Here is a 57,671-nt window from a genome sequence, read left to right on the forward strand (position 1 = left end):
TAATACGTGTAGCATCTCCCCATAAATTATTAGATCCTAAAAATGGTCCTTTAATTGCTGTTCGGTTAAATATTGTGACTAGGAAAACACTTGGTGGATTGCAAACTGATCTCGACGGCCGGGTACTAAATGATAAAGGACTTGCCGTCCCTGGGCTTTATGCAGCCGGTGAAGTAACTGGCTTTGGTGGAGGAGGAGTTCATGGGTATCGCTCTTTAGAAGGGACATTTTTAGGTGGTTGTATCTTTACAGGAAGAGAAGCAGGAAGGGCCTTGGTTCGTAGCCTAAATCAAACTTAACTCGATTACTGAAGTTTCCTAATCTGAAATAGTTACGGACGACATGCGTTGTATATCCATGTCGTCTTTAACCAATTTACCGTAAGTATTTGTATATTTCTTCTCCAATTTGAGCAAGAATTCGTTTCGAAAGTAAATCATCTTCATCCTTTGATAAAACCGTTGCAATTAACTTTCGATTCCCTACATAAAAGATTCCAGCGTCGTGACGTGTTCCAGGAATCCATCCAGTCTTATTGGCTAACTCCCATGGCGTCATCCCATAATCAAAATTAGAGTATGGAGACGGTAACCTTTCAGGTAAACAATCACGTACCTGTTGTTTCTTCATCACTTCTACCATTTGACGGCTTGCTTTACCACTCACTAAATCTCCCATAGCCATCTTATGTAAAAGTATAGCTATATCCGCTGCTGCTATCCGATTAGCACCTTTGGGATTAGACTTACTCAACATGAGCTTGTTATAAAAAGTACTATATACCATTCCTGCTTCCTTCATAGAATTTTGGATATCGTCAACTCCTACAAGGTCGATTAGTAGATTAGTTGCCGTATTATCACTTTGAATAATCATCAGCATTATGACGTCTTGAAGGGGAAGAGATAATCCTGGAGTAAAATGTTGCAATACACCAGAACCTCCCACATACTCTTTTTCATTGAGGATGATTAAGTCCATTAAAGACAAGTCTCCTCGGTCCACTGCTCTATAAACTGAGGCCATGATTGGTACCTTAATGACGCTTGCCGCATAAAAAAGCTCCTGTTCATTATGAAACCATTTCTCCCCTGAATTTAAGTCCTCTAAGACGATTCCCCAAGTGCCTTTTGACTGTTCTACGAGTTTTTGTACCTCGCTCACAAGCTCTTCCAAAATTCTTCCCCCCTATAGAAAATCTATTTATTTTATTATAGACTAACACTTGTTTGAATATTACATTAATTATAAACTATAAAAAGCAAATAGATTTATAGATTTACAATAAAGCTCGGTTTTAACTTTCTATCAACTGAATATTAAATTTTTTATGTTATAGTAAAAGAACAATTGAATAATGTGTAGACTTAGGTGTTCGTTTACAAAAGTAAATGAACTTAAAAGGGAAGTCGGTGAAAAACCGACGCTGTCCCGCAACTGTAAATGGGAGCAATTCTACTATATCCACTGTATGTCATTATGGGAAGGATAGAAAAGCGATGACCATGAGCCAGGAGACCTGCCTATTTCAAGTACACACCAAAAACCTACGCGGATAGGGGGTGTTAAGTGCAGCTATGAACAAGCAAATGCTTGAAATTGCTGTCGTACGAAAAAGCGCAATGAAAACACTGGAGATATTGACTCTTTTCAGTGTGTATTTTGTTACGTTTCAAACGTCTCGACAACAACCAATCATATCCAACTAGCATCTTCTTTTAAAAGAGGATGCTTTTTTATGTTGAAGAAAGGAATGTTGAAATGACTATCGGCACGAAAGAAGATTATATAAATAGATTTAAAAATGTATTAATGACTAATAATATTGGAAGCTCATCCATTTCACTGGATTTGATATTTGAAGCCTTTGGAAAAGAAATTGATACTATCTCAGAAATACACGAACAAGACAAAACTATATATGTACTCAATTTACAAAAAGCATATAAACAAATTAAAGGTGAGATTTCAGGAATGAAAGAAGATTAAATAAAAAAAGCGAACCGATTTTAATCGGTTCACTTTTTTATAGGTCTTGATAGTCTCTTTGAAATTTACCGCCGTCTTTTACTTCAGAATGATAAAGAGCTTTTAAAGCAAAGCTTTTCTCTAAATCATGCTCCTTCATAACCTCTTTTAAACGTTTGCTTAACTCTGGGCTATATTTCACTAGTTCTTCCATTTTCGATTTCGAATATTGCATGAATTGTACCTTCTTTCTACGTTGTTAGTCTATCTAGTATAGCACTGATACAGGTGTTTTCGCCCTAATTTGCTATAATTAAGTTCAGAGGTGAGTACATGCACAAAACTATTGGAATTCTTGCACATGTAGATGCTGGAAAAACTACTTTTTCAGAGCAACTGCTTTACCATACAAATACCATTAGACATAGAGGACGAGTGGACCACCAAGACTCGTTTCTTGATAGTCATACTATAGAGAAAAATAGAGGAATTACTATATTTGCCGATCAAGGAATCTTTACCTACAACAATTCTACCTACTATATTATCGATACTCCGGGACACGTCGATTTTTCTCCAGAAATGGAACGTGCTATCCAAGTGATGGACTATGCCATCATTATTATTAGTGCTGTAGACGGCATTGAAGGACATACGGAAACTGTTTGGCAATTACTGCGAAAACACCATGTCCCTACCTTTTTCTTTATCAATAAAACCGATTATGAAGGCACGGATCCAACAAGCGTTCTTGCTGAAATTCGCTCCACCTTATCAGAAAATGTGTGTGATATAACGACATCTTTTGACGAAGAACTAATTGAATTTCTTGCAGAGCGAGATGAAGTTCTCTTAGAAACTTATATGGACAGTGGATTCGATAAAGACTTATGGACACAAACGCTTCAACAAATGGTGAAAGAAAACAAAATCTTTCCTTGTGCTAGTGGTTCAGCATTGAAAGATATAGGTATTGTCGAATTTCTAGAAAAACTAGATTCGTTAACAACTACTTCCTATAAATCAGACGATGTATTTGCAGCGCAGGTTTATAAGATAAGACACGATGAAAGTGGGAATCGTGTTACCTATTTGAAGTTAGTGAATGGGACATTGAAAGTACGCGACAGTGTGACTTACAATGAACAAACTGAAAAAATAACGCAAATCCGCCAATATAGCGGCAATAAATTTAAAACTACAGATCAGGCTATAGCAGGTGAACTAGTAGCTGTTACTGGCTTAACAAATGCCTCCATTGGGGATGGGCTCGGTGTATTCGCCCAGAAAACTGAATTTGATATGATTCCAACGTTAAAATCTAAAGTACTCTTTGATGCTTCTATACATGTAAAGGAAGTATTACGTTGCTTTAAATTATTAGATGCAGAAGACCCTTCTTTACGTATCTTTTGGGATGAGTACTTTCAAGAAATACACGTCCATGTAATGGGAGTTATTCAACTAGAAGTACTCGAACAAATTGTTTTGGAGCGTTTTGGTTTCCACGTATCTTTTGGAGAGCCTAAAATTCTATACAAAGAAACTATTGGTAACTCCGTACATGGATATGGTCATTTTGAACCTTTAAGACACTATGCAGAAGTGCATTTACTAATCGAGTCTGCTGCAAGAAATAGTGGAATTACCTTTTCAAATATATGTCATGCGAATGATCTATCGACAGGCAACCAAAACTTAGTGAAGCACCACCTTTTCGAAAGAGATCATCACGGTTTACTAACAGGCTCCACCTTAACTGATGTGAAAATTACTTTACTCACAGGACGCGGACATAATGAGCATACACACGGTGGAGATTTTCGAGAAGCAACCTACCGTGCACTTCGGCAAGGTCTGGAAAAAGCGGAAAATATACTTTTAGAGCCATTTTATGATTTTACGATTAAAGTAAATATGGACTTAATCGGTCGAATACTCTCTGATATCCAACAAGCAGCAGGAACCTTTGAACCTCCAGAAAATAGTGGAGATAATGTTTTCATAAAAGGAAGAGTACCCGTAGCGACCTTTATGAATTACAGTACGACATTCGCATCTTTTACCCATGGCAAGGGATCTCTTAGCTTAGTTTATGGAGGATACGATCGCTGTCATAATACTGAGGAGATAATTGACACACTTGGTTATAACAAAGAAGCAGACCCTGAGTATACGTCTACATCTATTTTCTGCGCTAAAGGAAAAGGATATCCTGTCTACTGGCATGAGGCGGAAGCAGCTATGCATTGCCTATAATTTTAAGAAAGAATAGTTAATGATTGCTACAAAGAAAATAGGAACTACCGCACAATACGAAAAACAGTTCGAACACCAGTAGAGACAGTATGGGACATACTAGCAGATAACGAGAAACTGAAACAATGGAAAACACTCCACTATAAGCGGAGTGTTTTATATTTAATCTAATCGGAAAACTAAAAACCGTTCATTATTATTTTCATCATATAAACCAGGAAGGCGAATCTCCTTCCATAATTCAAATACTGTTTGAATTTCGAGAAAGTGACTATATTCTGAGGTTGGATAGTAGAGAATGACATCCACAGAGCGAGGATGGTCTTCAACTGACCGTAGGATATTATCTATAACTTTTTGAAAAATTTGCAAAGAAAACGGATTAAAAAAGTAAAATCGATTATCTTCCTTTTCTATGTCATACCCTTCTGCAAATATATGTTCAAACTGAATCGAAGCTCTTGAACTTTTAGCACGCTCCATATATTTAGCTAAGTTCTCCATTGCCTCCTGATAGAGTTGGCCATTCATTTCTACCCCAACCGCTGAAGCATGCAAATGGTGATAAACGTAAAATGGGAACCTCCCCTTGCCACATCCAAAATCTACAAAGCGATCTGTTGATTTCCACTCGTCATATTCGTCAAAAAGAATCTCCAATGCGGAATATGGGGTCGCTTCGTATCGATTATAATGAGACGATTGGTGCTGCCATTCTCTTACACCTTCTGTCTTAATACGTAGTAATCTGTCATGATCTTGTTCTTTCACACGTTTCCCCCTAATTCACTCTCCTCCAAACACATGCTGCTGCACCCATGCATTTGTTTTTCCTATTTCACTTTCAACATCTTTTAAAAAGTTAACCGTATAGGGCTCACCTTTTAAAACAGCCGTAGATATAAAGCTAGGATTTTCTAAAGTCATAATTTGTTTACCATTCACATTTTTCTTTAAAACTTCTATTTTAGCAATTCCACCAATATTAGTATACTCGTCTTTTTGACCAGAAAAAAAGTTTCCTAACGAATAAAACACATGTGTTTGATGACCACTTTTCGCCAAAATTTGTTCATATGGTTGGATAACATGGGGATGATGACCGAATATAATATCTGCACCTGCATCTGACATGGACCCGGCAAGCTTTTTCTGTGTCTCATTTGCCTCCAGATTATACTCTGCTCCCCAATGGATACTAACTACAACAAAGTCTACCTTTGCTTTTAATTCCTTTATTTCTTCTATAATTCGAGTTTCTTCTATTCGGTTCACTAAATAGTCTTTACCAACCGGTGTTTCATGGCTATTAGTCCCGTAGGTATAACCTAGAAGTCCAAATGATATATTTTCCACATCGAATATCCGATCTGTCTGTTGGTCTACTTCTGATTTAAAAGCACCGATATATGGCATTTCAACCTTTTCCATCTGTTGAATTGCTTCTAAGAGTCCCTCTTCCCCTTGATCAAGAGAATGATTATTAGCTATCGATAACACGTCTACACCAATATCTTTTAAATCACTTATAATATGAGGTGGACTAGAAAAGTTTGGGTATCCAGATACTCCAAATGTTCTTCCAGCTGGTAGGGATTCTTGATTTGCTATTAACAAATCTATGGATTCTAATTCCTGCTGTACAGGAGAAAAGGAAGGAGCAAAGTTTGTATAATTGTAAAGAGGTAAATGGAGTAAGACATCACCAACCATCCCGATTTCTATTTTTTCTTCCTCATATTCCATATAAAATGTCGAAAATTGTTTCCCGTGGAACTCTTTATTAAAAAGAATAGGTTTCTCTATTTGTAGATTAAAATATAGCAAGATAGAAATAAGAATGACGAGAAAAGCTGCTAAAGTTTTAATATATACCACCTCCACCTTAATCATTCTCTACAATATCGTTGCTTATACCAAATAATTTATATATATTTATTAGTATATTAGCTGCTATCTATTCTCAACGCTTTGCTTTCATAATATACAAGACAGCTTACTTTAATATACATATTTGTAGCTGAAGAGAGTACTTGTTTGAATGTGTACAGGCTATCGAAAACCAAAAATACCACAACTTCGAGTTAGTAATTGTCATTGATGGCGCAAACGATCAAAAGGTACTCCATCATTCACCGTATCTTCAATAAAGGGATAGCATACTCTAGATTGTGCCCTACTTACTTGGATATCAAGTGATAATATACAATGGCCAAACTTTCTTGAAAGGTTAGTAGCAACGATGAAGAATGCTACTCCCGATACAGTTTTAGTATACTCACTTCGAGATATAAATAACACTTGGTATCCTGCCCTTACTGAAATGATGAAACGACCAAAAGAAGAAGTTATGTTAACTTGCTTTATTTTTCACTAGAGAAGCATATGAACAAGCCGATGGTTATGACCCTAAATATGGACTAGCTGACTATGATTTGGGATAAGATTAATGCCTCTTGGTGAATTTTTATTTTTTCCAGAACCATTATGGATTATCGTTTAAATGGGAAATATTCATTAACAACAATAATAGCCTCTGAGAAGCTACTATTTCTCAAAAGTATGTCTGCAAGTATAGACCATAGAAGAAAAAACGGTGATATTCCGAAGGTTATTGTTATTATTACGGCCTGTAACCATGGAATTATATACAAAGTTTCTAAATAGGCAAGCAAAAGCGGATAAAAAACCCAATTCTTAGAAAAGAAAGTATGAGTATAGCCACTCATACTTTTTCCTATTTAAATATGCGATAACAGTGTAAACGCAAAAAAGAGGCTACATTTAAAAAACAGCCTCGTAATACCACTTATTTGCAAGGAGCATTTAGTTTAACAACATTAATTCTTCTCTATTGTACTTCAGTTATTTACATTCTCCTTTCAATAGCAATCTAATTCTAACTAACTAGTTTTTTAAAAAAGGTTAATAATTTCTTGATACTTGTTTTATTAGTGACAATAAGTTTTCTTTTATTTACAATTTGATCTGAAAGAGTATAATGTGGGATGGTACAAAAGAACATTTACTGGGTATAATGGATTGCAGACAGGTGCTGCGAGTAGTATATTAACAAGCTTCACTTTATTTGAGAAAATGGGGTGGTATCAGAAATGAACCAAGAACAACAACTGACGCTTGTTGAACATTTAACAGAACTTAGAAAAAGACTTATCATTGTTTCATCGACATTTATCCTCTCACTTGCCTTAGGGTTTTGGTTAGCTCCAAAAACGCTTACGTTTTTAAAACAGCAACCAACCGCTATGAATGTGGAGTGGAATGTCTTCGGTTATACAGATGGTTTAATGATCTACGTAAAATGCGCACTAATACTAGCCATCTTAATTACTCTACCTATTGCATTACATCAGATATGGTTATTCGTAAGACCAGGCTTAAATGAGAACGAGGCAAAAGGGACAGGCTATTTTATCCCTGTTTCATTCCTTCTTTTTTTACTCGGGATTAGTTTCAGTTATTACATTCTTTTCCCTTTAATGCTGAATTTCATGTCGAATATTAATGATTCCATTGGTGCTTTAGAGACATACGGGATGAAACAATACTTCACTTTTATGTTTAACTTAGTGATTCCCGTAGGCATAGTATTTGAATTACCCGTTATTATACTTTTTTTAACCAAATTGGGTATAATAACTCCAGATCGACTAAGAAAAATGAGAAAGATATCTTATTTTGTACTAGTTGTTGTAGGAGTTTCCATTACTCCACCAGACTTCATCTCAGATTTCATCATTGTTATTCCATTGCTGCTGCTATTTGAAATTAGTATCCTTGTTTCCAGTTGGTCTTATAAAAAACAACTTGCGAGACAAGCACTTGAGGATCAAATTTTAGACAAATAGTTTGAGACACACTAGCCATTGAAAATTTGTACATTATCACAATAGAGGAGGAACTTCCATGCCAAACATTGGAGTACCAGGATTGATCATCATTTTAATAATTGCTTTAATCGTCTTCGGACCATCAAAATTGCCTCAATTAGGTAAAGCAGTCGGTCAAACATTAAAAGAGTTTAAAAATTCCACAAAAGACATCGTAGATGATGTAACACAAGAGTTTAAATTAGATGACAAAGATACGGATACTAAAAAGAAAGCATAAGTTTCTATAGAAAAAACCAACTATTCATTTGGATAGTTGGTTTTTTTGATTTAATTAAGTTGTATTTAAATAGGAGCTGCAGTTGGTTTTCCAAAATAATAACCTTGAAATAACTTATATCCCGTTTCCTTCAGCCATTCAAAATCTTCTCTCTCCTCTATACCTTCTGCTAGAGGAATGGATCCCACTTCTACTGCCTTTTCTAAGAATTTTTTTGCAACTGCTTGTTTATTTAGATCATTGGAAATTCCTTGCACATATTTCATATCTAACTTCATATAATTTGGTTTTATATCTGCCAGCATTTCCATCGTACTATATCCTTCTCCTACATCATCTAGTGCATATTCAAAACCTTTTTCTTTATAAAATGCAAGAATTTTTTTTAAATGCTCTATGTCTTCTACTTTTTCCGTTTCTACCACTTCAAATACTAGTTCAACTGGATCTATACCTAATTCTTCTGCTAATGCAGTCGTAGATTTCAAACAAAATTCAGGTGAATAAATAGAGGTAGGTATAAAGTTAATAAATGCTTTCTTTCCTTTAAGACTTGTTGCATGTTTTACTGCGGTCATTCGACATGCTCGATCTAAAGAGTATAGCCTTCCTCTTGCCTTAGCAGCGGAAAATATTTCATTTGGATAAATCATAGAACCATCTTCCTTTGGAAATCTAGCTAGTAATTCATAAGCAAATACTTGCTCCTCTATATCTACGATTGGTTGATAATGACAAATCATAAGTTGTTTTTTGATAACTTCATCAATCCATTTAACGTCTAATACTTCATCTATTTTTTCCATAGGCTCCCATGGCTGTTTTGAAATTCTGTATGTAATTTGAGAGGCGTCCATATGATCGTGGCTGAAGTCTATAAAATCTCTCACATCTGATTCTTTAACAATAAACGTATTCCCTTTTGCATCTACTAAAATGTCCCGGCGTTTCAAATGCTCTAATACACCAGCTAGTAAGGGAATGTTGGTATATCCCTCTACCTTGAACTCAATTTTCAACTCATTTACTTGGCAATTATTACACTCCAAATTTTACACTCCTTTTATGTTCTAATAGCTTAGAATCTTAAAAAATCCCCTGTTCAGCACTTTGCTTCACAAGGGATAAGCTACTTAGAAATTTTTGAAAAATACTCGTATAACATCTGCCCCACCTATAAATGTCCCAAGCGATCCAAATAAGTTAGTTAATACAACAACAAGTAATACCCTCGTAACTTTGTTTCTCCAAAACCCTTTGATCGTAAAGACATCTTCTGATAACTTTTCAAAATCGGCTATCGTTGGACGTTTGATATATGCTTGGGCAAGCCCAGAAAACCAGCCTGACGCTAAGATAGGATGAAGCGCTGTAACTGGTGCTGTGACAAATGCAGCTAGAATTGCCAATGGGTGTCCTAACGCTACCGCTGCTCCTACTGCAGCCATAGAACCCGTCCATAGAATCCAACTGAGTGCTTGGTCAAAACCAGCAGAAGGATTTGTAAAGAATGTAATCACTATTAGCGCCACAATTAGAATTGGAATAGCCCAACCGATTATTTTAGGAACAATTGACTTAGGCGGAATAGCCGAAAGCTTTGCTAAATCTTGCTCCTTATGAATTTCCTTTGTAATACCTGGGACATGTGCAGCCCCTAAAACGGCTATAATCTTTTTACCTGGTGCTTCCTTAATTTTTTGAGCCAAGTATTGATCACGCTCATCGATTAAAGGTGTTTTTAACTTTGGAAAGGTTTCCGTAAACTCAGCTAGTACAGCATTTAACGTATCCTTTGATTTCATATTCTCCATTTCTTCTTCCGATATTGTATCCTTACTGAAAATACTAAAGAAAACCGAAGTAAGTAATTGAGATTTTCCAGTCCAACCAAGATTATGCCATATACGTGAAAAAGTAGTTTGAATATTACGGTCCGCTAATACTATCTCAGCCCCGTTCTCATTTGCACTTGCAATACCTTGTATCATTTCTTGGCCAGGTTTAATATCAAACTGTTTAGCCATCCGATTTTGGAATGATGAAATCGCCAAGTTCATTAATAATAGAGTAGCTTTCTTATCCTTAATAACCTTAAAGATATCCGTCTGCCTCCACTTATTATTATCTATAATAGATTGGTATCTTTGCTCATCCAATTCAATACAAACAGAATCTGGTTGTTCTCTATCGATAACTTCCTTTACCTGTTCCGCACTCTGTCTTGATACATGTGCTGTTCCGATTAATATAATTTCTTTATCGTTGACATATAAACGTGTAATATTTTCCTCGGACATAAACTACTTCCTTCATCTAGTGTATTATCTCTTAGTCAGAACATTAGAGATTCTCTACCTTTCATAATGAAGTAGATTATCTTAAATTTCAACGATGATTCCATTTTATTTTAATTTTTTTGAAAAAATCTTATTTGGTTAGGAAGATCTTCTTCTTGCTAAGCCCGTGAAAAACGTTTCTTCGCATAAACGTAAGTTGCTGCCAGCGCCAAAACTAATACTGTTCCTTTAATAATATCAAATGCATAGTAAGGCAAATTCAAAATTGTTAGCCCGTTAAGTAGGATGCCAATTACCGCTGCTCCAAAAAAAGTGCCTAACGCATTAGGCTTCCCAATTCCTAATACCGAATAGCCCACGAAAACTGCAGCAACCGCCTCCATTAAAAGTGGGGTACCAGCATCAATTTGACCTGACCCGACCCTTGCAGTAAATAATACTCCAGCCAATGAAGCAAAAATACCAGAAATGATGTACGCAATGAACTTCACTTTGCGTGTGTTCACTCCTGACAATATTGCCGCTTCCTCATTACCACCTGTCATATATAAAATACGACCCCACCGTGTATGATTGAGAACAATATAAGCTACTACAACGAGTATTAACATAATCCAAACAGGTACAGGTAAACCAAGTAATCTACCTTGACCAATCCAAAGAAATGCCTCTGAGAATTGCCCTGGAGCAGTTCCACCCGAAGTAAGTGGCATATTATTGTAAATAGAATAACCTTCTGTATAAGTTCGATGGAAGCCCGCAACGATATACATCGTACTTAATGTTGCAAGCAAATCAGGTATACCTATAATTACAATAAGGAAACTATTCAACAAACCCACTAATACTCCAACTACAATAGGTACAATCAATACAAGCCATAGAGGCATCTCGTACCAAACCATCAGAGAGGCTGTCACAACTGTAGATAGCGACATAGTTGAACCTACACTTAAATCAAAACCTCCTACTACAAGTGTGAAGGTAACACCCAATGCTAATAGGGTAACGATTGAAATAGATCGCAGAATATCTGTGAAATTTGCATATGTAAAAAAGGCATCGCTTATTGAACTAAAATAAATAATAATACAAATAAGTAACGCAATAGCTCCAAACTTGAACAAAAAATTTGTACCCCGTTCTTGCAACTTATTCCTCTTTACCGCCGCTTGCATAAAGCAAAATCCTTTCCTGGGTCGCTTCTTTCCGTGATAGTTCCTTCACGATATGACCATCATACATAACTAAAATGCGATCAGAAATCCCTAGAACTTCATGAATTTCACTTGAAAAGTAAAGACAACCCTTCCCTTTTTCAGCAAACTCACGAATCATTCTATAAATATCAGTTTTTGCACCAATATCGACGCCTTTTGTTGGCTCGTCGAACAAATAAAGAGAGGAATCAAGCGAAGTCCATTTGCCGATAGCAACCTTTTGCTGATTTCCTCCGCTCAAATACACAAGTGGTGTCTCAGTACTACTTGTTTTAATTTGTAATCGTTCAATAATCTCTTTTGCAAAGGACTTTTCTTTCTTTTTATCCATAAATAAGAGACGAGAAAAATTTTGTAAATTAGGAAAAGATGCATTGGTTCGTAATGATTCTTGAACAAATAGCCCTTCTTTTCGTCTTTCTTCTGGAATAAGAACTAGACCGGCTTTTATCGCGTCTTTGGGATGCTTTATTTTTAAGGTGTTTCCTAAGATTTCCATACTTCCTTCTGTATATGGAGAATATCCGAATAACGTTTTAGCTAACTCTGTTTTCCCCGCCCCTACAAGACCGACAATCCCAACAATTTCTCCTTCAGACACTTGAAAAGAAATATCCCTTACCTTTTCTCCTCTTGATATATTTTTAACACGAAGTAATGTATTTCCTAATACATGTTTACGAGCAGGAAAATCTTTGCTATAAGAAGTTCCTAGCATAGCTTCAACAATCTCTTCTTGGTTAGTCTCAGAAGTATTATAGGTCCCAACTAACGTACCTTCTGCCATAACGGTCATCCGATCGCAAATCTCAAATACTTCTGGTAGTCGATGTGATATGAATATGCACCCTACTCCTGTCGCTTTTAGCTTTTTAATGACTGAAAATAACTTGGTAGATTCATTTAGGGATAGAGGTGCCGTCGGTTCATCGAAGATAATAACCTTTGCAGAACTTACAAGTGCTCGCGCTATCAATACCAACTGTTTTTCTGCTAGAGAGAGCATAAATGCAGGTATTTCTACTGAAATATTGACTACCTGTAACTGCTTCAGGGCATTCCGTGCTTCCCTATTCAGTTTCTTTTTGGAGATGAACATATTAGAACCAGCAACAATCTTATCCAGCAATATATTCTCTGCAACCGAGAGTTCCGCAACGATGGCAGTATCTACCTCTTGATATACACAATAAATTCCAAAATCCTTTGCGACTTTAGGCGAACGTATACGTATTCTTTCTCCTTCTAACAAAATTTCTCCCACATCTTGCTCATACACACCAGAGAGTACTTTCATAAGCGTGCTTTTCCCTGCGCCATTTACCCCAAGTAAAGCGTGTACCTCGCCTTTTTTAAGTTCAAATTCAGCATTTTTCAGAGCATTTACATTTCCAAATGATTTATCTATAGCTTTCATGGAAAGAAAAGGATTCAGCATCGATTGCTCCTTTCTGAAAAAAGCTGTCCCATTAAACAGGACAGCTTAAATTCTTTTAAGTTATCTGTTTTCCTCTAATCCTTTTAATTCATCTGTGTAACCTTGATCACTTGCTCCCCAACCTTCAATATGATCACTGAGTTCATTAGTTGTTACTGTTTCTTTCGGCAATTTAGATGCTTCTACAAAAACTGGTTCTAATACTACTTTTTCTTCTACATTGCCTCCGCTTATTTTTTGATATAAATAACGAACTTGAATACGGCCGATATCCTTAGGATCCACTGCTGCCGAGGCAACCCAGGGACTATTCTCATTTTGAATCATCTGTAAATCTTCATCACTCATATCGATACTATATACCTTAATATCTGTACGTCCCGCTTGCTCTATCGCCCGAACTGCACCTTTGGCAAACTCGTCCCAAGCAGCCCAAACAGCGGTGATTTCACCTTTGTTTGGATACTGCTTTAATACCGCTTCCATTTGTGACTGGGTATCTAAAGCTGTATTTTGCGTTGCTGCACCGAATGTGGCAATTTCTTTTATCCCTGGATTCTCTCCTAGAAAATTCTCATATGCTACTTGTCGTCTTTCCATTGGAGCAAAACCCGCTACCCATATTTTCACGATATTGGCTTTCCCATTTGAATCTTCCGCTAGTTTTTCTAGTGTCATTTGAGCCATTTTTTCATCGCCTTGTTCTAAAGAGGTTACTCCCTCAACTTCTACTCCCGCATCAAATGCGACAACCGGAATTCCCTTTGCAACCGCATTCTCAACTCCTTGGTTCAGTGATTCTTTTGTGCCATGATCTATTAAAATACCGTCAACTCCTTGATTCACAGCGGCATCCAAATTGGACGCCATTTTAGATAAATCTCCTTCAGAAGTAAACACCGTTACTGTTCCACCAAAATTCTCTACTTGCTCCTTTACCCCTTCAATATATTGAGCTGAAAATGTCCCTAAATTTTGTTGCATAACTAATGCAATTTTCTTGCCGGCTAACGGATTTTCTTTAGCCTTAACATCACCGTTAGAGCTAGATGACTTAGTTGTTTCTCCTTCAGCTTTTGGCTGACATGCAGCGAGTAAAACCGCTATTACTAAAATCGTAAATATTAACCAGTACTTATTTGTTTTCATAATCCTTCTCCTTTTCAATTGAATCGACTATTTGAGTTGAAATATTTTCAAGATAGTTTGGATAAATAATACCTATTTCTGTAATTATGGCAGTGATATATTTAGCTGGTGTCACATCAAAAGCAGGGTTAAATACTTTTGTGTTTGATGGGGTAATAGCTTTGCCGTTAATATTAATAATTTCCTCTACTTTCCTTTCCTCTATTGGAATTTCTTCTCCATTATTTATGGACAAATCGAATGTAGAGGACGGTGCAGCCACATAAAATGGAATTCCAAATACAGATGCAAGAATTGCTAAGTTTAGGGTTCCTATTTTGTTTGCTGTGTCTCCATTTTTTGCTATCCGATCTGCTCCAACGATAATTGCTTCTATTCCCTTTGCGCCTATCGTATGTGCAGCCATACTATCTGTTATGAGTGTCACATCGACACCTGATTGCTGCAGTTCCCATGCTGTTAAACGGGCGCCCTGGAAGACAGGTCGAGTTTCACATGCAAACACTTCAAATTCTTTTCCACGTTCCTTCCCTAGATGAAAAGGAGCTAAAGCAGTACCATACTTAGCGGTGGCTATAGAACCAGCATTACAAATCGTCATTACCTTCGTTTTATCTTCAAGTAGAGAGAGTGCAAACTCGCCGATACTTTTACAGGACTCCTCATCTTCCTTGTGAATTATTATTGCTTCTTCAATTAGAATCTGCTTTGCATCCGAAACACTATCTATTGGACTCGCTGCTTTCAACAAACGGTCAAGTGCCCAAACCAAGTTGACAGCAGTAGGTCGAGATTCACCCAAGTATGCTGCATCTCTTTTTAAGTATTCTAGAAAATCTATCATTGAATTTGTTTGATAACTCTGCGCCTCAATAGCTAATCCATACGCTGCCGTAATTCCAATGGCTGGAGCTCCACGAACTTTCAGAGTAATAATTGCATCGTGAACTTCTTTCATATTTTCTAGTGTTATATAGATAATTTCATGGGGAAGTTTCTGTTGATCTAAAATTATTAACCGCTTACCTTCCCACTTAATCGATAATGGAACATTCATTATTGAATTTCTCCTAACAGCTCAATTACAGCATCTATTGAGTTTATTTCATGACGACTCACTATTAGTCTTTCTCCAGCTTTAAGCGTTTGTTTTTTGGTTAAAATTCGTTGCTCATGGTTTTCAATACTATCTAAGTCTTTCACATGTGCTAGTCCAATCGTTCTGCGAATTAGCTCACAGCCTGCAAACCCTACGGAATCATGGAATATTTTTTCTAGCACAAATGCCTCATAGCCTTCTATACTTTTATATAAATCGGACTCTCCTTTTTTCCAACACTCTGAAAATTTAGCACAAAATGTGTTCCATGTATTCTGTATATGGGTATGTATAGCATCCCGTTGGTCATCTTGACGCGTAAAGGATTGAACTATTAAGTTCCCCAAAAATAAGCCAATATCAAATCCAATTGGGCCGTAAAATGCAAATTCCGGGTCAATTACTTTCGTTTCCGCTTCACTCGCAAATATACTTCCGGTATGAAGATCCCCATGTAACAAAGCTTCGGCTTCCGTCAAAAAACTTCTTTTTAGCTTAGCTACTTCCAATTTCAACAAGTTGTTATTCCAAATAGCTTCCACTTCTGCTTGTAATGCTGGCTCAAAGTCATTTGTTTCATGATCAAAAAAAGGGTCTGTAAAGATTAAGTCTTCTGTAATCTTACATAGCTCGGGGTTAGAAAATTCTACAACAAGTGACTTTTTTTCAAAGGGGTGGAGCGCAAAGTCAGAAGTATTGAAAAGTGTTAAGGCTAGATATTCGCCAATATCGGTTGATAATTTAGGATAGGACTTTCCTTTTATCAAGCCCTCACGAACTATTTCAAGATGAGACAGATCTTCCATGATTGTGATTGCTAAGCTTTCATCAGTTGCATAAACTTTTGGGACTAATCCAACTGCGTATTCTCCATGTTTTTGTAATGCACTAGCTTCGATCTTTGCCCTTTTCAAAGTAAGTGGCCAGCTCTCCCCGATGACCTTTGCATAGGGTAAGGCCTGTTTAATAATAATGCCTTTCTCACCGGATCCATCTGTTACACGGAATACATAATTTAGATTTCCATCACCAATCTCTTCGCAAACTAATGGAGCTTCGCTAGAAAATAATGATAACTCTATCGCCAGTGAAATTACCGTTTCTTTAGTTAATGATTCATATTCTTTCATTACTACTACCGCCATTATGATCGTCCTCTCATTTACAAAATAAAAAACCTCTTTCCAAAAGAAAGAGGCTTAGAATAAGAGATTCTGAACCTCTTATCTCTCAGAAAGTAAACTTTCTGATGGAATTAGCACCGTGCCTTACGGAATTTTACATTCCGGCGCATAAAGCGCCCCGTCTCACAACGGTATTACGGTCGGTTGCTGGGCGTCATCGGGCCATTATCCCTCTGCCTGCTCTTGATAAGAGTGCGGTACAACTATGATGTTTGTTTAGAATCCTAGCATATTAGAAAAAGCTATGTCAATACAATTTTGAATAATGATAATTTTTCAGTTTCTTGTTGACAGAATTTTTAATGCATGGAATAATCAATATAATTCATTAAATACAAACTGAATATTTTTTCTTATTTAGAGCAGGTGGAGGGACAAGCCCTATGATACCCGGCAACCGATTCAATTATGAACACGGTGCTAATTCTTGCAGTCAAATGACTGAGAGATAAGAAGTTGTTAAGCTATTAACCTCTTCTTATTTGAAGAGGTTTTTTATATTATCTGTCTAGCTCTAACGCCTAGGCACTTACGCTTTTCTAATATTAGGAGTGAAAAAATGAGTGGAATTACTGCGCACTATCAACTATACGGAAAGTCTGGTTCTTTTGAAAAAAAAGCGGATGATATTGCTCTTGGATTGACTATTGGTTCTTGGACCAATTTAGCTTTTTTAGAACAGGAACAGCTAAAAAAACATAAAGGAACTGTACGATCGGTTACTGAATTTGAAAATATTCTTCACCCCATTCATCCGGAAAGAATTAAAGGAGAAATTAAAGTATTCTATCCTGCCGCAAATTTTTCAGCAGATATACCAGCAATTTTAACTACCGTTTTCGGCAAACTATCTCTGGATGGAGAAGTAAAATTATTGGATTTAGAATTTGACACAAATATATTATCCCATTTCCCTGGCCCTCGCTTCGGCATTCAAGGTATCCGAGAAAGATTGGGAGTTTATGAACGTCCACTCATCATGAGTATCTTCAAAGGTGTCATTGGAAGAGATATCGAGTACCTAGCGCAACAACTGAGGCAACAAGCACTTGGTGGAGTTGACCTTGTAAAAGATGACGAAATCCTATTTGACAATCCACTTACTTCTTTTGAAACACGTATCACTACTGGTCGAGAGGTATTAAGACAAGTGTATGAAGAAACTGGGCATCGTACTCTATACGCAGTAAATTTGTCGGGGCGTACATTCAAACTAAAGGACAAGGCCAAAAAAGCACGGGAACTTGGAGCAGATGCACTCTTATTTAATGTTCATGCATACGGTTTAGACGTTCTTCAGGAGTTAGCAGAGGACGAAGAGATTCAATTACCACTCATGGCTCACCCAGCTTATAGTGGAGCATTCACGTCCTCAGGATTTTATGGAGTTTCCACGGCACTTGTTCTTGGTAAACTTACCCGTTATGCAGGAGCAGATTTTTCATTATTCCCTTCTCCTTATGGCAGTGTTGCACTTGAAAAATCTGTAGCTCTTTCTTTAGGGAAAGAACTAACAAAGCCTAGTGAAGTAAAACAAAGCTTTCCGGTGCCTTCTGCAGGCATTCACCCTGGTCTCGTACCACTGTTAATGAATGACTATGGAATCGACAGCATCATTAATGCCGGGGGTGGAGTACACGGTCATCCGGCCGGTGCAACCGGAGGAGGTTTGGCTTTTAGACAGGCAGTATCGGCTGTTTTGGAAGGTATTCCATTAGAAGAAGCAGCTAAAACCCAGAGTGAATTAAACACAGCACTTGAATTATGGAGGTGATAATATGAGTAATCTTGTAGTTTTTTGTGACTTCGATGGAACTATTACCAATCAGGATAATATAATGGCAATCATGAAAGAGTTTGCTCCACCAGAATGGACATCGATTAAAGATGATATTTTAGGACAACGAATTTCCATACAAGATGGTGTAGCAAAAATGTTCACACTCCTTCCTGTTGAGTCAAAAGATGACATTATCTCTTTTGTGCTTAAGCAGGCAGTCATCCGTGATGGGTTTAGTGAATTTGTCTCCTATGCAAAAAAACACAACATACCACTCTACATCGTAAGTGGCGGCATAGACTTTTTTGTCCACAAGCTACTAGAACCATTCGGGACATTTACAGGAGTCTATTGTAATACATCCGAATTTTCCAAGGATACAATTCACATTAAGTTTCCGTATAGCTGTGATGATCAATGTACTAGCCAAGGCTGTGGTTGCTGTAAACCCTCTATTATTCGTACCCTTCTTGACCAAGATGCTGTGAGCGTTGTGATTGGGGATTCCATCACTGATCTTGAAGCAGCAAAATTAGGTAATGTCGTTATTGCGAGGGATTTCTTAATCGAAAAATGCGATGAATTGAATATTCCCTATGAACCTTTTGAGAACTTCCACGATGTGATAAAAATTATTGACGCAAAGTTAGGTGTGGAAATATGACTTTACAAGATAAATGGGAAGAACTTGCAGACATAAAAGATGAATTAGCCGTACGGGATTGGTTTATGGGGACGAGCGGTAATCTTGCTATTAAAGTACATGATAATCCTATGGAGTTCTTAGTGACAGCAAGCGGAAAAGATAAAAAAAAGAGAACAGCAGAGGATTTTTTACTTGTTGATGCAGATGGAAACCCAGTCGAAAATACACATTTAACTCCATCAGCCGAAACATTATTACACTGTGCAATATATCGCGAAACAAATGCAGGTTGTAGCTTACACATCCATACAGTTGCAAATAACGTTATTTCCGAATTATATGGTGACAAAGGTTCAGTAGATTTTCAAGGTATTGAACTTATTAAAGCTTTTGGAATGTGGGAAGAGGATGCCATACTATCGATACCCATTGTCCCTAACTACGCTCATATACCAAAGCTTGCAGAAGAATTTACACCGTATATTTCTGCAGACAAGGGAGTTATACTCATTCGAAATCACGGAATAACCGTTTGGGGAAAAGATGGATTTGAGGCAAAAAAATTACTTGAAGCTTGCGAATTTTTATTTCAGTATCAATTAGCACTACATCAAATACACTCAAAATAGAAAGGAAGATTGTTAATGGCTATTATTAAAATTCAAGGAACAAATGAAACAATTAAAGAGCAAAAAGAGGTAGCAGCGTTTTTAGAGAGCCAAGAAGTAATTTATGAGCATTGGGATATTAACAAACTACCAGAAAACCTTCGTGAAAAATTTGACTTAAGCGACGGAGAAAAGCAAGAGATTCTCCACGCCTTCCAAGATGAAATAGATGATATCTCTAGTCGCCGTGGATATCAAGCGGCCGATATTATCTCTCTTTCAGATTCGAACCCAAACTTAGACGAACTATTAAAAAATTTCGAACGCAAACACCTTCATACCGATGATGAAGTTCGTTATATTGTAAGTGGTCATGGTGTCTTCATCATACAAGGCAAGGATGAACACTACTTTGAAGTCCATCTTTCACCTGGTGATTTGATATCTGTGCCTGAGAATATTACACATTACTTCACATTATCAGAGGACCGTAAAGTTGTTGCTGTACGCATATTTGTAACAACAGAGGGTTGGGTCCCAGTTTATCAAGAGGAAGCAGTAGAACAATAAAGGTAAATGCTCTTTGTAGGAATAAGAAAAAAGGAATGCTATACTAACTTTATCTTATAAGAAAGGAGAATGTACAATGATTATTGTAACGAATCGCATCAAAACCAAACCAGGATTTGCAGAAAAAATGGCTCCAAATTTCACAAAACCAAGCCCCCTTCAAGAAATGGAAGGCTTCATCAAAGTAGAGGTCGCTATTACTCAAGGACCAACTGAATATGATGAAATGAATGTAAATATGTACTGGGAGAAAGAAGAAAACTTCCAAGCATGGAAAGACAGTGATCTCTTCAAAGAATCGCATAAACGTCCCGAATCTGGCTCTCCTGAAGCTTCTAAAGAATCTCCACTTTTAGGTAATGAATTAATCATTTCTAAAGTTGCCGCTTCTATAGAAGCAATTTCCAAAAACTAAAATAAAAGTGGAGGACTCATCTTCTGAGTTCATCCACTTTTTTCATGTCTATTCGGTAAATCCCCTTTATATCTCGTAATACACATCCATTCGTTTCAAAAATCCGTCTCATAGGGACATTTCCTGTGTCTGTACTCCCTACATATATCTTGGCACCTAATGTTTTCAAAAGCTCTATAGAAATAGCATGAAATATCTTTCCATATCCTTTTTCTCGTTGCTCTGGAACTACCCCAAAGTAAAACATTCTACCTTCTTCTGTCGTTCCTTGTTCAATATGAGGAATACTAATACCGTAGTTCCTGCCATTTTGAGAAAAGATAAAACATTGATCTCGCCAATTAGTACCTAATTCAAGTTCTAATGACTCCATTATTTGACTGATAGAAAACAGCTTATTCTTGTTCGCTGAGCCACTCCTACATGCATCATACAATCTAGCAAAATCAGAATCCGTAACTTGACTCTCAGAGAGAGCATCTACTTGAAAATCACTAGTATTTTTAAATGGTCCTTGTAGTGTCTTGGTGTACTCTACAATAGACGACACTTTTTTGAACCGACGCTTTAAAAGCCAATCCTCATTTTCTTCATCCATCAGAAGGGATAGATATGCTACTTTTTGTTCTTTCCACTCTGTTAATAATTGATCGAACGCAACTAAATAATCTATATTTGGAATATGGGATACTTTATGTTGATCCACAAGCCAGTATTCTCGTTCTTTTTTTATCAGATTGAAAAGGTTCACCTTTCGATTCCTCCATACTGTTATTAGCTTAATGTTCGTTTTAAAAATGTTTTAGTTCTTTCTTCCCTCGGGTTGTTGAAAATTTGTTCTGGAGGTCCCTCCTCAGCAATTACGCCTTTATCCATAAAAACAACCCGATCGGCTACTTCTTTAGCAAACTCCATTTCATGTGTCACTATTAACATTGTAAGTCCCGTACTTGCTAACTCTTTCATCACTTTTAATACCTCCCCAACCATTTCTGGATCCAGTGCGGAGGTAGGTTCATCAAATAACATGACATCCGGTTCCATGGAAAGTGCTCTTGCTATAGCGACACGTTGCTTTTGACCACCTGATAGTTGCTTAGGCTTGGCATTTACATAATGATCCATTCCCACTACTTTTAAGTATTTTAACGCAATCTTTTCGGCATCCTCTTTAGAACGTTTTAATACCTTTACTTGACCTACCATACAATTGTTTAACGCATTATGGTTATTAAATAAGTTGAACTGTTGAAAAACCATTCCTAACTTTTTTCGGTAGGCATGGATATCATGTTTTTCATCTAAAATATTCTCTCCACGATAAATAATTTGACCGCCACTAGGCTTTTCCAACAAATTTATGCAACGAAGTAAAGTAGATTTCCCTGATCCAGAGGAACCGATGATGCAAATAACCTCTCCTTTGTTCACTGAAAAATCTATGTCTCTTAAGACCTCATGATTTCCGAAGGATTTACTTAAATGTTGAACTTCGATGACACTTCCCATAGATTTCTCCTCCTTCGTTTAATCGATATTCGCATTATTTCTAGGTAACATAAGTTGCGGTGGCGGCTGACCAATCATGCTGTAGTTTTCCGGGCCGTCTAATCTTCTCTCTATATATCGTAATATTAATGTTACTGTAAACGTCATAACGAAATACAAAATACATGCTATAAAGAATGGTTCAAAGTATTTAAAGCTTATACCTGCAACTGTTTTCGCTTGAAAATATAGTTCCGTAACACCTATTACATTCAAGACAGACGTATCTTTAATATTAATGATAAATTGATTTCCTGTTGCTGGTAAAATATTTCGGATGACTTGAGGTAGAACAACACTCCACATTGTTTGAACATGATTCATACCAATTGCTTGTGCAGCTTCGAATTGCCCCTTATCAATGGAAATAACACCGCCCCGTACAATTTCTGCCATATATGCACCCGTGTTGATCGAAACAATGAATATTGCTGCTGTTGTTCGGTCCATATCTATCCCAAAAGCAAGCGCAGATCCATAGAATATTACCATGGCCTGTACGATCATCGGAGTTCCTCTAAAGAACTCAATATATGCAGAAAGTATTAGATTTACTACTTTTAACAAAATACGTTTCATTTTTCTTTCAGGTTTAGGAATTGTACGAATAACCCCTGCTAACAAGCCAATAACTGCTCCAAAAATTGTACCAATAATTGATATTAATAATGTCATTCCTGCTCCACGAAGGAACATCGGCCAGTTATTAGTAATCATCGAAATAATATATTCAATGCTCATACATTTCCCTCCTTTCTTAGAAAAGCCGCAGACGCTGCTGGCGACTGGAGCTAGATAGTTAATAATTCGAAAGCATATATTCCATATAAAAACCGACTGCAAAAAGATGCAGCCGGTATCACTTCACCCTTATTCTGCCGCTGGTTGGTTATTGATAGCAGCATCCATAATTTCTTGTCTTTCTTCTTCAGAAATTTCCGCTAAAATTTTATTAATATCTTCTGTTAATTTACTATCTTTTTTCAAGCCTACTGCTACTGCTGTATCCTCTTCTGCCGCTTTAAATCCATCCGTAAATTCAACCATTGCAAAGTTGGTATTAGCGGAAGAAGCACTAATTCCTTCTGGACGTTCAGACACATAACCATCAATAACTCCAGATTCTAATGCTACACGCATGGCAGAGAAATTATCAGATGCTGGTTGTTTTTGCACATCTTTGATTTGATCAATTACGCCATAGTGAGAAGTATTTAACTGACCTGTAATTTTAGCACCACTAAAATCTTGAATAGAAGTAGCCCCTTCAAAAGCTCCACCTTTTTTCACTACCATAACAAAGTTGGAAGTATAGTAGTTTTCCGAAAAGTCGATTGTTTCTTTACGCTCTTCTGTAGGTGACATTCCCGCTATAATTGCATCAATTTTGTCTGATTGCAAGGAAGGCACTAGCCCATCCCACTCTGTTTTAACGATAACTAGTTCCTTTCCTAATCCATCCGCAATACGTTTAGCAATTTCCACATCATATCCACCAGCATACTCTGCGTTTCCATCAATCTTCACTCCACCATTGGAATCGTCTAGTTGAGTCCAGTTAAAAGGTGCATAACCTGCTTCTAAGCCTACTGTAAATGTATCAGCCGAATCTTTAGCTGTTGAAGATCCCGAAGTCTCTTTATCAGCAGTTCCACATGCCGCTAATAACAATGTAATAGATGCAAATATCGTTAAAAATGCTAATCTTTTTTTCATTCTAATTTCTCCCTTTTTATCAATATATGTTCTTGCCTATAAAAAAAGACAACTTGTACAAAAAAAGACCTGAGATGAACTCAGGTCGCAATATGTATAGTTGCCCAGGTCCTCTACTTTTCCCAAATGAGATAGCACACCATTATAAACCGGGATGTTTATAGTGGACAGTCCTGCAATTATTAACTACAGACCCAGCAAGTAATAACGAGTAATATTACAAACTTCGGCGACATTTCCTTCTCCCTAGCATCGTAGCTTCTCAAACTCCACTAAGGACTGTTAAATATCGCGCCTCTACCTCACTACACTAAGTGAGGTTATATTCAATTATGTTTCATAGTTTACAATACACATATATTTCTGTCAACTGCCTCAGTATTAATACTTAGCTAGGTATATGTTATAATTAATGGTGGAAATATAAAAACAATGAGAATTTAGTTATTAATGTGTCTACTTACATTGGTAATTATTTTTTAAAGGAGAATGATATTATGAGATCTGTCCAAACTACAGATCACAAAGTAACAGAACAAATGGACTCAGATTATTCATTAGAAAAGGTACCCCGTAGCCAAAGAAATATGGGTTGGTTAAGTATAACCAATATTACATTCGGCATAGCCACTGCCATTTTTTACTTTCAAATGGGTAGTGTAATGGCTCTGCAATTTGGGGCACTAAATGCTATTATCTCCTCGATTTACGCAATAGTAGTTGCCGGTATATTAGGAACCTTCATTGCTTACTTATCCGCTAAATCTGGTATGAATGTCAATCTATTATCTAGAGGCGGTGGTTTTGGCTATATAGGTGCTTCCCTAACATCGTTCCTCTACGCGACAAACTTTATTATGTATTGTGCATTTGAAGGACTGATTTTAGTATCCGCGGTTCACACCTTCTTCCCTAACCTACAAGAATGGGCATTAATCATTTTCTTCGGTTTTATCGTTATACCTTTAAACTGGTTTGGAATTAAACAACTAGATAAGTTACAAAAGTGGTCTCTACCTATATTTGTAGTTTTCTTAATAACAGCAGTTGTTATATCATTTTATAAACCTTCCGTATTTGAAGGACCTTTTTGGACTTATTTACCTGAAGGCGTTCAAGTTGGAGGACAAGCCCTACTCCTTTGCATAGGTGTTCAACATGGAATAATGGGTCTAACAGCCCTACTAGCATCTGATTATGCTCGTTTTCTAAAACCAAAAGATATTAAAATTGGTTCGGTGGCAATCGGTTTTATTCCACAAATTTTCTGCTTCGGTATTATGGGGGGTCTTGGTATTTGGTTTGGTGTTCGCTTAGGTGAACCAAATCCAGGAGTTTATATTGTAATGCTTCTAGGTATTGGTGGAGCATTATTCACGATGCTAACTCAACTACGTATAAATATTACTAACATATATAGTAGTTCCCTATCGCTATCAAACTTCTTTGAAAACATTTTTAAATTTACACCTGGACGCAGATTTTGGGTGGTTGTAAGTGCAATTACTGCAATAATTCTAATGCTCGGTGGTATTGTAGATCATTTAGATACAGCTATGACATTTCAAGGTGTATTTTTACTATCATGGGCAGCTATATTGGTGACCGATGCATTGGTCGTTAAAAAAGCTTTGAAAATTGGGAATGGTTATTATGAGGCTCGCCAGGAATTTCTCTACAAATGGAATCCTGTTGGAGTTGTATCTTTAATCGTTGCCAGTGGCATAGGTACATTTGCAGCATTAGGTTATATGGGTTCATTTTTACAAAGTACCGCTGCTTTCTTTGCAGCTATTTTAGCAGCAATTCTTACTGTTTTTATTGCAGTATTAACAAAAGGAAAATATTACAATAAAGGTGCTGCCGACGATATCCCCAAAGAGGATTATATTGCATAACAGTAGTTCCCCTTATTCACATTAAAAAAGTAATCCATTTTTGAGTTATTACTCAGGATGGATTACTTTTCACTTCTAGCATTTTCTTAGAAGAAAATTATAGTTAGTGAAAATAAGCTTAGCTTACCTTTAAAAGAATAATTTTAATCTATATTATCAACAGGAATTCAATTCCTTCTTGTTACACGTTCACTTTCTTTTTTCTATACTATTGTTTACAACATTTGCTATATTGTGAATGGTATTTTCGAGAGAGTCTATTTTATTTTCAAAGCGATGTAATAAATAAATAGTGACTACAATAGGAAATCCAAAGTTTCCAATTAATTGTACGATGTTTTCCTCCCCAATCATGTGTACCCCCCTTTCCCTTTTATTTACCATTCCCAAACAATTGATATTCCCGTTGAGTAAAACCAATTAAAGTATAACTGTTGTATTGCTAAAACTTACTTGTCCAAAAATAATTTTATCTCACGTTAGTCTTCTTCCTCCTTTTTATTAATATTTTATTTAATTATACTAAATTTTTGTTATATTTAGAATAATTAAAGGTTGGGAAACATTACCTGAGTTCTTCCCTTATTACTATATAACTCAACCTATTTTCCTATTTTAATGAAAATTTACTACTTCTAAATCAATTCGGATAATTATTGTATCAATATTCTACAAATCTCTACAATATAATAAGTCTTTCTACAATTTAGTAGTCGTTTTTAGTCGAACGATTGAAAAAGGATATTTAGATTATTTCAAGAATTAGTACATTACTAATTCATAAGGGGTGAAGAAAATGAGTAGTATAGGTCATATAATAAAATCAGAAAGAATAGACCAAAGTATGAAACAAACCACATTGGCCAAAGGAATCTGCTCTACATCCTATTTAAGTAAAATAGAAAATAGTTTAACGGTTCCAAGTGAAGAAGTAGTAAACTTATTACTCAAAAAACTAGATATAGAAATAGATCAAGTGTCCAGTGAAAAGGAAAATAAAGTGATTACATCCCTATCCGAATTATACAAAATAGGAGTTTTGAAGAGAGATAAAAACTTTATAAGGGGAGCTTTACAGAAATACACCGACGAAAAACTACACTTTTTACAACTAAATAATTATTACAGTTATCAACTTTACCTCTTCCGTCTACTGTTAATACTAGATGAGAAGAAGGAAAACCTGCAGTCAATCTATAAGGCAATTGTACAAATAAAAGACGAGATAGACGAGAAAACAAAGTTTATTCTTAATTTGAATTTGGGGATTTATAGTTATTTAGAGGGGAATTACCAAGCTGCATTAAGCCGGTTAGAGCTTTCATTAGGACACTTAAATAAAGGGAGTATTGAAGAATGGGAATTAGCTGATTTCTATAATGTACTTAGTTTAACGTACTCAAAATGTAATGAATTTTTTAATGCAATTAATTACGCTTCCAAATCACTACTTTACTATAAAGATAATCTGTTATTCGAAAGAGCTATTGATAATTACATTGTTATAGGAATTGCCTATAAAAAAATGAGACAATTTCAAGAAGCGGAAAAGAACTATTATTTAGCGGCAAAGCTTGCGAAAGACTATAAATTGATTAACTATGAGGAGGTGATTTACCAAAACCTAGGGTCCTTATATGCCATTCAAGGGTGTCCTGAAAAAGCAATAGAGTTTTATAAGCTTAGTTTAAAAATTAAAGAAGAAGACTGTAATGCGGAAGGATACTTACTAACAACTTTATCTATTATAAAAGAGTATTCCAAGCAATCTGACCATCAACAGGTTCTGCAATGGTGTCAAAAAGGATTAATAAAAATTGCTCAAGAAAAATCATCTACAAAAAATTACTTTGCTTATTTTTACCACCTTGAAATTTATAGTCATTACCTTAACCAAACGGAAGAACTTGAAATGGTATTAACAGAAGCTATAAGTTATTTTGAAAACGAACAAGATGGACGACATGTTCAAAAGTATTCTATATTATTGGCAGATTACCTTTTTAAACATCACAAGTTTAAAGCAGCAAGTATATATTATCAAAAAGCAAATCAGGTTTTGTTTAAACAAAAATTTATTAATAATTGGGAGGATTTATAAAATGAAAAAGAAGATTGTATTGCTAACCTTATCAAGTATTGTCGTCCTAGCTCTAAGCTTTACAACGAACATAAAACATATTAGCGAAGACGAAACTCCAAGACCGACATCTATAGACAATTCGTTTATTTAAAAAACTCAACATTTGAAACACAGTTTCAAGTTAAATCTTTAACGAAGCACACCATTCATTACTAAAATTTATCGTAGAGCTTTTCTGAGACTACAACAAAAAAACGGTCATCCAATTGGATAACCGTTTTTTTGTTATGTTTCTAGAATATAGTGACCTTTTTCTATAAAGATGTTACACCGTTTTCTTTAAAGAAAGATAATACGCTTCTTCTTTTTCTTGATCGAATCGGCCTTCCCACTTAGCCATAACGATCGTAGCTAGCGCATTTCCTACAACATTTACAACTGTACGAGCCATGTCTAGAAGACGGTCAATTCCGGCGATGAAGGCTAGACCTTCAAGTGGGATACCAACTGTTCCTAAAGTTGCCAGTAACACAACAAACGAAACCCCTGGAACTCCCGCAATACCTTTAGAAGTGACCATTAGAACTAGTACTAATGTAATTTGTTGAGAAATACTTAAGTCAATATTATACATCTGAGCTATAAAGATTGCCGCAATTGCTTGATACAACGTAGAACCATCCAAGTTAAACGAATATCCTGTTGGCACTACAAACGATACGATATCTTTTGGTGCTCCGAATTTCTCCATCTTCTCCATTACTTTTGGTAAAACTGTTTCTGAACTTGACGTTGAATACGCTAAAAGAAGTTCATCCTTTAGTACTTTTAGTAGATGGAATATATTGATTCCAACAAATTTCGCTATACCTCCAAGTACAATGATTATAAAGAATATCATTGTGGCGTACACAAGAATCATTAGTTTACCCAGCGGCAACAAGGATTCGAGACCAAATTTAGAAACTGTTACTCCGATTAAAGCAAAAACGCCAAAAGGAGCAAATTTCATAATAAGATTTGTGACCCAGAACATCGCATCTGCTGTACCCTGGAAGAAAGCTAAAACAGGCTTTCCTTTTTCACCGATTGCCGCAATACCTAGCCCAAATAATACCGAAAAGAAAATAATTGGAAGCATTTCTCCTGCCGCCATCGCTTGCACGATATTATCAGGAACTATTCCTACAATTATATCTAATATCCCATGGTCCTCTTTTTGGACTTGCTCTGTTGTTTGAACATATTGATCGATATCACCTTTAGCAAGGCTTGACATATCTATCCCTTCACCAGGTTGGAAAATGTTTGCTGCAAATAATCCAATGATAATAGCAAAGGTTGTTACAAGCTCAAAGTAAATTAGTGTTTTCCCACCCAATTTACCTAATTGTTTGATATCACCAGTTCCCGCAACACCTAAGATTAAAGTTGAAACAATGATAGGAACAACTATCATTTTAATCATATTGATAAACATGGTTCCTATTGGCTGCAAGTACTTTTCTACTGAAGGATTTCCAAAGAAAACTGCACCCACAATAATCCCTAGGATTAGACCTACTAATATTTGATATGCTAATGTAAACTTGAATTTCTTTTTCATATTATGCTATCCCTCCTAGTTGTAAGCGCTTTCCATATATAAATTAGCTTAAAACTATTTTAAAGATAACTTATCAAATCCTACAAAATCCTACATTATACTTCCCCGAACGAAGAGTCTTCTAAATTTGCTTATAACTTTCCAATACTTCGACGTATAACATTTGAAGAAATTTTTTAATATTAATCTTTATTTTGGAAGAGTTAAAGCGGTTCTCTCCTACCTCAATCATCAACCTTCGAACTTCTTGGAATTCAAAGTATCGGGGTGCATAATGCTCAAATTCTCTACTTGTATAGTCGATTGAACCAATTGTAGCCATATGCTGGATTGCTGCTAATATAGTTCTTCGGAGCCGCTGCTCAATTGCTTTCATTTCCTTTTTTATATCTTCTGCATTCCGTCTTCTCGCAAGAGACTCATAAATATCGATTAATGCTGGAAAAACATTCGACTCATTGTTTCCGTGCACTAACATTTCTATAATCTCTTTCAGGTCATTGCTGCCTACCTCACTCATTATCCCCATATCACCAAGCTTAATACTGACCAATTCTCCCACATTTACCTTTTTTAGAGCGGGCATAATTGTATTGAAGCTTGCTAAAGATTCTTTTATCGTTAAAAGCGAATTCCGTAATCGTTTTTGTTCTGCATTTTTCTGCAATATACTTTGAACCTCTACCCTATTAATTGGTTTATGTATAAAAAATTCAATTCCTTTTTTATAAGCTTCTCCTACCATTTCTTTATTAACAATTTGAGAAATCATGATAAATTGACCTTCAAATCCTCTATTTTTCAATTTTTCAATTGTTTCAATGCCATCTAGATCTGGCATGAGAAAGTCAATCAGCACTACATCTGGAAGTGTAGCAAGTATTGGAACTAAGCTTTTTTCACCATTTTCTGCTTCTCCAATTACTAATCCTAACTCGTCATCTGTTATGATTTTTCTTAGCATCATTCTACTTGCTGAATCATCATCTACAATATAGTAACGCAATATTTTACCCACCTTTTCTTATGTTTTCTGTTGGGATATTTACCTTAAAGGTAGTACCTTTATCAAAAGATTCAATTTGTACTTGGCCTTCCAGGGTTGTAATAATTTCTTTGACGTGGGATAGACCAATACCTGTTGCCGCTACTCCTGAATCATTAAATTTGGTAGTATAGCCTGGTTCAAATACAATGCCATGATCTTCTTTGGAGATACCTCCTCCAGTATCTTTGATAATAAACCACGTTAATTCTGACTCTTCACAAACCTCTATGCTAATTTTGCCTGTAGTTGATATAGCTTCTACTGCATTAGCACATATATTATTCAATAGTGCCAGCAATGGAATTTGTTGCTCTGTGTCATAATCGACTAAAATAGTAGAGTGAATGACAATTTCTTTATTAAGTAATTCACTGTATTTTTCGTTCCCTTGGATAACAAGCTGTACAACTTCTGAGAGCGTGTAATGTTTGTTCCTTTCAACTGTTGTGATCTTTTGCAATCCCGCTAAAATCCGTTGAGAGTCCTTTTTTACCTCATGTATTTCTTGAGCAATTTTCAAAGCTTGGGTACTTAAAGCAAGATGATCCTGGCTCTTTAATTTGCGGTATAAATCATGGCTAGAAGCAGTAATTTTCTCTATATGATTCATCGATTTTTGTAGATAAAGTGTTTCTGCATATAAGTTTGAACCAACCTTTAACATTTCTTGTATCCGCTTATTTTGCTCCATTATAATAATTGAGCTATATAAGCCTACTACAAAATAACTTCGAAAAATGGCTACCAATGCTAATAGTACCCATTCTTGAACCTCCAGATGCATATTGCTCCATAATAAATATCGAACAATATGCTCCACACTATTAGCTATAAACTCCAAAACTGTGGCAAACGCTCCTAGAAGCAGAGGCGCCTTTTTAAACCGCTCTATGCGTATAACACTAAACCCAGTTGCAAAAAGCAAATAAAATAAAAAAGCGGGTATATGATCTACTAATATTAGCCCAAAAGCCTCATCAGTAAATATCATATCCTCCCCAATTCGCACAAGAACAACCGTAACTCCTGTTAAAAAACCCGTGAATATTAAAGACGTCGGTTGAAATATTAACAGAAGAAAGAAAAAAGCAGCACTTCCTAATCCAAAACGGAAATCCTCCCCATTAAAAGGAATCACTTTAAATTCGCTAGCTATTACAGTTATTAATATCGTTAAAATTAGTACACTCCATTTATTAGCGACTAATTGGTGTCGTTTAAAAACCATAAAACTCTCCTATATGGATATATTTATTAGATATAAGTATAGCATTTCCAACGAAAATTTAGACAAAAGTACAATCATCCCATTGTATTATATATACATTTAAAACCCGCTATTATATAGTGAATTTAGGTGATGACATGAAAATGAAAATGTACGTTAATAATGACAAGATAATTGCAGGAATGACTTTGAAAAATACTACAGAACTAGAACAAGGAAACATGGCTCTACATATTTGTGTAAATCCGGAGGACATCCTTGAAAACCGAAAAAAACTAGCGACTTCTCTTTCTAGTGAAATGGACAATTTCGTTTGCGCCAATCAAACGCATAGTGCCAACTTTCATCGAGTAACGATTGAAGATAAAGGTCGTGGAGCTAGAACAAAGGATACCGCCATACCTGACACGGATGCTTTGTATACTTTTGAGTCAAATATTATTTTAACCAGTTTCTCCGCTGATTGTGTTCCCGTCATCTTTTACAACAAAGTGAATGGTCTTATTGGTGTTATTCATTCGGGCTGGCAAGGGACGATTAAGGAAGTGACCCTAAAGCTGTTTAGACACTTAAAAAAGGTAGAAAACTGTAACCCAAGTGACTTCCAGGTACAAATAGGTGCTGCCCTGAGCCAAGAGAAGTTCGAAGTAGATCTAGATGTCTATAAAAAGTTTAATAACTTAGGCTATGCTAAAGACTTTATATATTTTAAGAGTTCAACTAACAAGTATCATATCGACAACCAGTTAACGGTGAAAAAACAGTGCGAGCTCGCCGGAATTCCTACAGACCATATTACAATTGATCCAACCTGTACGTTCATAAGTCCAGATGGATTCTCTTATAGAGAGGATCGACAATCAGGTCGGCATTTAAGTTTTATTATGAAAAAAGATTAACCTCCCAAAAGCACATCGACTTCGATGTGCTTTTTACTTATTGCACTCTCACTAATTTTGAGTTATTTTCATATACTTTTATGATTGGTTTTTTTAAAAAGGAGGAACGACATGGACGTATACGTTAGATCTGGGGACTCACTTTGGTATTATAGTCAATTATTCAAGGTTCCTTTTCGGCTTATTATTGACTCTAATCGGAATATCGACCCACAAACACTATCAATAGGTGCGCGTATTCAAATCCCAGGATATGTTACTACTTCTTACCAAATTAAATCGGGGGATTCACTGTGGTCTATTGCTAGTAGCAGAAATCTTCCACTGGATACACTTTTTCTTGTTAATCCTACACTTAATCCAGCGTTTTTAAGAATCGGACAGACAATTAACATTCCCATTAGAGTGACATGGAGAATAGTGAATGGAAAACAGAATTATGATTATAGCACATTGATGAATGATATGAGACAACTACAAACTGTTTACCCGTTTTTAAGGATATCTTCTATCGGTAATTCAGTGGAGGGGCGGGAAATACCTGAAGTATTAATAGGAGATGGAGAAAAAAGAGTTCATTATAATGCTTCCTTCCATGCAAATGAATGGATTACAACTCCCATCATATTAACCTTTTTAAACGATTACGCACTGTCTCTTACTAACCAAACTCCTATTCGAGGGCTCAATACGCTTCCACTATACTCACAAGCCTCTCTGTCTATAGTTCCCATGGTTAATCCCGATGGTGTGGATCTTGTACTAAATGGTCTACCAGAAGAAAGTCCATGGAGAGATAGAGTAATTGAATGGAATAATGGTAGCTCTGATTTTTCAGGATGGAAAGCAAATATTCGAGGAGTCGATCTGAATGATCAATTTCCTGCTGAATGGGAATTAGAACGTGCCCGTAATCCTCAGGTACCAGGTCCCAGAGATTACGGAGGGGAAAGCCCCTTGTCTGAACCCGAAGCAATTGCAATGGCAGATTTGACTAGAAATAGTGATTTTGCAAGAGTACTTGCATTTCATACACAAGGAGAAGTTATCTATTGGGGATTTGAAAACCTCGAGCCACCCGAGTCTGAAGCAATGGTCACAGAATTTAGTAGAGTCAGTGGCTACGAGCCTGTGCAAACGATTGATAGCTATGCGGGCTATAAAGACTGGTTTATCCAGGATTGGCGCAGACCAGGATTTACGGTTGAGCTTGGCACAGGTATAAATCCACTACCCCTCTCCCAATTTGATGAAATCTATGAAGAGGCATTAGGTATCTTCTTAGCGGGTCTGTATGTATAAAATAAATAGAATTGCATATATATTATCAGTCAGTCATCGTGATTATCATATCTCGACGACTGACTATATAGACTCTAATAGCTGAACACTAAAGAAATTAACCAAATAAAGAAAACTATTCCCACAAAACCGAGTTCCAGAAAATGTATTCTTAATACCTTTTCATAACTCTGTCTTGCTTGTCGAACACCTAAAAAATCTACGTGGTGGATAATATAGACAAACCCACATAAAAAAATAAGGCCAGCTAAGCTATATACTCCACCCTCTAAAGTCATTACATTCATACCACTTATTTCGGCAAATGTATAACCTAGATCCTTAGCGAATAAATAAGAGAAGATTATTATTATAAATAGGAGCAAGGACAAGCTAAAGAGGTGATTTCTATAATCAAGTAAACTCATAAGCTTTCGGACTTTAGCAGTTTTGGGTTTTAGTTGTTCATCATCTTCCACTTGCATTTCTTCATGATACATTGCATAGAGGAAAGCTACTACAACCATTCCACAGAATAAGATTGGTAATAATAATTGAACGGCTAGCCCAAAATCGAAAACAGCTATAATTACTAAAGTAATCAAGAGAATTACCATTGCCCTTTCTCCAAGTTCCTCTCTTTTATCCCATACTTTACGAATATACAATCTATTATCTTTCTTAGCTTCGCAATCCTTCGGTATTGCTATACTTAGAGGCTTTTTAAATTTGAAAAAGAAATAGGAAATAACGATCAAACATATCCCTATTAACAAATAAATCAGTGCCTCTCTTGGATAGGAAACAGACGAATCATATGACTCTACAATCCAAAGTCCATCCAATACTATACAGAATAGACCAACTACCAAAATATATGGAGCAATTTTACGAGCCATCTCTCCACCCCCTATATACAAGTTTGGGTGATTAAATTGTATCATGTCCTATAACAATACTAATACGACATATGTATAAAAAATAAACGTTAAAGGATATTTGCCTTTGAACGTTTTTTTTTGCGAAATTTAAATCCACTAGTTATATTGAATTTTGCTCTTAAGTTTTCTGTTTCCTTACAAACTGACCACTACAGTTTTCTTTATATTGGTACTTTTAAAAACATCAATTCATTGCTAATGTAAATTCAATCTAAAAAATAATTTGAAAAAGGAAGGATTCAACTATGCAAAAAACAACAAGCTATTCTCATGTACGTACTTTCGATTTAATTATTACATCTATGTTAATTGCACTTGTCTTCGTTGCTACTATTTTATTAAACATTAAATTACCTATCACAGCTAATGGAGGGTTAGTTCATCTTGGAACGGCCGTACTCTTTATCTCTTCTATTTTATTTGGCCCTAAAAAAGGTGCTATTGCTGGTGCTATTGGTATGGGCTTATTCGATTTAGTAGGTCCTTGGGTTTTATGGGCACCAATTACGTTTTTAGCACGTGGCTTGCAGGGTTATATCGTGGGAAAAGTTGCTTGGTCGAAGGGACGCAACGGAAGTAGTTTAGCACTCAATCTAATTGCTACAATTGTGTCGATTCCTTTTATGCTAGCTGTCTATTATCTTGGAGAAGCAATCATCTTTAAAAGTTGGATCATACCAGCAGCCTCTATTCCTGGAAACATCGTACAAAATGTTGTAGGACTCTGTGTTGCCATTCCAGTTTGTGTAGTACTAAAAAAAATTCCGTATTTCAAATAGCTATATAAAGAGGGACTAAAGATAATATTCTTTAGTCCCTCCATCTCAATGATCAGGTTATTTTCGCCAATATAATCTAAAAAACAGGGCTGCTTTTTGCATTAGTATGATTTACTAATACTATTCGCAAGCTACATCTTTAGATTTGAACGTTTTACAGCAAGTATCTGCAGAATGACTAGCTTCTTCAGAAATAGAGCGGTAATCAAATTCAGAAGCGAACTCTGTATTATTGTGGTTTGCATGGTAATCCATATCTATTTCAATTTTTTCGGCACCACAAACATTCCCTTTTGCGTGAAAAATACAATTTGATACAGCGCATTTCACTTCTACATTTGGCATAAATGTCCTCCTCATTGAAATTTTTTAAGAAATACAAAATGTATTCCTTATAAAGTATCTTGTCCCATTCTACGATATAAATTTATAAGAATTTTTCTTCTGAAAGTCCTAGAAATCAAAAAAGAATCTTTAATCCATCAATAGACAGATTAAAGATTCTTTGGAAGACTTAATTATGAGCTTTCTCTTTCTTGCTAGGTAGAAGTGTTTCTGCAGTTGAAGCATGAACTTCCTGTAAAAGCTCAGGATTCTCCATTAACGATACGCCGTATGATGGAATCATTTCTTTAATTTTTGGTTCCCACTCATCTACATGTTGTGGGAAGCATCTATAAAGTATCTCGATCATGGCATGTACAGCGGTTGAGGCACCTGGAGAGGCACCTAGCAATGCTGCGATAGAGCCATCCTCTGCGGTAACAATCTCTGTACCAAATTGAAGTGTGCCTTTACCACCAGTCTCTGTGTCTTTTATAACTTGTACACGTTGACCTGCAACTACTGTATCCCAATCTTCAAGTTTAGCATTAGGGATAAATTCACGTAATTCTTCAATACGTTTTTCTTTTGACAACATAACTTGTTGGATTAAGTATTTTGTTAATGATAACTCTTTTGCGCCTGCTGCCAACATAGTTGTTAAGTTATCTGGTTTCACAGAAGTTACTAAATCCATCATGGAACCAGTTTTTAAAAACTTCGGTGAGAAACCTGCAAATGGTCCGAATAGTAACGATTTTTTATTGTCAATAAATCGAGTATCAAGATGCGGAACAGACATTGGTGGAGCACCAACTTTAGCTTTCCCGTATACTTTTGCATGGTGTTGTTCTACAACCTCTGGTTTGTTACATACTAAGAATAGTCCACTTACTGGGAATCCACCAATATGCTTCCCTTCAGGAATACCGGATTTTTGTAATAAATGAAGACTTCCACCTCCGCCTCCAACGAAGACAAATTTTGCGGTATGGTATTCAATTTTACCTTCAGCGTCATTCTTTACTTTTACTTCCCATTTGCCATCACTCGTGCGTTTAAGATTTTCCACACTATGATTATAATTTATATCAACGTTTTGGTTTTTTAGATGGTCAAGCAACATACGTGTTAAAGCTCCAAAGTTAACATCTGTTCCAGAGTCAATTTTTGTAGCTGCAATTGCTTCTGTTGCTGGACGGTCTTGCATAATCAGCGGAATCCATTCTTTCAGTTTTTCTGGATTATCGGAAAATTCCATTCCTTGGAATAAAGGGTTATTTGACATTGCTTCAAAACGTTTCTTTAAAAATGCGACGTTCTCTTCTCCTTGTACCATGCTCATGTGAGGTAACGGCATGATAAAATCTTCCGGATTATTTAGTAGCTTACTGTTTACCAGAAAAGACCAAAACTGCATGGAAAGTTGGAACTGTTCATTAATATTAATAGCTTTAGTAATATTCATAGAGCCATCAGGATTTTCTGAAGTATAGTTTAGCTCGCACAGTGCTGCATGCCCTGTTCCAGCATTATTCCATTCGTTAGAGCTTTCTTCCCCTGCTTTATCGAGTTTCTCAAATACTTTAACTTTCCACTCTGGTTTTAATTGCTTCAATAATGTTCCTAAAGTAGCACTCATAATTCCGGCACCTATTAAGATAACTTCTGTTTCTATTTCAGTTTCTCTCTTGTTCATATAAACCTTCCTTACTCCGTATTTGTTTAAAGGATGTACACTACTTAGGCATAACTTTATGTCAAGTTAAATTACAGAAATACATCTTTTCTATTCTAATATAACCATATCATAAATTACAATTATAAATATTCTATCTTCTACTACGAGTCCATTATAAGCTATTTGTAAGCGATTTTAAAGTCAGCAAAAAATGTGACTACTTCCAGTCAGGTAATGACATACAAAATCGCTGACTATATCTGCATTCATATAAGAATTAGTATGTTTGCTACTGTCACCAGAGCTAAATGCCCTTCTATAATTTTCTCCTCACAAAAAAAAGCTATTCAGAGTGTAAATCCACTCGAATAGCCCTTTTTAAGTTATATTAGAATGCTGGAATTGCCGTTTCATCATAGTTTTTCTCTAAAAACTCACGTACTTCAGTACTTGTCATAGCTTCCGCTAGTTTTTTAATTGCTTCTGAATCCTTATTATCTTCGCGCGCAACTAAAGTAATAGCAAAGTCGTTGTCGTCTCCTTCGGTAAGAAGTGCATCACTTTTTGGCGTCAAATTCAATGGTGCAGCATATGCTGGTGTCATTACTACTGCATCTGCATCATCGTACATTCTCGCTAGCATCAACAAATCTACTTCCTCAAACTTATAGTTTTTCGGATTTTCCAGGATGTCAGCTTTCGTATAGTAGGAACCTGTTTTTTCTTTTAAAGTGATGACCTTATGCTGGGCTAACAATGCTAGTGAACGATCTATATTTGAAACGTCATTTGCTATTGCAATTACAGCTTCTTCCGGTAATTCATCCATCGAATTATACTCTTTAGAATATGTACCATAATTCGCAAAGTATATAGGAATAATTGGCACTAGATTTGCATCGTTATTTCTATTGAATTCCTCCATATAGGGAACGTGTTGGAAGAAGTTCGCATCTACTTCTTCTGCTGCTAGTGCAGTGTTAGGTTGAACATTATCTCCTAAAACAACTATTTCAAGATTAATTGATTGCTCTGCTAACTTCGGTTTAATAAGTTCAAGAATTTCTGTCATTGGAGGTATTAATGACGCTACTTTTAATGTTACTTCTTCATCATTTCCCTTCACTTTTTCTTTATCATTCTTCTCTTTCTCTTGGCTACAACCAGCTAAAATTACCACTAACAATGTTATTAATAAAAGAATTTTTCTCATATGTTCCTCCTGTTATCCCTGTTATCTAACGCTTATCTATTATTCTGGCGATAGTAGTACCAGTAAACTGAATAAGCTGTACTAGTATAATCATAATAATAATCATATAAATCATTAAATCCGTCTTAAATTGTTGATATCCATATCGTATAGCAAAGTCACCAATACCACCGCCTCCTACTACTCCCATAATGGTCGAGTAAGAAATAAAACTAATTATTGATGTAGTTAGTCCAAGAACAAGACCAGATCTAGTCTCTACATAAAGAAATTTAAATACTATTTCTTTAACAGAAGCACCCATTGAAATTGCTGCTTCCATTACACCTTTAGGTACGTCCAATAAAGATTGCTCGACTAGTCTTGAATAATGTGCAATAGCAATGATTGACAAAGGAACAATTGCAGCTGTTGTGCCGATAGCTGTCCCTATGATTAATCTTGTAAAAGGAATTAAAAAAACAACTAGTAGTAAGAATGGAAAAGATCGAATTATATTTACCAATAAATTTAAAACAGTAAAAACCAATCGATTTTCAATTACTTCTCCCTTGCGACAAAGGAAAAGTAAAGTCCCAACCGGGAGACCTAATAGTATCGCTGCTCCTATAGATGCCCCAACCATTATAAATGTTTCACCAATGGACAACCAAATTTCAGCTTCATATTGAACCAATATATCAGGCATCATCCATCTCACCAGCCTTTGCTAATTGCTCTACAAAATAGCTAGGGCTCTTATCTATATGGTGGATCCCAATTGGTTCAGTTGATACGGTATCATAAATTTCTCCATTTGCCATAACCGTTACTCGATTACATATACTTTTAATTACTTCCATCTCATGGCTGACAATAACAATTGTAACACCTAGAACTTTATTAATGTTTTCTAATACTCCTAGTATTTCAGCACTTATATTTGGATCCAGTGAAGAGGTTGGTTCATCACATAACAAAACTTGTGGATTGTTCGCTAATGCTCTTGCAATTGCAACACGCTGTTTTTGACCACCACTTAATTGTGCTGGATATTGCTTTATTAAATCTTTTAATCCAACAAATTGAAGACACTCTATTATCCGATCCCTACGTTCCTTCTTTGGATAGTTAGCCAACTCTAACGATACTGCTACATTCTCGTAAACAGTTTTATTTGCCAATAGGTTAAAGTGTTGAAAAATCATTCCGATTGACTTGCGGGCTCGTCGAAGTTCTTTGCTGCTAAGATTTGTTAGCTTTTGACCATTCACTTCTACTTCCCCTTGATCCGGGAGTTCTAACAAATTCACAAGCCTCAACAAGGTGGATTTCCCTGCTCCACTAGCTCCGATAATCCCATGGACCTCACCCTTATCTATCGTTAGAGATACAGATTTAATGACTTTAAACTGCGAAAAGCTTTTACTGACATTAACTAATTTAATCATAAAAAAAACCCCTTTCTTTTAGTTGAAGGGTGATTACAATGTGGTTAATTATAACGCATTATGGTTGCACTGTCATTAAGCTAATACTATGGGACTAATCGTAGCAAAATACTCCACAATTTTGTCCATAGCCATAATAAGCGCAACTCAAACAGAGCAAATCGCAAGGTCCCATTGGGAATCGCAAGTCTGCTCTGTTTCAAGAAGTAATTAGCTTTGCTGGTACTCCAACGAATATAAATCATTCAATGTCAACTTACCAAAGCTAAAATCAGTTAGTCTTTGTGCTATTAAATACTGGGTAATGGCACCTAAAGTTATTGTGTCTTGCTCCTTTACATCAATAAGCGTTTTACCGTTTGGTAATGTCTGCACTGCTAGTTCTGGAAACTGCTCTTTAAAAACTATAAGGAGCTCCTGCGAGAAATTTGATACACGAACCGTTGTTACCTTGTTGTCACTAAAACCAGGTGACACATCGTCTACTAACTTTAGTTCACCATTTTTCATAAAGAATATACGGTCTGCGTATTGCTCTAGGTTCTCCAATAAATGAGAGGCAATAATAATTGTTTTACCTTCTGCTTTTTTTTGTAAAAGTATTTGAGATATTAGCTCTACGTGCGTTGGATCCAATCCATTCATCACTTCATCCATCAGCATCACTTGTGTATTGGAAACAATTTGCATAGCAAAGCATAGACGCTGACGCATTCCTAAAGAATAAGTGCCTGTTTTTTTCTTTACATAAGATTCCATACCAAGTTTTACAATTGTGTCATCTATTAATTTCGGATCGCTATTCCACATTTCCTGATAGATTTTCAGATGATTCTTACCAGAAACATGATTATATAAATCACTTTGGTCCGGCATCATAGATACATCCTGATGTATCTTCACCTCATTTGCTTTACTTGAATATTGTAGTTCATGATTTAAAATCACCTTTCCTTGATTGGGAGGTAAATAATTCATGATCACATTCATCAATGTCGATTTCCCTGTGCCATTTGGTGCTACTAAACCAATGATTTCCCCTGGTTGAAATTTAATCGATATATCCTTTAATACCTGTTTGTCTCCAAACTGTACACCTATTTTTTTTAATTCCAACAAGTCTATCACCCTTTCCTAGGCTATTAACTTAAACCTTTTAAATTTACTCACAATCAGCGTCAATATCATCAACAAGAGTGTACAACCTCCTACTATTGTTAACCCGTATTGATAGGTTAAATCAGGCGACTCATAAACAAAGTTTCTATATCCTGAAATGACTTGTCCTACTTGTACATATGATGTTGGATAACGTTCAATATCTGAATATGCCCCCATTACTCGTTCAAAATATATCCACTCAGCAGCAATTAGGAGAAAGCTGACAAATAAATTAGCAAACTCCGCTTTCACAATTATACTTAGGAACAAACTGATCACTATAAAGAATAAGAACCAAATAGCCATAAATAAGACATTTTTTAATATAAATGTAATCATTGGCATATTAGTAAAGGTTTCTTCTATGTAAGAATAGATAGGCACAGGCAGTGAAAAATCACCAAATCCATTTTGTAATCCAATAACTATAAAACCTACGCATAGAGGAATAAATGTTAGAACACTTCCTATAAAAGCAACTATTCCTTTCATCAATAGCTTTTTCCAATCAGCTATGGGAAATCCTTTTAATAAACTAGGGTTACGACGATCTTTCAACACAATATCTACAGATAAAAAGATACAGCTTATAAATAATACGATTGGCAAATAATCATTTAGCATCCGTTGTAAAGTTTGCAGAGCAGTTCTTTCTTCAAACAACTCCATAGACAGCTCCGAGTTTCCCTCTACGTAACCAGTAAACCTGCTAGCTGTATAACCATAACCATAATGTCCATCAGCATGAGCATAATTATTACCATAGGTGTAATAGAGAGGGTTGTAGAAGAAGTCACCACTGTTGACAATTAGTTGGTCTGAATACAGATACCATCCCGCTGTTGCTTCTGCATATTTTAAGTAATCCTTATCACCAATTGCATCAATTCTTGCCTTATCATATTCATTCCACCCCGGGAATATGGCCAGTGCAAATGCAACGGAAGGATGTATATTGTCTTTCCCTTCGACACTTTTGATAAAATCATCTCTCGTCGTGTAACGTGCTTCCATCTCTGCTACATCGACTTTTTCAATAGGTTCGTATGAAGGTGCAATTTTTAATACAAAGTATATAGCTAAAAATAGTAAAATCACGTATACAGCTATGTTTTTCTTATTCGTAAAAAATTGACTCAACTCCCATTTAAAATAGGCCCACATTTTATCCACCTCCTATATTTTCTGTAGCTTACCTGTCGATAAAACCCATTTTATAATAGCCATTAGCAATCCAATGCTAATACACAAATAAAGCAATCCTGCATTGCTATTTAAGGCGACTGGCGTAGCTAAATTCAAAGACTCTCCATTTAAGACACTCGGAAAGTTAACATAGTTAAATGGATTAAACGGTATCAGCTCGATTAGCCCCGGGAACAAAATGGGTAAAACAACAAGCATAACTTGTACAAAAATAGTTAAATAAACATTTTTTAATAGTACATTTAAAATTACAGACAATAAAATCGCAAAAATCGCCAGAACAATCATATAAATAATCGAAACTGCTATGTATTTATAAATAGGATAAATCATTACGTCCCCATTAAAAACGGCTACAGGATAGGATGCCTGTCCTAATCCTTTAAAATAGATTAGAGGTAAACTACATATGATGAGCTCAATTATGAAAATAACTACTATACTCATCGAAGTCATACATTTCGCTAACACATACTTACTAAAAGCAATAGGATAACCTTTTATAATAGAAATATGGCGGAAATCTTCTATCATAATATTAGACGAGTAAATACAAATTAGAACAAACCATACTGAGCCTACCACACTAAATAAAAACGCTAAAAATGGATAGAAACTTAGGGAGCCAAAAGACAATTCTAAACTATGTTTTTTTAAATATTTATAATAGGAAGAGTCCATTTCATTCTCTATCTTTGAGGGCAAATTTCCAGCTACCAGATTATAATTTTCCATTTCAAATGCTTGTTTTCGTAATTCTGTAAGCTCTATTGCGGTATCTACAAATAATTCTGGTTGTTCTGTTTTTAAGGCCATCCCTTGTTTCGGATATGTATAATATTGTTTAACGATATTTTTGTATATATCACTACCATCTCCGTACTCACTGGCATCTACAATTTGAAATTTATTCATAGCTACCTTAACTGGTAATGATTCACTTGATTTTTCTTTAATAGGATTACCTAACTCTGTTGAATTCGCATAAACAACCATCCCAATAATACAAAGCGCCACAATCAGACAAGCAAAAATATTTTTCTTATTTGTTTTCTCTATAATAAATAGCGTTTTTAACATACTTCTCATATAATCCACCCCTTTTAACAAAAACAAACAAATAATTTGAATATTAAGTTAATTTTTATTACATATCTCCTATATTAACCATTCTCTATGCACTAAGAAAATACCTTTTTCAGAAAAAATAATCTGTAAAATGACTGTAAGTTTTCTATAATTTGTTCCTCATTTTAGGTATTTATAGAAAATCTCTTTTTTCATGATATGATGATTATTGGCGCGAAGGAGGTCATATCGTGAAATTAAATAAAGGTGTTATTTATATATTATTAGGTGCATCCTTTTTCGGCTTTACACCTATATTTGCTAAACTTGGATTTAGCTTTGGCTACTCGCTTGGGCAAATCAATATTGTACAAATGGTCATTTCCTTCTTTTTATTATGGTCCCTAACTCTAATCAAACGCGCCAGCTTCAAAGGCCTGAATAAGAAGAATATTGTTCAGATAATGATTACCGGTTGCTTAATCGGTTTAACTAGTATTTTTTATTATGGTTCGATGGAATATTTGCCGGCGTCACTGGCTATTATTTTAATGTTCCAGTTTGTTTGGATAGGCATTATTTTAGAATGGATTTTCAGCAAAATAAAACCTGCACCTATAACTATATTGTCCATCATACTAATCTTAATAGGGGTCTTTTTTGCTTCCAATTTTGTAAATGGCGATATAGGTGGTCTACCATATAAAGGGTTAATCTTTGGAATCCTATCAGCATTCACTTATGCAGGGTTTATATTTTGCAGTGGTAAAGTTGCTGTAAATGTGGACCCATGGATGCGAAGCTCTTTAATGGTGACTGGTTCAACCATTTTAGTGTTCATTGTATTCATGCATGACATTCCTACGGTACTGCCATTGGAGAGTGACTTGTTGTCGATTGCTGTTGGTGTTTCGTTATTCGGAGCAGTGCTACCACCATTATTTTTCGCCGCTGGTGCTCCGTTAGTTTCAGGTGGAGTCGCCAATATATTAACGTCTATTGAATTGCCTATTGCCATTCTCTCAGCGAGTCTTATTTTGTCAGAAGTAGTAACGCCTTTGCAGTGGTTAGGCATCGCTATCATACTAGTAGCTATCGCTTGTAATGAACTAGGTACTAAACTGTTCCAAAGAATTAAAGAATATCCTTAATGCTAAGTAGAGTATTTACTCAAATATGTTGATATTTTTGTGTCTTCAAGCGGATGGAATATGGATCAGATCGAATTAATGAATTTGATATAAACTTCTCCTTACTAGTAAAAAAACCAGTCTGACTTTATTTAGTCAGACTGGTTTTTTATTCACCTTTTTCTTTTAGTGTAGTCTTCTTTTACCTAGAACATATATAATATCGATCTCTGTAATATAGCTATTCTTCTTCGATACTGCCGGTTTGAACTATTTTGTTAAAACAATAAGATCTCTATTTAACGTTTGAAGTTTAGTTGTTGCATCTCCAATTGCTTCTAATAGTTTATTTTCCTCATAAATAGAAGATACGATTTCTTCAGTTGCCGCACTATTTTGTTGCGCCACTGCTGATAGCATATCAATTTCACCCAATAAATGAGTGAACTGATTGCTTACTTTTTCAATCGCAAGTACACTATTTTTCACGTTTACATTTGAAATATCACTTGACTCCTTGACATTGTTAAACACCGTTGCTATTTCTTGTAGTAACTTTTGACCTTCTAACGCTGTTGTTTGACCTTGTAAAGATTGCTCTTGTGCCGCTGATGAGTTAGTGAATAGCTTAGAAGTAACTTCCGTAATTTTTGATGCCGTTACTGCACTTTCCTCCGCCAACTTTCGAACCTCATCTGCTACTACTGCAAAGCCTTTCCCGTGTTCACCAGCACGTGCCGCCTCAATCGCAGCATTTAATGCCAATAAATTCGTTTGGTCGGCAATATTTTTAATGTTGCCAAGTAAATCATTCACCGTTTGTAGACTATTTTGTAAATCATTCATCGTGCTCACTGTCATATTCATGGAATCACTTAATATATCCATTTGTTTCGTTACTTGATCTACATTTTGTGTGTTCATCGATAACTGCTCATTTACCTGCTGTGAATGCTCCATCGCCTCTTGAGATAAATCAACTGTTTGCAAAAGCTCTGATTTCGAATCATGCATCATATTATGCATCGCAAAAATTGAGTCGGCTTCACTTTGAATAGACTGTGCAATTTGTTGTGTCGTATTTAAAATTGTATCACTGACGGTTGCTAACGAATTCGATGTGTTTTTTACATCATCCGTTTCTATACCTAACGTATGAGCACTTTGTTCAATCTTTGCTACTAATTCTTTCGTTTCTTGTAGTAGCTTACTTGCCTCTTGCTCACGCTCTCCAGACTTGGAAACTAATTCGCCACCCCATGCATTTAGTTTATTTAACATATATAAAATTCCGTTATATACGAAAAATATTGTAAGAAAGCTCGGGAACGATTTATTTTCCCCTAAAAATTTATCCGGGGCTAGTACGTAAAGTAACACGACACAAATTTCTACAATAAGCCCATACGTAATCAAAATCTTTCGCTCAAAATAAATTGCAGCCATTACAATTGTAATGAAAACTAAGTAATGCTTATTTAATGTATAACCATCTAATAAGAATAATGTGAATACTGCCATTCCTGGTAAGGCTGCAAATAAAACTGCCTTCACAATATCAGAATGCTTCAAAAAATAATTTAAGCATGCAAATGCTATAACAACAGCAGCAGTTAAAATATACAGTATCGATCCGCCAAACCCGTTATCAATGATTAGTGGGATTACAATTATCGCCAATAGGAAGCATGTAATCTTTAAGTTTAACTGATGAACCCTTTGAAGATTATATGAAAAAGGTTTATTTTCCATGAGTTTATTTTCCTCCATACATATCACCATTCTACTAATTGATTTTTATTTTCAATTACTATTTTTGTATATCTTACAAAAAATTCAAACCCGTTACTCCTTGTACTATTTTTTCCTCAATATTAGATAACAACCAAATATTATATTAGTAAATATATACCATAATGAATTTTATTATATGGTTAATTAAACCTTATAGTCAATAGAACTATTTACACAAGGAATTATCTTTCACTACACTATTTTCTGTTGTTATCTCAACCTCCGACTAGCCAAAGTAATATGCATTTCATCAATAGAGATATTCCTTCTAAAAAATTCATTTTGGGATTTCCTTAATTGATTCAAGACCAAATTAAAGTCTTCTCTTTTAAAAGTTCACCTCAATTTTGTCTTTTTTTGACCTTTTAAACAAACTTTTGGACTATTAATGAATATTCTTATATACTAATATCCTATAAAGGGGGTTAATAAAAATGAGTATTTATAATTATCAAGTGAAGAAGCCTAACGGGGATATTCTTTCTATGGAAACTTACAAAGATAAAGTGATGCTAATTTGCAACACTGCTAGTCAATGTGAATTCACCTATCAGTACGAAGATTTACAGAAGTTATATGAAAGACAGTTAAAGGATGGTTTTACAGTACTTTCTTTTCCTTGTGACCAATTTGGCAATCAAAATCCCGAGGATGGCGTGCAAACTGCCGCACAATGTAAGCTACAATTTGGTGTAAGCTATCCAGTTTTTGATAAAATCAATGTCAACGGCGACAACACGCACCCTTTATTTAATTATTTAAAGCATGAAATTGATGCACCGGAAATCGAAAAAAATACGTTTCAACAAAAAATGTTATTTGAAAATATCGAAAAGTATTATCCAGAATTTTTAATTGGTAATAATATTCGTTGGAACTTTACAAAGTTCCTAGTAGATCGTAAAGGAAAAGTTGTTGCTCGTTTTGAGCCAGATGCTTCTATGATTGATATCCAAGATGCTATTCAAGCCTTACTTTAATCAAGCATTATATAAAAAGTCCTTTTACAAGGGGTACCCTTTGTAAAAGGACTTTTTAAAATTCAATACATATTGGGCTTTCTTTAACATAATTAAATACCTAATCTAAACCTAGCCTATTTGTGATACGGTTCATTTTTCATAATTCTAAAAGCACGATAAATCTGCTCCACCAACACCAACTTCATCAATTGGTGAGGCAAGGTCATTTTACTAAAGGAAAGTTTTTCATCAGAGCGTTTCATGACATCTTCATGTAATCCTAAAGATCCTCCTATAACAAACGCAATTTTGCTTCTTCCATATGTCATGAGAGATTCTATATCGCCAGCCAACTGCTCCGACGTTTTCATCTTCCCTTCAATTGCAAGAGCAATAACATATGTATCTGCTCCTATTTTTGCTAGAATTCGGTCACCTTCTTTTTTCTTTACAATTTCCATATCAGCTTCACTTAGATTTTCAGGCGCTTTTTCATCAGCCACCTCTACTAAATCTATTTTGGCGTATGCCCCTAGTCTCTTCGTATATTCTTCAATTCCCATTTTTAAGTACTTTTCTTTTAATTTACCTACTGATACAATTTGTATATTCACAGGTTATCCACCTTTACATTTCGTTTACAAACAAGTTATGCACAGCACTTATGCACATATCCACAACAGTTATCTACATCTTGTGTTTCAATTTTCATTAGCCACAATATATAATGCGAAGTTTTCACAGTACGAACAAACTGTGGATAACTTTTCCTCTTCTTTTAATTCCTCTAACATAGGAAAAGTTTTTTGTTCTGCCACAAACATGTCTAAAGCGTGGTTTATATGGGTTTCGCAACTGAATATTCTCACTTCTATCACTCCTTTTATTGTCCGAATACTTTTAATAGTTATACACAAATCACTCATTGTTATCCACAACCTATTTTACCAAAGAAAAAACGAGTAGGAAAGCCACGCTTTTTTTTCCTACTCGTTGTGTACATCTCTTATTTACACTAATAAGTTATCCACATGTTTATAGTTCTGTTGTTTCCTTTAAAAGTAATGTTAACTCTACTAGTTTTCCCTGTCTATAGACTTTTACTTTTAGTTCTTCTCCTGTTTCTTTTTCGTTGTACAGATGTTTGCGGAGTTCAATAGTATTTTCTATTTTTTCACCATCCATTTCTACAATGACATCGTATGATTTCATCCCTGCTGCTGCCGCTGGAGTTCCTTCCACTACTTCATCAACTACAACACCAGTTGTAACTTCAGCCGGTAATTTTAATGTTTCCTTTTGGTGAACCGCCGGTACATTCGTTAAATCAATAAGTGTTATTCCCATAGAAGGGCGATTAACTTTTCCGTTTTGCTCTAAATCTTCTATAATTGGAATGGCTGTATTAACTGGTATTGCAAGACCTATACCTTCTACCGTGGATTCAGAAATCTTCATCGAATTTATTCCGATAAGCTGCCCTGCTAAGTTAATCAGAGCACCACCGCTGTTTCCAGGGTTAATCGCAGCATCCGTTTGTAAAACCTCTGACTGCCAATCCTCTAAACCATCGCCATTTAAATCTACTGGTATTGCACGGTCTTTACCAGATACCACTCCTGTTGTAACCGAGCCATAAAAATCAAGTCCTAGAGGATTACCTATAGCAATAACTGTTTCACCTTGTTTTAATATATCTGAGTCACCAAACTCTATAACCGCTTCTACACCAGTATCATCAATTTCAAGCACCGCTAAGTCAGACCAAATATCTCCTCCTACAATACTTGCTTCTGCTTTAGATCCATCAGCTAATGTTACTTCTACTGATTTTGCATCTTCAATAACATGATAATTTGTAATAACATAAGCTTTACCATTTTCTTTCTTATAAATTACGCCGGAGCCTGTTCCCGCATCCTGAGTTGCTTCTGATTGGTTCCAGAAATTTGTTACGGACTGAATATTAGTTATCCCAACAACTGCACTTGAAGCTTTTTCTACAGCATCAGTGACATCTGTAGTAACATCTACTGAAAGCTGTTGTGTTTGTTGTGTTGTATCTTTTGACTTTGTTTCACTGTCTGATGGTAGGTTTGTTACTACAGAAGGTATTAAGAACCATACGAGTAAGGCACCAACAAGTACGCCTGCAAGTCCACTAAAGAAATAGCCAGCCATGCCTCGTTTTTTTCCATTCCTTTTCTTGGGTTCTATCGTTGGTTGTTCATTTGGCAATTGTGGTCCATAGGGATTATTTATATCCATCTTTCTCTTCCTCTCTATTTCTAATATGTCTGATACTAACAATGTACCCATTACACATTAAAATAAGATGAAAATTTCTTAAAAAATAAATAAAAGTTCCAAATACTACACCCATAGTATTCGGAACTTCGATTTTTATTTTTATACAAATACTAACTCTGTAGGTTTATTGGCATCTGTGTCATGTAGATGCACATACTCTCCTGCAATCACACCACAGGATTGAAGTGTTTGCGTAACACTCATACGAGCTAAGTCTTTCATATTATTATCTTTACTTAAATGTGATAAATAGATATTCGTATTCTTCACATCAATTACTTCACTCATAGCAACTGCAGCATCCTCATTAGAGACATGTCCAACATCACTTAATATTCTTCGTTTAACGGACCAAGGATAACGACCCATCTGCAACATGCTAACATCATGATTACTCTCAAAGACAAAGGAGTCTGCTCCTTTAATAAGCCCTTTCATACGATCGCTCACATATCCTGTATCCGTGATTAAAACAAGTTTTCGATCATTTTCATGAAAAATATAAAACATAGGGTCGGCTGCATCATGAGATACTGCAAAAGATTGTATATCAATAGAGCCAAATTGTTTTACTGTTTCCATATCAAATTGAAATCTTTGGTCTAATGGTACGTTACCGATTAGTGGATCCATAGCAGACCATGTTTTTTCATTTGCAAAAATAGGAATGCCATACTTTCTAGCTAAGACCCCTAACCCTTTAATATGATCGCTATGCTCATGTGTGATAAAAATTCCTGAGAGCTTTTTAATATCGCGATCAATTTCTTGAAATAACTGATCCATCTTTTTCCCACTTAGTCCTACGTCTACTAAAAATGAATGTTCCTCATTTTCTACATAAACAGCATTACCACTACTACCACTTGCTAACACACTAAACTTCATCTTTAAAACTCCTTATTCTACTACTGATTGTTCCGTCTCTTTTGGCATCTCAATTACTCTTCCTTCTACTGCATTTACAAAGTATTCTTCCATTGTGCCATCTATTAGTTCTACAAGAATATGCCAAGTTGGTGCAAAAACTTGTGTCTCTGTTACCTGGGCTAACGTCGAATATCCAAGTTCAATATCTTTAATCATGGAGTCTGGTTTTAAAAGAATATTATCATACAGTATTTTTATCACCTGTAAATGAGGCAACAATTTTTGGGACTCATTATAATTTTCTAAGTCATCAAGTATAGTCTGTTCATAACCAATGAGCTCATTATTATCATTCCAGTGAACTACTAGCTTCGCATTCGTATTATAGTATACCAACCGTTTATTTACTTGCTGAAATAATATAGCTGTTTTGCTTTCTTCATCTATTTTCCATAGACCATAAGCTGAACCTCTTATCACTTGCTCTTGTACTATTTTTTCAATGGTATTTTCATCGGTTATTTTTATAGGTTCTTTAAAGGTACTCACTAGTTTATCTGTATTAAGGTTTTCTATTTCTTGATTCTCTAATTCTTCTATTTCCTCTAGAGTAAATTTATGGACAGTTCCTGACACATACGAAGCCTCTTGTATGGCGTGATCAGTCTCTAAAATTTTTATATTATCGATAGCGAGTTTCTCTGAGATAGGTGTATCCGTCGGTTTGTCCATTTGTTGAGATTCATTATACCGACCTAAGTATAAAGAAAGTAAGAATACGTTTAAAATAGAAAAGACAATTATAAAGATAGTTTTCGTTTTATTCCAGTCCATATTTCATCCCTCCTAATAATTCAGGAGATATGGGAATCCAACTTCCACTCTCTAAGTAATACCAGGAAGGTTCTAAATTGAAGTGAGGTTGAGTCTCATCTCGAGATAAGTAATATCCTATTATGACATCATCTATAGTGTCCGTATTAATATCAGTTGCATTAGATAAAAAGTCATAAACAGACTGTCCTGAAGCTAGCTCTACTTCCCGTGTTTTAAAAGGGACAGCAGCAGCAAGTGTATAAAGAGGATGATAATATTGATACACTCGCTCAACTCCCCACTTCTGAGAGATTTCCGTTGATATCTCTCTACCAAAAACCGGTAAGTCTGCAAAATACAACTGATAGTTAATTTGACTATTGTCAGTGTTCATTCTGTAATACCGATAGTCATCTGTCCATCCGTTATGCTCATTGACAAAGTTCAAGCTATTTTGAATGAGATCTACTGGGACCCCTGGATTATCATTCTCCGAAGCAGGATGTACATAGCCAAAACTTCTACTATTATAATTCACTCTCATTAATGCGCTATCATCGGTGAATTGCAGTTCGTTCGTACCAACTGAATTACTTCTCACTAAGCTTGGGTTATTGAACAGAGCATCTTTGAATTTTTCTGATTCAATCTCTTTAATAGAATAGGTATAACTCAAGATTTTTTCTGGTGACGATGAAACGTATAATGATAATTTATTGTCTGTAATTATTTCATTATATACTTGCATTTTTTCTGTGTACTTTAAAATACGATCCGTAAATCCTGATTTATTTACCTGTTCTGCGGTCGCTGTATACATCTTCTGTTGTGATGTACTTATAAAATACAAGTTCATATGCTCCGGAGCTTCCTCACTCCAATCGATTATTAATCGATTAAAATAAGCATCCGGAAAAGCCGGATTTGCAAATTTTAAGGTCGTGCCTAAAACCTCTACAGGAACATCCGCCGCAAAAAACAAACTTGCACGATTAGGCTTTTTGATAAACTCATTTATTTGATCGGTATTTAGTTTATTACTAGCTAATTCGACCGTTTGAATTTCCCAATTTTTCATATTGTCGAGTATAAACTCAATAGGCTTACTGTTAAAAGACCCTTTTAACTCACCTTCTTGACTTATAATCATACGATAAGGTTTAATAACGTCTTCCATTTTCTTTTTTTGAGCAATGGATATATCTACAGTGGTTCCTTCGCTTGTTTGAATAACAGGAGAATATGTCCAGATAGCAAAAGTTAATGTAAAGCTAAGGAAAATAAGTAAGACCAGAACAACTGATTTTAATTGCTCAATATATTTCAATCCCACTCACCTTCCTCTTCAGTTAAAATATCTAGTGTGAAGAAAATAGTCGTTCCTTTCCCTTCATCGCTTTCTGCCCAAATTTTACCGCCATGGGCCTCAATCATTTCCCGGGCAATTGCTAAGCCTAGGCCTGTACCACCCATTGATCTTGCTCTCGCACGATCCACTCTGTAGAAACGATCAAAGACTCGATCTACATTTTCAGATGGAATCCCCATACCATCATCAGAAATCATAACTTTTAAGATAGAGTCTGAAACTACTACACCAAACCGTATGTTGCCTCCATCTGGAGAATACTTAATAGCATTTGAGATAATATTATCGATTACTTGTGTTAACTTATCTGTATCAATATCCACGTAATAAGCATTGTCAGAAAGCATTCGTACGAAGCTTACATGATCTGACTTGGAAAGTTCAAATCTATCAATAATTCTGTTGAAAAATTGATTGAAGTTAACAATTTCTCGGTTCAAATCATAATCTCTACTATCCATTTTAGATAATTGGAGTAAGTCATTTACTAGTCGAATCATTCTTTGTGTTTCTGTCTGAGTTACCTGTAAAAATGATGGAGCAATTTCTTCATCTTGCCAAGCACCATCAGCCAAAGCTTCTAAATAACTACTCATTGTTGTAAGAGGTGTACGGAGTTCATGAGACACGTTTGCTACGAACTCTCTTCTTTCCATATCAACTTTTTCATGTTCTGTATTGTCATGTAATACTGCTATTAATCCGTTGACAAAACCAGTTTCTTTTTGAATGACCGAAAAGTTGGCACGTAAAATAAAAGGTCTTTCTTTTGAGCTTAAATCCAAATTAATTGCTTCTTTTAAATGGATTAAATCTTCGAATGAGTAGACTGGATCTATTCCAAGTACAGATATGATTGGACGATTTAAAGCCATTTCTCTTGGTATACGTAATAGTCTAAGAGCCGGATCGTTTATAAGGATAACCCTACCTTTACGATCCGTTGCTATTACCCCGTCAGTCATGTTGGTTAAAACAGATGCTAGCTTTCTACGCTCTGCTTCCGTTGTTGATTGAGCTTCCTGTAATCTATTCGTTAAATGGTTAAAGGCAATTGCCAGCTGTCCGATTTCATCATTACCATAAACTCGTACTTTTCTAGAAAAGTTCCCTTTTGCCATTGCTTGTGCTTGTCTTCTCATATCGGAGATAGGACGTGTAATAGTCTGGGCAATTAGTATCCCTAATATTACTGTAATGACTAATGCTACTGCGGTACCTCCAGCAAGTATTCGATTAATTTCATTCATTTGACCAAAAACATTTTCAATATTAGACTCTACATATAATGTTCCAATTACTTCACCCTTATAAATAATCGGTGTAGCTAAATTCCAAATTCTATTTGTTGTTTCTCTATCTACCGATATATTATTAAAGGTGGCTTCTGCCGTAATGGATTTTCGAACTAAATCATCCATTGATCGTTGGCCAACAATCGATTGGTTGTTTGAATCTGAGGTTGCTAATATCTGATACCTAGCATCTATAACACGTACTTCTTTAATATCAATTGAATTGAGACCAGACAAAATAGAATATAAACTTTGTTCTTTTGTTTGGTCTTCTTCGCTTCGTACTTTGATCATTTCTTCCCGGGCACTATATTCTATTAAGCTAACACGATCGGATATAGAGTCTTGAAAGTTTTCTCTCAGTGTTATTTCTAGTTCACGAACAAAATATAACCCTATAATTTGCATCGCAATAACAATAAGTAATACATAAATCAGCACAATCTTAACGTGAATCGATTTAAAGTAGCCAACTTTTTGCATTCCTTCTACTCCTGTTCAGGACTTCTTAAATAATATCCTACACCTCTTCTAGTTACGATATAGGTAGGATGACTTGGGCTATCTTCAATTTTCTCACGTAGACGTCGAATTGTTACATCCACTGTACGCACATCCCCAAAATAGTCATACCCCCAGACCGTTTGTAGTAAATGTTCGCGAGTCATCACTTGTCCTATATGTTTCGCCAAATAATGCAATAACTCGAATTCTCGATGTGTAAGCTCGATTGTCTCTTCTCTTTTTAACACTTGATAAGCATCTGGCTGTATCGTTAGTGGACCAATAACAATGTCATTTGTCACTACTTCTGCATCTTCTTGAATAGTTTGGTGTCTGCGCATATTCGCTTTAACTCTAGCAATTAATTCTCTTGTACTAAATGGTTTTGTTACATAATCATCAGCACCAAGTTCTAAACCAAGTACTTTATCTATCTCTGAATCTTTTGCTGTTAGCATGATTATAGGGAAATCATATTTTTTTCGGATTTCTCTACAAACTTCCATTCCATCTTTGTTAGGAAGCATAATATCCAATAACATTAAGTCAGGTTGATCTTCCTCCACCTTTTTTAATGCCTCATCACCATTGTAGGCACAAACTACTTGATACCCTTCTTTTTTCAAGTTAAATTGCAGTATGTCTGCAATTGGTTTTTCATCATCTACAACTAATATTTTTTTACTCATTTTAAATTCCCCTTTTTCTATTATCTATATTTATTTTAAGTAATTTTTTTTAATAATAATCATATCTACTTTAACATTGTTTTAAACTTCCTGCATCCCTGACAGGTCATGGCCCCATAATTCGACTCACTTTGTCGAATTATTTCCCAGGAAATTTAATAAAGTGCAAATTCCGCCAGTGGGGATTTGCACTCTATTTTACTTGGATAAAAAAGAGACAGTCCATATTACGACTGTCTCCTATATATTATTGATTTAATACAGTTAATGGGTTAATCGTCACACCATTTTTCTCCACTTCGAAATGGAGATGAGTTCCTGTAGAACGTCCAGTGCTTCCCATTACACCAATTTTAGTGCCGGTTGGTACTACTTGACCTACTTTTGCAGAAATAGAAGACAGATGAGCATAAGTTGTTTTGTATCCGTTTTGATGGTCAATGATTACACGGTTGCCATATGTCCCATCCGAACCAGCAGCAACTACTATTCCATTATCTGCAGCTTTTATCGTAAACCCACTTGGTCGTGCAATATCAATGCCTTCATGTTGGCGCCCCCAACGATGTCCCATTTTACTAGAAATATATCCACCTTCAGCTGGCCAAGCGAACACACCCGAGCCGCGTGAGGGAATTACTTTCGTTCCTTTTAAAACGATATGATCTTTTGGCTCCACAAGCATTGTCTCTTCAATAACAGATTGCCCAACTTGTACCCCATTCACTTTACTAATTAAGTATGTCGCCTCTTTTTGACCATCCGAGCCTTCTTGTTTTACCTTCGTATCGCCTTTATACATATCTTCTGTTTCTTCTACTTTTTTTGTATGTAACATAGTTTCTACAGCCTTTTTCTCATACTGTACTTCTATATTAATAAGTGGTTTTAAGACTGTAACGTTTAACTCTTGACCTACTTGTAATACGGTAGAATCTGTTATCCCAGGATTAAGTGCCATTAGTCCAGCAGATGTTAAACTATGCTTGTCAGCAATAGTTCCTAATACGTCACCTGTAGCAACTGTATATAACTCTTTTTCTAAAGTTCCTTCTAAAAGAAGTTTCACGGCATCGTCTGGTGAAACAATCTGACTAGGATTTGTTTCTACTGTCACCCCTGATACCTTTTCTTTTATTATTAAATTAGAAATACGAGTTTCGTTTTCTTTTAAGTCGGGTAAAGTGTCACTAGTATTATTTCTAGCTTCCAGTATATTTAATTCTGCTTCTGAAACAAAGTGTAATTTTAGTTTTCTTAGAGCCTCGTTGTAAGCATCTAAGTCTTTGACGTAGACTGCCATCTCGTCATTGATCGATAATGCAAATGCTTTTGCTTCTACTTCTACTAAGCTCTCAAGCTTTTGAAGAGTAGCTTTATCATCAGTATTAGGAGTAAAAACTTGTTCCGGTACTACCGATAACTTAGATCCAGCCGTTAAAGACAAATCCTTAAACTGGGAGCTAGATTCTTCAACCTTTTTGTTAAGCATTGACTGTACTTTTGTTTGATCCGAAACGGCCCCGACATATTGACCATTCGTATATATATGGTATATTTCTTTTAATGTGCTGCTCTCACTTTCTTTTGCAAAAGCCATATTAAATGAAATACTTGAGATAAGTAAAACTGATACGGCTGCTTTTTTCACCATATTTGACTTTCCGTTTGATAGAACATTCAGTTTTGATAACTTTTGTTCCTCATTCTTACTTTTCAAAAACATGATAAAGCCCCTTCCAAACTATATATAAACTTTTACTTCATTTCACGCTACTCTAATTTAACATATTTGAAATGAAGATGTGTAGGATAACAGGACGTTGTAAAGAAACTGTAGTATTACTTCCATATACTAGTTATTTTTTACATTTTTTATAATAAAATAATCCTTTTAACCTATTGCCTCTATTTATATAAATTAGTAATCTCCAAAATATTCATATATTATACATATACCGCCAAATATCTTTGTTATATTTGTCATAATAGAAGACTTATATAATAGCGAATTCCCGAATTTCTACATTAACAGACAAAAAACCGTCATAAAGC

The 57,671-nt window shown here is 35.6% G+C and carries 58 protein-coding genes and 4 riboswitches (1 of these 62 cut by a window edge); of the genes, 20 read left to right on the top strand and 38 right to left on the bottom strand.

What is annotated here, in order from left to right:
- Window positions 1–299, top strand: partial view of an FAD-binding dehydrogenase gene (locus BM260_RS13850; protein ID WP_093537941.1) — the 3' portion only. The gene continues 1,363 nt to the left of window position 1, outside the view; 299 of the gene's 1,662 nt are visible here — the last part of the coding sequence; the start codon falls outside the window, past its left edge; it ends in the stop codon at window positions 297–299.
- Window positions 300–375: 76 nt separating this feature from the next.
- Here the strand turns inward: BM260_RS13850 and BM260_RS13855 are convergent, their stop codons facing one another.
- The gene (locus tag BM260_RS13855) at window positions 376–1,176 is read right to left on the bottom strand and encodes a serine hydrolase (protein ID WP_175496304.1); all 801 of its coding nucleotides are present in this window, start codon (window positions 1,174–1,176) and stop codon (window positions 376–378) included.
- A 176-nt stretch (window positions 1,177–1,352) separates the two neighbouring features.
- Window positions 1,353–1,541, top strand: a riboswitch (cobalamin riboswitch).
- A gap of 36 nt (window positions 1,542–1,577) precedes the next feature.
- Between BM260_RS13855 and BM260_RS18805 the strand changes: the two genes are divergently transcribed.
- Window positions 1,578–1,709, top strand: coding sequence for a hypothetical protein (locus BM260_RS18805; protein WP_281249757.1), 132 nt, complete (start codon window positions 1,578–1,580; stop codon window positions 1,707–1,709).
- A gap of 52 nt (window positions 1,710–1,761) precedes the next feature.
- A complete protein-coding gene (locus tag BM260_RS13860; protein ID WP_139219926.1) occupies window positions 1,762–1,989 on the top strand; it encodes a hypothetical protein in 228 nt (75 codons plus the stop codon).
- Between the two features lie 37 nt (window positions 1,990–2,026).
- On the opposite strand, the gene BM260_RS18505 is transcribed toward BM260_RS13860, so the two are convergent.
- A complete protein-coding gene (locus tag BM260_RS18505; protein WP_093537944.1) occupies window positions 2,027–2,203 on the bottom strand; it encodes a hypothetical protein in 177 nt (58 codons plus the stop codon).
- Between the two features lie 98 nt (window positions 2,204–2,301).
- Between BM260_RS18505 and BM260_RS13870 the strand changes: the two genes are divergently transcribed.
- Window positions 2,302–4,227 carry an elongation factor G gene (locus BM260_RS13870; RefSeq protein ID WP_093537945.1) on the top strand — a complete coding sequence of 642 codons (1,926 nt, stop codon included), beginning with the start codon at window positions 2,302–2,304 and terminating at the stop codon, window positions 4,225–4,227.
- Window positions 4,228–4,389: 162 nt separating this feature from the next.
- Here BM260_RS13870 and BM260_RS13875 read toward each other — a convergent pair whose 3' ends face one another.
- Window positions 4,390–4,998, bottom strand: coding sequence for a class I SAM-dependent methyltransferase (locus BM260_RS13875; RefSeq protein WP_093537946.1), 609 nt, complete (start codon window positions 4,996–4,998; stop codon window positions 4,390–4,392).
- A gap of 15 nt (window positions 4,999–5,013) precedes the next feature.
- The gene (locus BM260_RS13880; protein ID WP_175496305.1) at window positions 5,014–6,111 is read right to left on the bottom strand and encodes a CapA family protein; all 1,098 of its coding nucleotides are present in this window, start codon (window positions 6,109–6,111) and stop codon (window positions 5,014–5,016) included.
- Between the two features lie 358 nt (window positions 6,112–6,469).
- On the opposite strand from BM260_RS13880, the gene BM260_RS18810 reads away from it, so the two are divergent.
- The 3 genes from BM260_RS18810 (at window position 6,470) to tatA (ending at window position 8,358) form a co-directional block, all read left to right on the top strand.
- A complete protein-coding gene (locus BM260_RS18810; RefSeq protein ID WP_281249758.1) occupies window positions 6,470–6,604 on the top strand; it encodes a hypothetical protein in 135 nt (44 codons plus the stop codon).
- A gap of 736 nt (window positions 6,605–7,340) precedes the next feature.
- Complete coding sequence (tatC, locus tag BM260_RS13885) at window positions 7,341–8,096, top strand: twin-arginine translocase subunit TatC (RefSeq protein WP_093537948.1); 756 nt, start codon at window positions 7,341–7,343, stop codon at window positions 8,094–8,096.
- Between the two features lie 58 nt (window positions 8,097–8,154).
- On the top strand, window positions 8,155–8,358 hold the full coding sequence (tatA, locus tag BM260_RS13890; protein WP_093537949.1) for a twin-arginine translocase TatA/TatE family subunit: 204 nt from the start codon (window positions 8,155–8,157) through the stop codon (window positions 8,356–8,358).
- Window positions 8,359–8,423: 65 nt separating this feature from the next.
- Here the strand turns inward: tatA and BM260_RS13895 are convergent, their stop codons facing one another.
- The 7 genes from BM260_RS13895 to mtnK all read right to left on the bottom strand — a co-directional run bounded on the left by BM260_RS13895 (window position 8,424) and on the right by mtnK (window position 16,709).
- The gene (locus BM260_RS13895; protein WP_093537950.1) at window positions 8,424–9,407 is read right to left on the bottom strand and encodes an EAL domain-containing protein; all 984 of its coding nucleotides are present in this window, start codon (window positions 9,405–9,407) and stop codon (window positions 8,424–8,426) included.
- An 84-nt stretch (window positions 9,408–9,491) separates the two neighbouring features.
- Window positions 9,492–10,658 (bottom strand): TraB/GumN family protein, encoded by a 1,167-nt coding sequence (locus BM260_RS13900; protein WP_093537951.1) that lies wholly within the window; start codon window positions 10,656–10,658, stop codon window positions 9,492–9,494.
- Window positions 10,659–10,816: 158 nt separating this feature from the next.
- Window positions 10,817–11,836 carry an ABC transporter permease gene (locus BM260_RS13905; RefSeq protein WP_093537952.1) on the bottom strand — a complete coding sequence of 340 codons (1,020 nt, stop codon included), beginning with the start codon at window positions 11,834–11,836 and terminating at the stop codon, window positions 10,817–10,819.
- Entirely contained in the window at window positions 11,811–13,316 is a 1,506-nt protein-coding gene (locus BM260_RS13910) for a sugar ABC transporter ATP-binding protein (protein WP_093537953.1), read from the bottom strand. The genes BM260_RS13905 and BM260_RS13910 overlap by 26 nt, the downstream gene beginning before the upstream one ends.
- Window positions 13,317–13,376: 60 nt before the next feature.
- Window positions 13,377–14,465 carry a sugar ABC transporter substrate-binding protein gene (locus BM260_RS13915; RefSeq protein WP_093537954.1) on the bottom strand — a complete coding sequence of 363 codons (1,089 nt, stop codon included), beginning with the start codon at window positions 14,463–14,465 and terminating at the stop codon, window positions 13,377–13,379.
- The gene (gene mtnA, locus BM260_RS13920; protein ID WP_093537955.1) at window positions 14,452–15,522 is read right to left on the bottom strand and encodes an S-methyl-5-thioribose-1-phosphate isomerase; all 1,071 of its coding nucleotides are present in this window, start codon (window positions 15,520–15,522) and stop codon (window positions 14,452–14,454) included. Before mtnA ends, BM260_RS13915 begins: the two co-directional genes overlap by 14 nt.
- Window positions 15,522–16,709 carry an S-methyl-5-thioribose kinase gene (mtnK, locus tag BM260_RS13925; protein WP_093537956.1) on the bottom strand — a complete coding sequence of 396 codons (1,188 nt, stop codon included), beginning with the start codon at window positions 16,707–16,709 and terminating at the stop codon, window positions 15,522–15,524. Before mtnK ends, mtnA begins: the two co-directional genes overlap by 1 nt.
- A 75-nt stretch (window positions 16,710–16,784) precedes the next feature.
- Window positions 16,785–16,941, bottom strand: a riboswitch (SAM riboswitch).
- Between the two features lie 157 nt (window positions 16,942–17,098).
- Window positions 17,099–17,203, top strand: a riboswitch (SAM riboswitch).
- 104 nt (window positions 17,204–17,307) lie between these two features.
- Here mtnK and mtnW point away from each other — a divergent pair.
- The 5 genes from mtnW (at window position 17,308) to BM260_RS13950 (ending at window position 20,767) form a co-directional block, all read left to right on the top strand.
- Window positions 17,308–18,522, top strand: coding sequence for a 2,3-diketo-5-methylthiopentyl-1-phosphate enolase (gene mtnW / locus BM260_RS13930; protein WP_093537957.1), 1,215 nt, complete (start codon window positions 17,308–17,310; stop codon window positions 18,520–18,522).
- A gap of 4 nt (window positions 18,523–18,526) precedes the next feature.
- Window positions 18,527–19,192, top strand: a complete 666-nt coding sequence (locus BM260_RS13935; protein WP_093537958.1) for a 2-hydroxy-3-keto-5-methylthiopentenyl-1-phosphate phosphatase — start codon at window positions 18,527–18,529, stop codon at window positions 19,190–19,192.
- Window positions 19,189–19,803, top strand: a complete 615-nt coding sequence (locus BM260_RS13940; RefSeq protein WP_093537959.1) for a methylthioribulose 1-phosphate dehydratase — start codon at window positions 19,189–19,191, stop codon at window positions 19,801–19,803. Before BM260_RS13935 ends, BM260_RS13940 begins: the two co-directional genes overlap by 4 nt.
- A 15-nt stretch (window positions 19,804–19,818) precedes the next feature.
- Entirely contained in the window at window positions 19,819–20,352 is a 534-nt protein-coding gene (locus BM260_RS13945) for a 1,2-dihydroxy-3-keto-5-methylthiopentene dioxygenase (RefSeq protein ID WP_093537960.1), read from the top strand.
- Between the two features lie 76 nt (window positions 20,353–20,428).
- The gene (locus BM260_RS13950) at window positions 20,429–20,767 is read left to right on the top strand and encodes a heme oxygenase (RefSeq protein WP_093537961.1); all 339 of its coding nucleotides are present in this window, start codon (window positions 20,429–20,431) and stop codon (window positions 20,765–20,767) included.
- Window positions 20,768–20,783: 16 nt separating this feature from the next.
- On the opposite strand, the gene BM260_RS13955 is transcribed toward BM260_RS13950, so the two are convergent.
- The 4 genes from BM260_RS13955 to BM260_RS18565 form a co-directional block, all read right to left on the bottom strand.
- A complete protein-coding gene (locus tag BM260_RS13955) occupies window positions 20,784–21,518 on the bottom strand; it encodes a hypothetical protein (RefSeq protein ID WP_093537962.1) in 735 nt (244 codons plus the stop codon).
- 23 nt (window positions 21,519–21,541) lie between these two features.
- Window positions 21,542–22,276 carry an amino acid ABC transporter ATP-binding protein gene (locus BM260_RS13960; RefSeq protein ID WP_093537963.1) on the bottom strand — a complete coding sequence of 245 codons (735 nt, stop codon included), beginning with the start codon at window positions 22,274–22,276 and terminating at the stop codon, window positions 21,542–21,544.
- Between the two features lie 18 nt (window positions 22,277–22,294).
- Window positions 22,295–23,056, bottom strand: coding sequence for an amino acid ABC transporter permease (locus BM260_RS18560; protein WP_093537964.1), 762 nt, complete (start codon window positions 23,054–23,056; stop codon window positions 22,295–22,297).
- Window positions 23,057–23,185: 129 nt separating this feature from the next.
- On the bottom strand, window positions 23,186–24,031 hold the full coding sequence (locus BM260_RS18565; protein WP_093537965.1) for a transporter substrate-binding domain-containing protein: 846 nt from the start codon (window positions 24,029–24,031) through the stop codon (window positions 23,186–23,188).
- A 124-nt stretch (window positions 24,032–24,155) separates the two neighbouring features.
- A riboswitch (Lysine riboswitch) is annotated at window positions 24,156–24,339 on the bottom strand.
- Between the two features lie 189 nt (window positions 24,340–24,528).
- Here BM260_RS18565 and BM260_RS13975 point away from each other — a divergent pair.
- Window positions 24,529–25,929, top strand: a complete 1,401-nt coding sequence (locus BM260_RS13975) for a purine-cytosine permease family protein (RefSeq protein WP_093537966.1) — start codon at window positions 24,529–24,531, stop codon at window positions 25,927–25,929.
- A 189-nt stretch (window positions 25,930–26,118) separates the two neighbouring features.
- Here BM260_RS13975 and BM260_RS13980 read toward each other — a convergent pair whose 3' ends face one another.
- Window positions 26,119–26,283 carry a YvrJ family protein gene (locus BM260_RS13980; RefSeq protein ID WP_093062371.1) on the bottom strand — a complete coding sequence of 55 codons (165 nt, stop codon included), beginning with the start codon at window positions 26,281–26,283 and terminating at the stop codon, window positions 26,119–26,121.
- Between the two features lie 442 nt (window positions 26,284–26,725).
- Here BM260_RS13980 and BM260_RS13985 point away from each other — a divergent pair, with 442 nt between their 5' ends.
- Both BM260_RS13985 and BM260_RS18815 read left to right on the top strand, forming a co-directional pair.
- A complete protein-coding gene (locus BM260_RS13985) occupies window positions 26,726–28,030 on the top strand; it encodes a helix-turn-helix domain-containing protein (protein ID WP_093537967.1) in 1,305 nt (434 codons plus the stop codon).
- Between the two features lies 1 nt (window position 28,031).
- Complete coding sequence (locus tag BM260_RS18815) at window positions 28,032–28,163, top strand: hypothetical protein (protein ID WP_281249759.1); 132 nt, start codon at window positions 28,032–28,034, stop codon at window positions 28,161–28,163.
- Between the two features lie 174 nt (window positions 28,164–28,337).
- Here BM260_RS18815 and gltP read toward each other — a convergent pair whose 3' ends face one another.
- From gltP to BM260_RS14000, 3 genes are all read right to left on the bottom strand, one after another.
- Entirely contained in the window at window positions 28,338–29,618 is a 1,281-nt protein-coding gene (gene gltP, locus BM260_RS13990; protein ID WP_093537968.1) for a glutamate/aspartate:proton symporter GltP, read from the bottom strand.
- A 121-nt stretch (window positions 29,619–29,739) separates the two neighbouring features.
- A complete protein-coding gene (locus tag BM260_RS13995; RefSeq protein WP_093537969.1) occupies window positions 29,740–30,624 on the bottom strand; it encodes a response regulator in 885 nt (294 codons plus the stop codon).
- Window positions 30,625–30,628: 4 nt separating this feature from the next.
- Window positions 30,629–31,894, bottom strand: a complete 1,266-nt coding sequence (locus tag BM260_RS14000) for a sensor histidine kinase (RefSeq protein WP_093537970.1) — start codon at window positions 31,892–31,894, stop codon at window positions 30,629–30,631.
- 137 nt (window positions 31,895–32,031) lie between these two features.
- Between BM260_RS14000 and pgeF the strand changes: the two genes are divergently transcribed.
- Both pgeF and BM260_RS14010 read left to right on the top strand, forming a co-directional pair.
- Complete coding sequence (pgeF, locus tag BM260_RS14005) at window positions 32,032–32,793, top strand: peptidoglycan editing factor PgeF (RefSeq protein ID WP_093537971.1); 762 nt, start codon at window positions 32,032–32,034, stop codon at window positions 32,791–32,793.
- 111 nt (window positions 32,794–32,904) lie between these two features.
- Window positions 32,905–34,095: a M14 family metallopeptidase gene (locus BM260_RS14010; RefSeq protein WP_093537972.1), complete on the top strand. Its 1,191-nt coding sequence runs from the start codon at window positions 32,905–32,907 to the stop codon at window positions 34,093–34,095.
- A 74-nt stretch (window positions 34,096–34,169) separates the two neighbouring features.
- Here BM260_RS14010 and BM260_RS14015 read toward each other — a convergent pair whose 3' ends face one another.
- Entirely contained in the window at window positions 34,170–34,973 is an 804-nt protein-coding gene (locus BM260_RS14015) for a hypothetical protein (RefSeq protein ID WP_093537973.1), read from the bottom strand.
- Between the two features lie 287 nt (window positions 34,974–35,260).
- On the opposite strand from BM260_RS14015, the gene BM260_RS14020 reads away from it, so the two are divergent.
- Window positions 35,261–35,794 (top strand): ECF transporter S component, encoded by a 534-nt coding sequence (locus BM260_RS14020; protein ID WP_093537974.1) that lies wholly within the window; start codon window positions 35,261–35,263, stop codon window positions 35,792–35,794.
- A 120-nt stretch (window positions 35,795–35,914) separates the two neighbouring features.
- Here the strand turns inward: BM260_RS14020 and BM260_RS14025 are convergent, their stop codons facing one another.
- The 8 genes from BM260_RS14025 to BM260_RS14060 all read right to left on the bottom strand — a co-directional run bounded on the left by BM260_RS14025 (window position 35,915) and on the right by BM260_RS14060 (window position 43,898).
- Window positions 35,915–36,139, bottom strand: coding sequence for a DUF1540 domain-containing protein (locus BM260_RS14025; RefSeq protein ID WP_093537975.1), 225 nt, complete (start codon window positions 36,137–36,139; stop codon window positions 35,915–35,917).
- Window positions 36,140–36,308: 169 nt separating this feature from the next.
- Window positions 36,309–37,817 carry a malate:quinone oxidoreductase gene (locus tag BM260_RS14030; protein WP_093537976.1) on the bottom strand — a complete coding sequence of 503 codons (1,509 nt, stop codon included), beginning with the start codon at window positions 37,815–37,817 and terminating at the stop codon, window positions 36,309–36,311.
- A 370-nt stretch (window positions 37,818–38,187) separates the two neighbouring features.
- A complete protein-coding gene (locus tag BM260_RS14035; protein ID WP_093537977.1) occupies window positions 38,188–39,012 on the bottom strand; it encodes a MetQ/NlpA family ABC transporter substrate-binding protein in 825 nt (274 codons plus the stop codon).
- A gap of 25 nt (window positions 39,013–39,037) precedes the next feature.
- Window positions 39,038–39,700, bottom strand: a complete 663-nt coding sequence (locus BM260_RS14040; RefSeq protein ID WP_093537978.1) for a methionine ABC transporter permease — start codon at window positions 39,698–39,700, stop codon at window positions 39,038–39,040.
- Window positions 39,693–40,442 carry a methionine ABC transporter ATP-binding protein gene (locus BM260_RS14045; protein WP_093537979.1) on the bottom strand — a complete coding sequence of 250 codons (750 nt, stop codon included), beginning with the start codon at window positions 40,440–40,442 and terminating at the stop codon, window positions 39,693–39,695. Before BM260_RS14045 ends, BM260_RS14040 begins: the two co-directional genes overlap by 8 nt.
- A gap of 210 nt (window positions 40,443–40,652) precedes the next feature.
- Complete coding sequence (locus BM260_RS14050) at window positions 40,653–41,558, bottom strand: ABC transporter ATP-binding protein (RefSeq protein ID WP_245762733.1); 906 nt, start codon at window positions 41,556–41,558, stop codon at window positions 40,653–40,655.
- Window positions 41,559–41,576: 18 nt separating this feature from the next.
- A complete protein-coding gene (locus BM260_RS14055) occupies window positions 41,577–42,767 on the bottom strand; it encodes a hypothetical protein (RefSeq protein ID WP_093537981.1) in 1,191 nt (396 codons plus the stop codon).
- A gap of 12 nt (window positions 42,768–42,779) precedes the next feature.
- Window positions 42,780–43,898 (bottom strand): hypothetical protein, encoded by a 1,119-nt coding sequence (locus tag BM260_RS14060; RefSeq protein ID WP_093537982.1) that lies wholly within the window; start codon window positions 43,896–43,898, stop codon window positions 42,780–42,782.
- Window positions 43,899–44,128: 230 nt separating this feature from the next.
- Between BM260_RS14060 and BM260_RS14065 the strand changes: the two genes are divergently transcribed.
- Entirely contained in the window at window positions 44,129–45,028 is a 900-nt protein-coding gene (locus BM260_RS14065; protein ID WP_093537983.1) for an EamA family transporter, read from the top strand.
- 249 nt (window positions 45,029–45,277) lie between these two features.
- On the opposite strand, the gene BM260_RS14070 is transcribed toward BM260_RS14065, so the two are convergent.
- Window positions 45,278–46,759 carry a methyl-accepting chemotaxis protein gene (locus BM260_RS14070; RefSeq protein ID WP_175496306.1) on the bottom strand — a complete coding sequence of 494 codons (1,482 nt, stop codon included), beginning with the start codon at window positions 46,757–46,759 and terminating at the stop codon, window positions 45,278–45,280.
- A gap of 476 nt (window positions 46,760–47,235) precedes the next feature.
- On the opposite strand from BM260_RS14070, the gene BM260_RS14075 reads away from it, so the two are divergent.
- On the top strand, window positions 47,236–47,781 hold the full coding sequence (locus BM260_RS14075) for a glutathione peroxidase (protein ID WP_093537985.1): 546 nt from the start codon (window positions 47,236–47,238) through the stop codon (window positions 47,779–47,781).
- A gap of 116 nt (window positions 47,782–47,897) precedes the next feature.
- Here the strand turns inward: BM260_RS14075 and rlmH are convergent, their stop codons facing one another.
- The 9 genes from rlmH to BM260_RS14120 form a co-directional block, all read right to left on the bottom strand.
- Window positions 47,898–48,377 carry a 23S rRNA (pseudouridine(1915)-N(3))-methyltransferase RlmH gene (rlmH, locus tag BM260_RS14080; protein ID WP_093537986.1) on the bottom strand — a complete coding sequence of 160 codons (480 nt, stop codon included), beginning with the start codon at window positions 48,375–48,377 and terminating at the stop codon, window positions 47,898–47,900.
- Window positions 48,378–48,464: 87 nt separating this feature from the next.
- Window positions 48,465–48,689 carry a CxxH/CxxC protein gene (locus BM260_RS14085; RefSeq protein WP_407691717.1) on the bottom strand — a complete coding sequence of 75 codons (225 nt, stop codon included), beginning with the start codon at window positions 48,687–48,689 and terminating at the stop codon, window positions 48,465–48,467.
- 109 nt (window positions 48,690–48,798) lie between these two features.
- Window positions 48,799–50,031: a S1C family serine protease gene (locus tag BM260_RS14090; RefSeq protein WP_093537988.1), complete on the bottom strand. Its 1,233-nt coding sequence runs from the start codon at window positions 50,029–50,031 to the stop codon at window positions 48,799–48,801.
- A gap of 141 nt (window positions 50,032–50,172) precedes the next feature.
- Entirely contained in the window at window positions 50,173–50,961 is a 789-nt protein-coding gene (locus tag BM260_RS14095) for an MBL fold metallo-hydrolase (RefSeq protein ID WP_093537989.1), read from the bottom strand.
- Window positions 50,962–50,973: 12 nt separating this feature from the next.
- Window positions 50,974–51,777 carry a two-component system regulatory protein YycI gene (locus tag BM260_RS14100; RefSeq protein ID WP_093537990.1) on the bottom strand — a complete coding sequence of 268 codons (804 nt, stop codon included), beginning with the start codon at window positions 51,775–51,777 and terminating at the stop codon, window positions 50,974–50,976.
- The gene (locus BM260_RS14105) at window positions 51,764–53,092 is read right to left on the bottom strand and encodes a YycH family regulatory protein (protein WP_093537991.1); all 1,329 of its coding nucleotides are present in this window, start codon (window positions 53,090–53,092) and stop codon (window positions 51,764–51,766) included. The genes BM260_RS14100 and BM260_RS14105 overlap by 14 nt, the downstream gene beginning before the upstream one ends.
- On the bottom strand, window positions 53,083–54,906 hold the full coding sequence (gene walK, locus BM260_RS14110) for a cell wall metabolism sensor histidine kinase WalK (RefSeq protein ID WP_093537992.1): 1,824 nt from the start codon (window positions 54,904–54,906) through the stop codon (window positions 53,083–53,085). Before walK ends, BM260_RS14105 begins: the two co-directional genes overlap by 10 nt.
- 5 nt (window positions 54,907–54,911) lie before the next feature.
- A complete protein-coding gene (yycF, locus tag BM260_RS14115; protein ID WP_093537993.1) occupies window positions 54,912–55,616 on the bottom strand; it encodes a response regulator YycF in 705 nt (234 codons plus the stop codon).
- A gap of 247 nt (window positions 55,617–55,863) precedes the next feature.
- Window positions 55,864–57,342, bottom strand: a complete 1,479-nt coding sequence (locus BM260_RS14120) for a M23 family metallopeptidase (RefSeq protein WP_093537994.1) — start codon at window positions 57,340–57,342, stop codon at window positions 55,864–55,866.
- Window positions 57,343–57,671: the final 329 nt, after the last annotated feature.

It is taken from the genome of Psychrobacillus psychrotolerans (assembly GCF_900115805.1).
GTDB lineage: Bacteria > Bacillota > Bacilli > Bacillales_A > Planococcaceae > Psychrobacillus > Psychrobacillus psychrotolerans.

Bases quoted from the DNA above. Each gene is read 5' to 3' on its own strand.
- BM260_RS18805 (WP_281249757.1), top strand. From the start codon at position 1,578: ATGAACAAGCAAATGCTTGAAATTGCTGTCGTACGAAAAAGCGCAATG.
- BM260_RS13860 (WP_139219926.1), top strand. From the start codon at position 1,762: ATGACTATCGGCACGAAAGAAGATTATATAAATAGATTTAAAAATGTA.
- BM260_RS18505 (WP_093537944.1), bottom strand. From the start codon at position 2,203: ATGCAATATTCGAAATCGAAAATGGAAGAACTAGTGAAATATAGCCCA.
- BM260_RS13870 (WP_093537945.1), top strand. From the start codon at position 2,302: ATGCACAAAACTATTGGAATTCTTGCACATGTAGATGCTGGAAAAACT.
- BM260_RS18810 (WP_281249758.1), top strand. From the start codon at position 6,470: ATGAAGAATGCTACTCCCGATACAGTTTTAGTATACTCACTTCGAGAT.
- tatC (WP_093537948.1), top strand. From the start codon at position 7,341: ATGAACCAAGAACAACAACTGACGCTTGTTGAACATTTAACAGAACTT.
- tatA (WP_093537949.1), top strand. From the start codon at position 8,155: ATGCCAAACATTGGAGTACCAGGATTGATCATCATTTTAATAATTGCT.
- BM260_RS13900 (WP_093537951.1), bottom strand. From the start codon at position 10,658: ATGTCCGAGGAAAATATTACACGTTTATATGTCAACGATAAAGAAATT.
- BM260_RS13905 (WP_093537952.1), bottom strand. From the start codon at position 11,836: ATGCAAGCGGCGGTAAAGAGGAATAAGTTGCAAGAACGGGGTACAAAT.
- BM260_RS13910 (WP_093537953.1), bottom strand. From the start codon at position 13,316: ATGCTGAATCCTTTTCTTTCCATGAAAGCTATAGATAAATCATTTGGA.
- BM260_RS13915 (WP_093537954.1), bottom strand. From the start codon at position 14,465: ATGAAAACAAATAAGTACTGGTTAATATTTACGATTTTAGTAATAGCG.
- mtnA (WP_093537955.1), bottom strand. From the start codon at position 15,522: ATGAATGTTCCATTATCGATTAAGTGGGAAGGTAAGCGGTTAATAATT.
- mtnK (WP_093537956.1), bottom strand. From the start codon at position 16,709: ATGGCGGTAGTAGTAATGAAAGAATATGAATCATTAACTAAAGAAACG.
- mtnW (WP_093537957.1), top strand. From the start codon at position 17,308: ATGAGTGGAATTACTGCGCACTATCAACTATACGGAAAGTCTGGTTCT.
- BM260_RS13935 (WP_093537958.1), top strand. From the start codon at position 18,527: ATGAGTAATCTTGTAGTTTTTTGTGACTTCGATGGAACTATTACCAAT.
- BM260_RS13940 (WP_093537959.1), top strand. From the start codon at position 19,189: ATGACTTTACAAGATAAATGGGAAGAACTTGCAGACATAAAAGATGAA.
- BM260_RS13945 (WP_093537960.1), top strand. From the start codon at position 19,819: ATGGCTATTATTAAAATTCAAGGAACAAATGAAACAATTAAAGAGCAA.
- BM260_RS13950 (WP_093537961.1), top strand. From the start codon at position 20,429: ATGATTATTGTAACGAATCGCATCAAAACCAAACCAGGATTTGCAGAA.
- BM260_RS13960 (WP_093537963.1), bottom strand. From the start codon at position 22,276: ATGGGAAGTGTCATCGAAGTTCAACATTTAAGTAAATCCTTCGGAAAT.
- BM260_RS18560 (WP_093537964.1), bottom strand. From the start codon at position 23,056: ATGAGCATTGAATATATTATTTCGATGATTACTAATAACTGGCCGATG.
- BM260_RS18565 (WP_093537965.1), bottom strand. From the start codon at position 24,031: ATGAAAAAAAGATTAGCATTTTTAACGATATTTGCATCTATTACATTG.
- BM260_RS13975 (WP_093537966.1), top strand. From the start codon at position 24,529: ATGAGATCTGTCCAAACTACAGATCACAAAGTAACAGAACAAATGGAC.
- BM260_RS13980 (WP_093062371.1), bottom strand. From the start codon at position 26,283: ATGATTGGGGAGGAAAACATCGTACAATTAATTGGAAACTTTGGATTT.
- BM260_RS13985 (WP_093537967.1), top strand. From the start codon at position 26,726: ATGAGTAGTATAGGTCATATAATAAAATCAGAAAGAATAGACCAAAGT.
- BM260_RS18815 (WP_281249759.1), top strand. From the start codon at position 28,032: ATGAAAAAGAAGATTGTATTGCTAACCTTATCAAGTATTGTCGTCCTA.
- gltP (WP_093537968.1), bottom strand. From the start codon at position 29,618: ATGAAAAAGAAATTCAAGTTTACATTAGCATATCAAATATTAGTAGGT.
- BM260_RS14000 (WP_093537970.1), bottom strand. From the start codon at position 31,894: ATGGTTTTTAAACGACACCAATTAGTCGCTAATAAATGGAGTGTACTA.
- pgeF (WP_093537971.1), top strand. From the start codon at position 32,032: ATGAAAATGAAAATGTACGTTAATAATGACAAGATAATTGCAGGAATG.
- BM260_RS14010 (WP_093537972.1), top strand. From the start codon at position 32,905: ATGGACGTATACGTTAGATCTGGGGACTCACTTTGGTATTATAGTCAA.
- BM260_RS14015 (WP_093537973.1), bottom strand. From the start codon at position 34,973: ATGGCTCGTAAAATTGCTCCATATATTTTGGTAGTTGGTCTATTCTGT.
- BM260_RS14020 (WP_093537974.1), top strand. From the start codon at position 35,261: ATGCAAAAAACAACAAGCTATTCTCATGTACGTACTTTCGATTTAATT.
- BM260_RS14025 (WP_093537975.1), bottom strand. From the start codon at position 36,139: ATGCCAAATGTAGAAGTGAAATGCGCTGTATCAAATTGTATTTTTCAC.
- BM260_RS14030 (WP_093537976.1), bottom strand. From the start codon at position 37,817: ATGAACAAGAGAGAAACTGAAATAGAAACAGAAGTTATCTTAATAGGT.
- BM260_RS14035 (WP_093537977.1), bottom strand. From the start codon at position 39,012: ATGAGAAAAATTCTTTTATTAATAACATTGTTAGTGGTAATTTTAGCT.
- BM260_RS14040 (WP_093537978.1), bottom strand. From the start codon at position 39,700: ATGCCTGATATATTGGTTCAATATGAAGCTGAAATTTGGTTGTCCATT.
- BM260_RS14045 (WP_093537979.1), bottom strand. From the start codon at position 40,442: ATGATTAAATTAGTTAATGTCAGTAAAAGCTTTTCGCAGTTTAAAGTC.
- BM260_RS14055 (WP_093537981.1), bottom strand. From the start codon at position 42,767: ATGTGGGCCTATTTTAAATGGGAGTTGAGTCAATTTTTTACGAATAAG.
- BM260_RS14060 (WP_093537982.1), bottom strand. From the start codon at position 43,898: ATGAGAAGTATGTTAAAAACGCTATTTATTATAGAGAAAACAAATAAG.
- BM260_RS14070 (WP_175496306.1), bottom strand. From the start codon at position 46,759: ATGGAAAATAAACCTTTTTCATATAATCTTCAAAGGGTTCATCAGTTA.
- BM260_RS14075 (WP_093537985.1), top strand. From the start codon at position 47,236: ATGAGTATTTATAATTATCAAGTGAAGAAGCCTAACGGGGATATTCTT.
- BM260_RS14085 (WP_407691717.1), bottom strand. From the start codon at position 48,689: ATGAGTGATTTGTGTATAACTATTAAAAGTATTCGGACAATAAAAGGA.
- BM260_RS14090 (WP_093537988.1), bottom strand. From the start codon at position 50,031: ATGGATATAAATAATCCCTATGGACCACAATTGCCAAATGAACAACCA.
- BM260_RS14095 (WP_093537989.1), bottom strand. From the start codon at position 50,961: ATGAAGTTTAGTGTGTTAGCAAGTGGTAGTAGTGGTAATGCTGTTTAT.
- BM260_RS14100 (WP_093537990.1), bottom strand. From the start codon at position 51,777: ATGGACTGGAATAAAACGAAAACTATCTTTATAATTGTCTTTTCTATT.
- walK (WP_093537992.1), bottom strand. From the start codon at position 54,906: ATGCAAAAAGTTGGCTACTTTAAATCGATTCACGTTAAGATTGTGCTG.
- yycF (WP_093537993.1), bottom strand. From the start codon at position 55,616: ATGAGTAAAAAAATATTAGTTGTAGATGATGAAAAACCAATTGCAGAC.
- BM260_RS14120 (WP_093537994.1), bottom strand. From the start codon at position 57,342: ATGTTTTTGAAAAGTAAGAATGAGGAACAAAAGTTATCAAAACTGAAT.